Here is a 57,671-nt window from a genome sequence, read left to right as displayed (position 1 = left end):
GCGTCGGCAAAACGACCACGTCGGCTAATGTAGGGACCGCACTCGCTCTGCAGGGCAAGAAAGTATGTATGGTCGACACGGATATCGGGCTGCGCAACCTGGACGTTGTCATGGGACTGGAGAACCGCATTATCTATGATCTGGTGGATGTCGTTGAGGGACGCTGCAGGCTGCCCCAAGCACTGATCAAGGACAAGCGTTTCGAAGAATTATATCTGCTCCCTGCTGCGCAGACCAAAGACAAGCATGCGGTTTCCCCGGAGAGCGTAAAGGATATCATACTTGAGCTTAAGAAAGATTTTGATTTTGTAATTATCGACTGCCCTGCCGGAATCGAGCAGGGTTTCCGCAATGCCGTTGCCGGTGCGGATAAGGCGATTGTCGTGACCACGCCGGAGAATGCGGCCGTCCGCGATGCGGACCGTATTATCGGACTGCTCGAGAATGAGAAGATTCATGCTCCTAAGCTTATCATCAACCGCATTCGTCACAACATGGTCAAGAAGGGCGAAATGCTGGATATCGATGAAATTTGCTCGGTACTCGCGATCGACCTGCTCGGGATCGTACCGGATGACGAGCATGTAATCAAAGCTGCTAACGCCGGCGAACCGACCGTTATGAATCCGACTTCACGCGCTGCAATTGCTTACCGCAATGTGGCCCGCCGTATACTAGGGGAATCGGTACCGTTAATGCCGCTTGAGCAGAAACCCGGTATGTTCACCAAATTAAAACAGTTTTTTAAATTAGGATGATCGCCCCATGCTTGCAAAATTAAAAAAGTTGGACTACACCATCATTCTTATTTTGCTGGTTTTTATGGTTATAAGTTCTCTACTTGTACACAGCGCTGATGTAAGTGATCCTTTGATCAATATTCCTCTGAACAAACAGATTATCATCTATGTGATGGCCTTAATTGCTTTGGTGGCCAGCAGTTTTTTTGATTACCGGATTCTGGTCCGGTTTTCCCTTTACCCGTATTTGATTACGATAGTGCTGCTTATCTATGTGTGGAGAAAAAAAGAAGAGATTAACGGTTCCAGCGGCTGGATTAAAATCACAGAGGACTTTTCCTTTCAACCTGCGGAATTGATGAAGCTGGTCCTGATCATTGCTCTTGCAGCCTGGCTGCACAAGAAGCAGGGGGAGGATCTCCTGTTAATAAGAGACGTTATACCGATGGGTCTCATTACCTTACTTCCTTTCGGCCTTGTATTTGTACAACCGGATTTAGGAAATGCTGTTATATTATTCGGTATTCTTATCGGGATGTATTGGATCGGGAATATGAAATACTCCCACGCGCTTTTCGCGCTTGTCGTCATCGGAGGCGCCTTTATTGTTGGGATTTATTTTTATTCTATGTACCCTTGGTTGTTTAAGCATTATCTTGGCGAATATGTAGGCTTCAAAGAACATTGGTTTAGCCGAGTAGATACTTTTCTATTCCCCGAAAGAGCTTCCTATAATGAACGTTATCAGGTAGAGAATTCACTCCGGGCGATCGGCTCGGGAGGACTTGGCGGAGAAGGATACCTGAGTGGAAGCTCGATTCATTCCAATTTTATCCCTTATGCGTATTCGGATGCGATTTTCGTAGTGGTTGGCGAAGAGTTTGGCTTCCGCGGCGCAGCTGTCATGCTCATGCTGTACTTCTTCCTGATCTACCGCATGATTCTGATCGCTATCCAAAGCAGGAACAGAAGCGGATCTTATATCATTGTCGGTGTCGTAGCGATGTACGTTTTCCAGATCTTCGAGAATGTCGGAATGCTGATCGGTTTGATGCCGCTGACAGGCATTACGCTTCCGTTCGTCAGTTACGGGGGAACATCCCTGCTAATTAATATGCTTTGTATCGGGATGGTCTTGAGCGTTAAGATATACGATGAAGAAGGAATTAAAGAGTAGACGAAACGAGTCCGCCAGGGCTCGTTTTTTTTGCGTTCTTTTTCTATTCGAGAACAAAGTGTTCTCTTCTCATAATCTATACTAGCCGCTCATATGCTGTAGTAAACAAGCCCCGCCTCACAGGAGGTCAAGCCATTGGACAATAAGGATAAGGTTCGCCAGCGGAGATTAGACAAGATTAGGAAATTACAGGAATCTACGGCCAATCAAGAAAGGTTGACCAACAAGCCGGTAGAATTGCCGTCGGCTTACACAGATTTACAGCCTGCAAGCCCGAATTCGGTCAGACATGAATCTGCTTATGATCCGAGGTGGGATGATCCCGAATTCGTGTGGAAGCAGAAAATGGAAAGGGAGCTTCGCCAACCGGTTGTCTATCCTCCTCAGTATACCGGTTCGGGGTCCAGACCGCCTCATAATGAGGATGACCGTATGCGTGTACCGTTTGGCGTCCGTTTTCTGCGGCAGCTAATGGCTAGTGCGGCTTTGTTCGGATTGGTGTGGGGGATGTTTCAGCTTCAGCATCCTCTCTTGGAACGCGGTAAAGGATTGGTCACGGCCGCTTTGACGGAACCGATGGATTTTCAGAGGCTATCCGCCTGGTACAGTGAAATGTTCGACGGAGCGCCATCATTTATCCCTGCCTTTCATTCGGAGGATGATAATCCTGCTATAAAAGCGAGTAGCAGCAAAAGGTCGCTTTTTGCTCCTGTACAAGGAACAATAAAGCTTCCTTACTCAGACCAGCACCAAGCTTTGGTGGTCACAGCGGACCCGGGCACCCCGGTTAATGCACTGGATGCGGGACAGATTATTTTTGCCGGCTCCCGAGAGGACACCGGTTATACAGTCATCATCCGGCATCCGGGGGGACTGCAGTCGGAATACGGGCAGATCGAGCAGTCCCGTGTAGAAGTAAACGACTGGATCAAGGGAGGGGAAACCATCGGTCAAGTATCACGGGATGCGAAGAGCGGCAAGGGATTTCTTTACTTCGCCATCCAGAAGAATAACGGGTATGTGAACCCGGCAGATGTGATCTCCATTGAGTAAGTGGCTGCAGGTGCGTTTCCGCTTTCACCCGCTCTTTACGATCGTGATGCTGCTATCGCTTGCAACGGGACACTTCCTGGAATCGGCCACTTTGTTTGGTATTGTGTTCCTGCATGAGCTTGGCCATTATGGGGCTGCCGCCGCTTTTGGCTGGCGTGTCCGGGAAATAAGGCTGCTGCCTTTCGGCGGGGTCTTAATAGTCGATGAACTGGCTTCGGTCCCCTCCCGTGAGGAAATGATCGTGGCGCTGGCTGGTCCTTTACAGCATATCTGGTTAATCGCCTTGGGACTGCTTTGTCAATCACTCGCCGTAGGAGACCCTGAATGGTGGCAATATTTTATAGAAGTGAATGTGATGATCGGACTCTTTAACCTGCTGCCGATTCTTCCGCTTGATGGCGGCAAACTGCTGCAGGGCGTAATAGGGGAATGGATCCCTTATCAGAGGACAATCGTTTATGCAGCCTGGACGAGCATGGTGCTGAGTCTGCTGGTTACGGTCTGGGCGGTGTGGCCATCCGGGTCGGGTCACATTGAAATGAACTTACTTATGATCGGCTTGTTTCTTTTCTACCAGAACTGGGTTCACCGTAAGCAGTTGCCTTATCATTTTCTAAGGTTTTTGATGAATCGGGAGAAGGTATCCGAGCGGCTTGCCTTCATGGGAACTCATGCCAGACCGATTGTCGTATCCGGGCAGCGGGGCATTGGTGAAGTGGTAAAGCTTTTTATGCGGGAAAAGTACCACCTGATCTATATAGTAGGAAAACAGGGGCGTATTCAAGGCACTCTTCCTGAACAGAAGCTCGTCGATTCCTATTTGCTGGATAAAAACCGTTCCAGTACGGTTTCAGATCTTCTGACTTAACGAAACAGGCCAGTCCCGTACCGGATTTTTCCGAAATAATCCTGCTTTGAATGACCATGTTCCACCGCTAATTTACCGCTTTAACCCAGTAAAGTGCGAAACTCACCTCCTTCATGTACAATAATGATGGGGTGAAACATCATGAAACAATTGATTGTGAGCTGCGAATCGTCAACGATTCAAGCTGCGCTGCTCGAAGGACGCAAACTCGTAGAATACGACGCTCAGCACCCGATCGACACACAGCGTGCCGGGAGTATTTACCTGGGCCGGGTCGTTAACGTGCTGCCTGGAATGCAGGCCGCATTTGTGGATATCGGATTAACGAAGAATGCTTTTCTCTACATAGATGATGTACTGCCGGTTCATATACAGAAACAGCCCAAGACCAAGCCGCCAATCGGAGATCTTCTGACACCGGGTCAAAAGGTGCTCGTTCAGGTCGTTAAAGATCCGGAAGGCAGCAAAGGCGCCCGGATCACGACCCATTTCTCCATTCCGGGCCGCTGGCTGGTCTACATGCCGGGGGCCGGGTACACGGCCGTCTCGCGCAAAATCGAAGCGGACGAAGAGAAGGCCCGGCTGAAAGCCGCGGCCGACAGCCTGCGCAGCGGCGAAGAAGGGCTCATTCTTCGCACCGTCTCCGAAGGGCGCAGCGAAGAAGAGCTGCGCCGGGACCTGCTCGATCTGCGCGAAATCTGGGCGCTGGTCGAGCAGAGGGCCGCTTCCGCCGCAGCGCCGTCGTGCGTCTACCAGGATCTCGAGCTGCTGCCGCGTCTGGCGCGCGATGTCATCACCGATGATGTGCTCGAGATCCGGGTGAACGATGCGGCCGTCTGCGACGGGCTCCGCGGGCTGCTGAAGCAGCGCAGCCCCGAGCTTGCGGCGCGCGTCCAGCTGGACGACGGCGCCGAGCCGCTGTTCGAGCGCTTCGGCATTACCGAAGAGCTCGCGCGTTCTATGCGCCGCAAGGTTTGGCTGCCGAGCGGCGGGTATCTCGTCATCGATCCGACGGAGGCGCTGACGGTGATCGATGTGAACACGGGGCGGTATACAGGGACCTCGTCCCTGGAGCAGACCGTGTTCCGCACGAACCTGGAAGCAGCCGCTGAGATTCCGCGGCTGCTCAGGCTCCGCAATCTGCGCGGCATTATCATTGTCGATTTCATCGACATGGAGCTGCCTTCGCACCGTGAGCGGGTGCTGGAAACGATGACGGAAGCGGTCAAGAAGGACCGCTCCAAGACCGTTCTGCTTGGCTGGACCAAGCTGGGCCTTCTGGAAATCACGCGCAAGCGCAAATAGCTCGTCCGAAGCACAAGTGGGGCAGCAGCAAGCTTTCGCGCTTGCCGCTGTTTTTGACAGATTGTTTGCTGCATTCATCTGATTCTATAATAGACAGTTGGACAAGAAAACTCTGCCTGCGGGAAGGGTTTTTTTGCGGTCTGTGTTTGGGTGAAATAGGGCAGACTGATACAGCCTATCTGAAAAAATGTCATTCTCAGAAGAAGAGAAGAACGATGACATAAGGAAAGAAGAGAGAATGAATGAATCGTAAACTAATCATCCTGCTCGGGATGATCTTGGCTGCCGGGATCAGTCAAGGCATGATCCTGCCGCTGCTTTCCCTGCTGCTCGAACAGCAGGGTGTATCGGCTCTGGCAAACAACATGCAGGCCGCTGTTTTATATATCGGGGCCATTTCGGTCGTTTTTGCAGGAGAACGCCTTATCGGCAAATACGGCTACAAGCCGCTGATCGTTGCAGGTTTTATTATGGTCGCAGGAAGTACGCTTACGTTCACGCTGGGGTACATGCCGGTGCTGTGGCTGCTGCTTCGGTTTTTGATCGGAGCGGGAGACAGCTTAATTCACTATTCTACCCAAACCTGGATGACTGCGATCAGTCCGCCCGACAAGCGGGGGCGTTATTTGTCCTGGTACGGTTTAATGTACGGAGCGGGCTTTGCGATCGGTCCTTTGTTTATTAACCTTCTCGAATGGGGTCAGTGGGTTCCGTTTGCGGTCACCGGTGTGCTGCTTGCTCTAATCGGCTCCACGCTTATTTTTGTGGCTAACGAGAGACCTCCGGTCCGGGACCGCAAAGGTGCGCATGCCGTGAAGTATCCGGCTGTTTACATGATGATTTGGCTCCCGCTTCTGGGTCCTATGCTGTATGGTATGATGGAAGCCGCGCTCAATGTGAGCTTTCCGATTTATGCGGCGGACAAAGGCATTTCTGTCGGTTGGATTTCCATTATTCTGCCGTGCTTTGTGGCCGGGAGTCTGTTGTTTAATGTGCCGATCGGTATGTTGAGTGATAAAATCGGCCCCAAAAATATTATGATGGTCTGCTCCATCCTAGGCGGGTTTACTTTTATCGCGATCCCGTATTTTGCCGTCAATGAAATATCGCTGCTGATTTTTATCGCTTGCGCGGGAATTTTTGTCGGATCGTTCTTCTCGCTGGGCTTGGCCTATATTGCGGGGGTCTTGCCGCTGACTCTGCTGCCTGCGGGCAACGTACTGGCTTCGCTTCATTTTGACGGCGGCAGTCTGGCCGGACCGGCTCTGAGCGGCCTGTTGATGGAATTCGTATCGGGGGACGCTTTGTTCCTTCTGTTAGGCGGGAGTCTGCTGCTGTTTGCAGTGGCGAGCTTCTTCTACCGGCGGCCCGGGCAAAATGATCTTGGAACAAATAAATAATAACCGTTGCAATTGGATATGCCTTTTGCTATAATATTTTGAGTGCGTTGCTTAGGCATGCGCTGTAACCGCACGGATCGGGTTTTACTAAGCACGCGCAGAGGTTCTGCCGCTGCCGCGTCACCTGGATATTGGCGAGTCTGAGACATGAGGAGGTGCAACGAAATGTACGCAATTATTGAAACAGGCGGCAAGCAATACAAAGTACAACAAGGCGATGTTCTTTACATCGAGAAGTTGGAAGCTGGTGCTGGCGATGTGGTTAAATTTGACCGTGTTCTGGCTGTTTCCGGCGACAAAGGTCTCGTTCTGGGATCCCCAGTCGTGGAAGGTGCTACAGTTTCTGGTAAAGTTGAGAAACAAGGCAAAGGACGCAAAATCATCGTTTACAAGTACAAAGCGAAGAAGAACTACCGTCGTAAGCAAGGTCATCGTCAACCGTATACGAAAGTCGTAATCGAGAATATCGAAGCTTAAGAGGCCGACAAGATGATCCACGTTACGATTTGTAGACGGTCTCAAGAAGACCAAGCCATTGAAGCTTACCAAGTCGAAGGACATGCGGAATTCGACGTTCCCGGCAAAGACCTCGTCTGCGCCGCGGTATCGGCCATTACGGTCGGGACGGTCAACTCGGTGGAGTCGTTAACTGGTGTTGTTGCAGGGACGGAGATGGAGAAGGGCTGGCTTGATGTTATCCTGCCTCTTGATCTTAAGCCCGAATCAATGGCACAGGTGCAGCTGATTCTGGAATCGATGATCGTGATGCTTCAGACTATCGCAGTTAATTACAGTGAATATATAGCCATTCATACAACCTATAATGAAGGAGGTTGACATCTATGTTGAATTTGGATCTTCAGCTGTTCGCATCCAAGAAGGGTGTAGGTTCCACAAAGAACGGTCGTGACAGTATCGCAAAACGCCTTGGCGTTAAGCGTGCAGACGGTCAAACAGTTACTGCAGGCAGCATTCTCGTACGCCAACGCGGAACGAAAATTCACCCAGGTAACAATGTCGGCATCGGTTCCGATGACACATTGTTTGCTAAAGTGGAAGGCGTTGTGAAGTTCGAGCGTTGGGGACGTGATCGTAAGAAAGTTAGCGTATACCCACACGAAGTTGCTCCTGTAGCAGCTACTGTAGAAGCGTAAGAATAGATTCATGCATGAACAGCCCTGGCGACGTAATGTTTGCTGGGGCTTTCTTGCTTTTATCGGGCTCTTCAGATACATATGCGACTGTTTAGTCCGCTGCGCCGGATGAGTTTTGCAGCCGGAGATGGTATAATGTGCTAACGGAATGTTAGAAACGGAGCGTATGCGTAAATGAAGAACGGTACGTGGATGCTGGCGGGTCTAGGCCTGCTTGGATTGACAGTGCTGGCTGTTGTGCCGATGGGGGCCCTATACCGGCTTGCTCTGGCGGTAATGATAGCGGTATGCGGGATGGCGGTATGGACTTTACAGAAGCGCATGGCGGAGCTCGCAGCAGAGGAGAAGCGTCAACAGGAGAATCTGCTTGCCCAGCAAAAGATGCTTCATATGATTAATCATCTCCGTCACGATTGGATGAATGATATTCAGGTGTTGCTTGGGTACATCCAGTTGAAGAAATACGATCATCTCCACGCTGTCATGTCCAATATCATGGGGAAACTGCAGGATGAGAGTCACTTGGCCAAGCTGGGTGACCCGGCCCTGATCGTGTTCTTGCTCTCATGCAGGACAGGCGCCAAGCATATGCAGCTCGAAGTCGAACTTGAGAAGGAAGTGAATCTCAGGCAGCTCAACCTTAATAGTGAGGCTGTCTGCAGACTCATTCCCGAATTAATTGAAGGTTTCAAACAAGCTTCCGCAGGGGAAAATGAAGAAGGCAGTGTTCTGAATATGCAGATTGTTTCTGAAGAGGATTCACTGCTGCTCGATTTTGTTTATCAGGGAGTTTACGCCCGCCAAGAACTTCAAGCAGCACTGGAGCATGTTGTCCGCTCCGGAGCAGGCAGGTCGGTCAGCGCGGTTGTGGAACAGAGTGACTATCAGGAACAGGAGGCGGCCTTCGCCCTGCGGCTGCCTTACCAGACATCAGTTGAGGTGTGATGCACATGTTTGTAGATAAAGCGAAAATTTATGTCAAAGGCGGCGACGGCGGCGACGGATTGGTTGCGTTCAGGCGTGAGAAGTATGTACCTGAAGGCGGTCCCGGCGGCGGTGACGGCGGAGATGGCGGCGACGTTATTTTCCGGGTCGATGAAGGTCTCCGTACCCTCGTTGATTTCCGTTATCAGAAGCACTTTAAAGCCAAACGCGGCGAAAAAGGCCGCAATAAATGCCAGCATGGCGCTAATGCGGACGACATGGTTGTCCGTGTGCCTCCAGGCACGCTTGTAGTTAATGACGATACACAAGAAATCATAGCGGATTTGACCCGTCACGGACAGGAAGTTGTCGTAGCCAAAGGCGGCCGCGGCGGCCGTGGCAACATGCGCTTCGCTACAGCGAAGAACACAGCTCCTGAAATCGCCGAGAACGGCGAAGAAGGACAAGAACGCTGGGTTGTTCTCGAGCTGAAAGTGATGGCGGATGTTGGTCTGGTGGGCTTCCCGAGCGTGGGTAAATCGACCCTGCTGTCTGTCGTATCCGCTGCTACGCCTAAGATCGGAGCGTATCATTTCACAACGATTACTCCGAATCTGGGTGTAGTTGATCTGGGTGAAGGCCGGAACTTCGTGATGGCCGATTTACCCGGTTTGATCGAAGGCGCCAGCCAAGGCATAGGTCTCGGACACGAGTTTCTGCGCCACGTCGAGCGGACGCGCATTATCGTGCACGTGGTAGATATGGCGGGAATCGAAGGCCGTGATCCATATGACGACTGGATGAAAATCAATGAAGAAATTAAACTCTATAATGCGAAGCTGGAAGATCGTCCACAAGTTATCGTTGCTAACAAAATGGATATCCCGGAAGCGGAGGAGAATTTGGCAGCATTCCGCGACAAGCTTGCTAAAGACGGTAAGACGGTCGAAATCTTCCCGCTGTCCGCTGTGACGCGAGAGGGTATTAAGCCTCTTCTGTACCGCGTTGCGGATATGCTCGATGCTATTCCGGACGCTCCGCTTATTGAGGAAGTCGAGCAGGTCGAAGAGCGCAAGGTGTATCGTCTGGAGAAGAAGAAGTCGGAGTTCGAGAACGACTTTGTAATCCGGCGTGAGAATGACGTTTTTGTCGTAGAGAGTCCAAGTATCGAGAAATTGATGAAGCGGACGAATTTTACGACCGAAGAAAGCGTGATGCGTTTTGCACGTATTCTCCGGAATATGGGGATCGACAAGGCGCTCCGTGACAAGGGCGCTGTTGACGGCCAGACGATCCGGTTGAACGATTATGAATTTGAGTTTGTCGAAAAATCTTAAAATACAAGAAGATCCCCTGTCCCAGGAGTAAGCGGACAGAGGATCTTTTTTTTGCTTGCGAGCATATCGGGGTGGCCGTAAATGCCCTTAGGGGCTATTTATATACGCTTCTGAGCCGTTTTAAAGCGTTCTTTGCATTGGGATAACGGAAGGGAAGGTCGAAGCGGCTCGTTTGTTTCAGCACGCTTTTACGGTGAGAGAAAGCATCGAAGCTCCCTTTGCCGTGGTATCCGCCCATTCCGCTTTCACCCACACCGCCGAAAGGCAGATAAGGGCTCGCAATATGCATAATCGTGTCGTTGATGCAGCCCCCGCCGAATGAAACGGAATCAATGACACGCCGCTGCACATTCTTCGATTCGGAGAACACATACAGGGCCAGCGGCTTGGGCCGCGCATTGATCTCCCGGATGGCTTCGCCCAGATCCCCGTATGAAAGGATGGGCAGAATGGGGCCGAAGATTTCCTCCTGCATGACAGGTTCGTCCCAATTTACGGCGTCCAGGAAGGCAGGCGCGATCCGGTGGGCGCTCTCGTCCGTTTGTCCGCCATAGATAAGGTGCCCGGACTTCATAAGCCCCAGGAGACGGTTGAAGTGCTTCTCGTTAATGATCTTCGCATAGCCGCTGTCCGCTGCCAGCGGGTCTTTGAAAAAGTCGGCAACGAACACTTTCATTTGCTCGACCAGCTGTTCCTTTACACTTTCGTGTACATATAAGTAGTCCGGCGCGATACAGGTCTGGCCTGCGTTGAGGAACTTGCCCCAGACGATTCGTTTGGCCGCATGCTTCAGATTCGCATCCTCATGAACGATACAAGGGCTTTTGCCGCCGAGTTCAAGAGTAACGGGAGTCAGATGCTTAGCGGCGGCTTCCATCACCATGCGCCCGACATTCACACTGCCGGTAAAGAAGATTTTATCAAAATCAACGGCAAGCAGTTCGTTGCTAGTCTCGACTCCGCCCTCTACGACAGCAATATAGTGGTCGTCGAAAGTCGCCGACAATAGGCGGGCAAGAAGCGCGGAAGTATGCGGCGCCAGCTCGGAAGGTTTCAAGATGGCGCAGTTTCCTGCTGATATCGCTCCGATCAGCGGTGCCAGTGCCAGCTGAAACGGATAGTTCCACGGTGCAATAATAAGTGTGACGCCATAAGGCTCGGCATAAATACGGCTTTTGGAACCGAAGTGCGTAATCGGTGTGCGGACACGCTGGGGTTTGCTCCAGCGGCGGAGATTTTTGCTGACATGATTAATTTCTTCTAATAGAATCCCGATTTCGGTTGCATAAGCTTCAAAATCGGATTTGCCCAAATCTTGCCTCAGCGCCTCAATAATAGAGTCTTCGCTGCGCTTGATCATGTCTTTCAGCTTACTGAGCTGATCCAGGCGGTATTGAAGCGGCTTGGTGGCGCCCGTTTCGAAGAAGAGACGCTGTCTGCCATGGAGAGTTGAAACGCTTAACAAATGAATCCCTTCCTTTCAGGAATAACAGGCATGGCATAGATGTATTCGCTTCTATATAAGATACGTCTGTAAAAGGACTAGACAAGATTGGGATCAAGCAGCGGAGTCCAGCTTACTGAGGGGTCTCCGTTCTTGTCCCTTGTTGAAGTTCCGACCCAGGGGTGAGGGGTATCCCCATGAACTAAATAATGGTCGAGCGCAAAATGGAAAATAAAAGGGAGTTTGCGGTTCATGATTTCATGGCGCGGAATCCAATGAAGATCTCCTTCGGTCGTCGTAATCCGCGGATTCCTATCGGTCTGTCCGATATAAATAAACTGCTGCCGGATCTCTTGCTCTTTTAACCGCATCAGAATGTACTGTAAGCGCAAACCGGATATCTCATGCTCCGCAATACCGGTTTCTTCTTCGATTTCCCGCAGGCACGCTGCACGGGGCAGGGCCATTTCGCAGGCCTCCAGATGTCCGCCCACCGCAGCCCACATACCCGGGGAGAGCGTGCGGTTCATGGATCTTTTCATCATAAGCAGGTCCCCGTGGGAATTGAAAAGCAGCGCGGCCGATATCAATCTCAGAGTAATCATCTTCGCGTACGCCTCCCTTGCTGAATTTAGCTTACCATACGGTTGAAAAGGTGCGCAAACGGCTGGGTGGAGCCGATATGCGCCATGCTGTTCCATGAAAATCCATTCTCGCGCCCAACGCATTATGAATATCTTTCACAACTTGTTACCCGGTACGGGTGATTTTCCTATTGCCGAATTTTGACGACTTGAAGTATAATGTCCTCTATAGAAGAACAAACGTCTTTCTGGAAAGGACGGACTTTCTGTGGAGCCTAAACAGACATATATTAGCGAGTCCGGCTTTTATCTCGTCAACGAGCAGATTTTACCGGAAGGCATTCTCAAAACCGTACAGGCTAAAGAATTGCTGGCCCGGGGAGAAGTAAGGACCATTCACGAAGCGGTCGAACAAGTAGGGCTGAGCCGGAGTGCTTTCTATAAGTACAAAGATGGCGTCTTTCCTCTTAATAAGCTCGATAAGGAACGGATTGTGACGATCTCGATGGATTTGGAACACCGTTCAGGCATTTTGTCGAAAGTACTCGGTCTGATTGCGGGGCAGGAAGGCAACGTGCTGACGATCAATCAGAGTATTCCGCTTCAGGGTATGGCTAACGTAGTGATCTCAGTCGAGACTTCGCTAATGGGCGATAAAGCCAAAGAACTGCTTACACTGATTGAATCGCAGGACGGGGTCAAAAGAGCCGCTGTTATCGGGCAAGGAAGTTCAATGTAACCAACGGAATGTTAAAAAATCAGACGGCATACAGGAGGCAGGATACAGGATGAAACCGATTAAAATAGGATTATTAGGACTAGGAACGGTAGGTACGGGTGTAGTTAGAATTGTCGAAGGGCACAGCGAGGATTTGGAAAGACAGACAGGCTCTTCGATTATCGTAGAAAAAGTACTGGTTCAGGATGTCAGCAAGCTGCGTGCCGTACCGATTGACCCGGATAAAATGACGGATCAGCCGGATGATATCATCCGCAATCCGGAGATTGACGTTGTCGTCGAAGTGATGGGCGGCGTGGAGCAGACGAAGGGTTATATTCTGGAAGCCCTGGAGCAGGGCAAGCATGTTGTGACGGCCAATAAGGATCTGATGGCTCTGCATGGCCCGGAAATTCTGGCGAAAGCGGCTGAAAAAGGCTGCGATGTATTCTATGAAGCAAGCGTGGCCGGCGGAATCCCGATTATCCGTACGCTGATCGAAGGCTTCTCCTCCGACCGGATTACGAAGATCATGGGGATTGTGAACGGAACGACGAATTATATTCTGAGCAAAATGAGCCAAGAAGGCGCGGCTTATGCGGATGTACTCAAAGAAGCGCAAGGACTCGGCTACGCAGAATCGGACCCTACGTCCGATGTGGAAGGACTGGATGCGGCGCGCAAGATGACCATCTTGTCGACGCTGGGCTTCCATTCGGAAGTTGCGCTTGCCGATGTCAAGGTACGCGGCATTTCCAAAGTGAGCAAGGAAGATATCCAATACGGCAAAAAACTCGGTTACGAGGTTAAGCTGCTGGGAATAGCAGAGCGGAGCGACGATCTAATCTCCGTATCCGTCGAGCCCACTATGGTCAAAACCTCCCATCCGCTTGCTTCTGTCAACGGCGTGTTTAATGCGGTTTATGTATACGGGGAAGCTGTCGGCGAGACGATGTTCTACGGACCTGGCGCAGGCGAGATGCCTACGGCCACTTCCATCGTAGCGGATCTGGTTGCGGTTGTGCGCAACATGAACCTGGGCGTGAACGGGCAGCGCGGTTCCGCGCCGTACCGGGTGAAGAAACTGGCGGCAGCCGAGCAGATTTCTTCGAAATATTTTGTTCTGCTCCATGTGGAGGATAAGGCGGGCGTTCTGGCGCAGATCACCCAAATTTTCGCCAAGCATGAGGTGAGTCTGGAGTCGGTCTTCCAGCATCCCAATGAGACGAATCCTAAAGCGGAAATCATCATTATCACGCATGATGCCAATCAGGCCAGGATGAACGACGTACTCGCTGAATTCGACCGCCTAGATGTTATCCAGACCATCAAAAGCGTCTACCGGGTAGAAGGCTGACAGGAACCGGATCATGGAGATCCTGCTACTTGCTGCGGGACTCCTTTGCTGATAGCGTGCCAGCTGTATGAAAGGAATCGGAAAACCGACTCCGAATCAATTTAACTATTTAGAAAAGAGGCCGTAACGAATATGAGATATATGGGCTTGCTGCATCAATATAAATCGTACCTGCCAATCACAGATCAGACCCCGATGCTTACTCTGCACGAAGGGAACACACCGCTAATCCGCGCGGAGAAATTGTCGGAGGAGCTGGGACTTGACCTGTATGTCAAATATGAAGGTCTGAATCCGACGGGTTCTTTTAAAGACCGCGGCATGGTAATGGCTGTCGCCAAGGCAATGGAAGAAGGCAGCAATACCATTATGTGCGCGTCTACAGGTAACACCTCGGCAGCCGCAGCCGCATATGCTGCACGCGGGGGACTCAACTGCATCGTGCTGATTCCGAACAACAATATTGCGCTGGGCAAACTTGCCCAAGCTATCATTTACGGCGCGAAAGTCATCGCCATCGAAGGCAACTTCGACCGTGCGCTTGAGATTGTCCGGGAAATTACGGCCAAGCAGCCGATTACACTCGTGAACTCCGTGAATCCGTACCGGATCGAAGGACAGAAGACGGCCGCTTTTGAAGTGTGCGACCAGCTCGGCCATGCGCCGGATTACCTGGCTATCCCGGTAGGGAATGCGGGTAACATCACCGCTTACTGGAAAGGCTTCAAGGAATATCAGGCGGCAGGCAACTCCGCATCGCTGCCGAAAATGATCGGTTTCGAAGCGGAAGGCGCGATGGCGATCGTCAAAGGCGAGCCGATTCTTAATCCGGAGACGGTTGCGACGGCTATCCGCATCGGTAATCCGGCCAGCTGGAGCGGAGCGGTTAACGCGGCGAACGAGTCCGGAGGGCAGATCAATTACGTCACGGACGAAGAAATTCTGGCTGCTTACCGGAAGCTGGCTTCGCTAGAAGGGATCTTCGCTGAGCCGGCTTCTGCGGCATCGCTGGCTGGCGTCATCAAGCTGAAGAAGGAAGGTCACTTCCAGAAGGGCCAATCCGTCGTCTGCGTGCTGACCGGCAATGGTCTCAAGGACCCTCACAATGCGATTCAAAGCGTGAAAGGGGATCCTCTGGTTGTCGAAGATTCGGAAGCGGCGGTTATGGATGCCATCCGCCGGCTTGAACAGGTGAACCGCTAATGCCGGCGGGTGCTGTTCGCGTCCGCGTTCCGGCAAGTACGGCTAATCTGGGTCCGGGATTTGATGCGCTGGGGATGGCGCTCAATTTATACGCCCGGATTGAGATGGCCGCTGCGGAGCAGACACAAATCGAGCTGCTCGGCACCAACATGCAGGGAATTCCGACCGACAAGACCAATTTGATCTACAAAGTCGCCCGTATGCTCTATGATGAAGCGGGAATAAGCATGCCGGAGCTGAACATCCGCATGGACAGTGAGATTCCGCTGACGCGCGGACTCGGCAGCAGCGCTTCGGCCATTGTCGGCGCATTGGCTGCCGCCAATGCGCTGAGCGGCGCCGCTCTCCCGCCGGAGGAGCTTTTCCGGCTCGCGTCCAGCCTGGAGAAGCACCCGGACAACGTGGGCGCGTCGCTGTTCGGCGGCATCATCGCCGCCTATTGGGACGGCAGCGAAGCGAAGCATATCCGCATCGAGCCGCACGAGCGGCTGGAGGCGCTGGTCGCCGTACCGGCCTTCCAGCTCTCCACGGAGCATGCGCGGGGCGTGCTGCCTTCCGAGGTGCCGATGAAGGATGCCGTCTATAACATCGGCCACACGGCTGTGCTGGTGGCTGCGCTGGCCGCAGGTGATCTCGGCATGATCCGTCATGCCATGAAGGACGCCTTGCACCAGCCGTATCGCGCGGCCCTGGTGCCCGGCATGGAGAAGGTGCTGCGCGAAGCTGCGGATCATGGCGCGCTGGGTGCGGCGCTGAGCGGAGCGGGCCCGACGCTGATCGCGTTCGCAGACGCTCAGGAAGGCCGCAAGGAGGAACTGGAGACATTCCTCCGGAAGACTTTCCTTGCAGAGGGAATCGAAGCCGATACACGGTGGCTGAAGCCGTCGGGAGAAGGAGTTCGGGTCTGGACGATGCAGGGCGGGGAACCCGCCTTCGAACAATTCGTGGAAGGAGCGGAATAACCATGCGGAAGAAGCGTATCGCTATGCTGGGGCCGGGAACGTTCTCGGAAGAGAGTGTTCATCATTTTCTGGGCACAACCGATTATGAATATGTACCTTTCAAGCTGATTTCAGATGTCTTCCTGGCTACTGCTTCGGGCGAGACAGACTACAGCGTGATCCCGATTGAGAATACGATCGAGGGTTCCGTTACCCTGCATATTGATTGGCTGGTTCATGAAGTGGATCTGCCGATGCGCGCAGAATGGGTCTATCCAATTGATATGAACCTGATCGGTTTGCCGTCGATCACTGCTGAAGCCTCCGTGTCTTCCAACGAAACACCCCTGGAAAGACTGGAGAGCGGGGAGCTGAAGCTGGTTCCTCCAGCCTCATGGTCGAAGATAACCAAAGTATTCTCCCATACGGTCGCTCTGGCCCAGTGCCGCAGATTTCTGCGTACTTATCTGCCGCAGGCCGAGATCGAGCTGATGGGCTCCAATGGTGAAAGCGTCCGTCTCGTCCGCGAACTCGGCGATCCGAACGTAGTGGCCATCGGAACGATGAATGCGGCGGGCATGTATGAGATGGGTGTCCTGGCTTCCCAAATTCAGGACAACCCGGACAACTCGACCCGCTTTATTCTAATCGGCCGGGACGAAATCGAATTCGCTTCCGCCGGTAAGATGAAAACGACTATACTGGTCACGCCTCCCGACGATTATCCGGGCGCTCTCCACCAAGCGCTGTCTGCTTTTGCATGGCGCCGGATTAACTTGTCACGTCTGGAATCTCGCCCGACGAAGCGTAAACTGGGCAAGTATTATTTTTATATGGATGTAGAGGGCTCTAAGGATTCTGTACTGGTCCGTGCCGCTTTTGAAGAGATAGAAGCAATCGGTTGTCAAGTCCGTGTACTGGGCTGTTATCCAAGTTATAACTATGAGGTCCAGCGCCATGAGGGGAATTCCTCTCTATCCTAGCAGTGCATTTGCACCGATGTCTTTAGCGTATACAAATAAAGGTGAAACAGAGCTGAAATCATTCTTAGCCGAATAGGATAAAAGTTAGGCCCGTTATCTTGGGAGATCTATTCCATGGCAGCGGGCTTTTCCACGTTCCTTCCTTGCATGCTTTTGCGCCTGTCCGCAGGAAGTTCCGAAAGTTTTTTTGTGCGGCGGGGATGTCAAATGCCCAGGGGCGCGCATAAGATGTAATGTTCATTCGGATTGGGGAAGACCGAAACGTACTTAGAAGAAGGAGGTAACACCCGTTGAAAATCCATATGGTCAAGAAGGGGGATTCCCTGTATAAAATCGCAGAAAAGTACAAAGTTGATCTGCAGAAACTGATCGAAGCGAATCCCCAAATTGCCAATCCTGAAGTTATCCAGGTCGGTGACAAGGTGAAAATTCCGAGTGTACCGACGAAACCGCAGCATCCCGTACCGGAGCATGCGGTCAAGCACATTGTCCAGCAGGGCGATACACTCTGGAAGCTGTCCAAAGCATGGGGCATACCCCTCAAGGAAATTATCGAGGCCAATGCCCAGTTGAAGAATCCGAGTGTGCTGATGACGGGAGAAATTGTGTATATCCCCAAAAAGGGACAAAACACGGGGCACCCAGGCCAAACAGGCGGCTCAGGCAGTACGGAAGGGAGTCATACAGGCACAGGAGGCGGAGGCAGTATTCCAGGCAAGAAAAACACCGCTCCGCTGCCTCCGGCCGCGCCAGCGCCTGCTCCGGAGCAGGTCGAGACACCGCCGCAGCCTGAGAAAGAAGAAGCGGAAATAGTCATTCCGCTTCCGGAAGTAAAGCTTGAGGTGCAAATGGAGTTGGAGCCGGAACCGGCACCTCAGCCTCAGGTGCAGCCGCTTCCGCCTGTGCAGCCTGAAGTGCCTCAGTATCAGCTGCCGCAGATTGAGCTGCCGAAAATAGAGCTGCCGAAAATAGAGCTGCCGCCTATGCAGCTCCCTCAAATTCCCGCAGCTCCTCCGCAGCAGCAGATTTATGTGCCGGTAGAGAAGGAGGAGCCTTGCCCTCCTCCCTATGTCACTTATTCGCATTACGAGCAGAATGTTCAGATTCAGCAAGTTTCGGAAGGCTGCGAAGAATCTCTGCCTATGATTCAGCCTTGCCCTCCGTATGCGCCATTCCCGTCACCGGCATCTGTTGGAGGCGCCCATGCATACGGACACGGACAACATCATGTGCTTCACCCTTGGCAGGAGCAGGAGCCGCTGTCCGGAGGCCACTTTGGGAAACCCGATCACGATCCTTGCTGTCAGGAAACCGCTGTGCCTTACGGGGCATTTGCTGCGCCTGGCAGCTGGGGCGAGGGACCCTCGGATCCATATCCGGAAGTGGAAATTCCGGAAGGAGTGCCTTACCAGTTCCAGGAAGGCGCGAATATAGCCCAGCATCAGTCGGGCGGGCTGCCTTCGCAGCCATGGTACGGAACCCAGCAGGGTCTGCATGGGGTAGGTACAGGTGCGCCAGAAGTGAATCTTAGCACTCCTTATACGACCGGACTGCCTCATTCCTATGCACATGGAGAATCCTCCAACGTGCCGCAGCAGCCATGCGCTGTGCCGCAGTATGCAGAGCAGGCGTATAGCGCGCCGCAGTCATTCACGCAGGCTCCGTACAGCCAGGTGCAAGCGGAGCAGCCGTTCAGCGCACCGCAATCATTCACGCAAGCGCCGTACGGCCAAGTGCAGGCAGATCAGTCGTTCAGCGCACCGCAGTCATTCACGCAAGCGCCATACGGCCAAGTGCCGGTAGAGCAGCCGTTCAGCGCGCCGCAGTCATTCGCGCAGGCACCGTACGGCCAGGTGCAAGCGGAGCAGCCGTTCAGCGCGCCGCAGTTATTCACGCAGGCGCCGTACGGCCAAGTGCCGGTGGAGCAGCCGTTCAGCGCGCCGCAGTCATTCACGCAAGCGCCGTACGGCCAGATGCAGGCAGAGCAGCCGTTCAGTCCATCGCAGTCATTCACGCAAGCGCCATACGGCCAAGTGCCGGTAGAGCAGCCGTTCAGCGCGTCGCAGTCATTCACGCAGGCGCCGTACGGCCAGATGCAAGCAGAGCAGGCGTATAGCGCGCCGCAGTCATTCGCTCAGGCACCGTACGGCCAGGTGCAAGCGGAGCAGCCGTTCAGCGCGCCGCAGTCATTCGCGCAAGCACCGTACGGCCAAGTGCCGGTAGAGCAGCCGTTCAGCGCGCCGCAGACCTTCGCGCAGGCACCGTACGGCCAAGGACAGGCGGAGCAGCCATATGCACCGACTCCGTACGGTCAACCACATGCAGAGCAGCCGCCCAGCCTGCCGCAGCCTTTCATTCAGGCACCGTTCACCCAGCAGCCGTTCCCTCATACGGTGGGGAAGAAGGACTGCGGCTGCGGTTGCGGCGGAGCCAAAAAAGCACAAGCATGGCAGGGGAACGCGCCCTTTCCGGTCCACCAGCCGGGCCCCGGCTTTCAGCAGGTCTCAACCCAGCAGCTGACGCCCTTCACTACCTACGGCCAGCCGGATTGGCAGTCTATATGCCCGCCCGCGGCACCGGGGCCTTATGGCATGATGCAGCCGCAGGACGCTGTACATCCGTATGCGCCATACCCGCAGCCGGCATATCCTGTCATGATGGATCGGGAGGGAGAGGAAGCAGCCGATCGGCTGAGTTCGCTTGCCGAAGCAGGCGAGGGTGCGGAGAATGCGGAAGCCCGTCTTCACTTGATCGAGAATGAAGGAGAAGGTGTAGAGGCGGAGGCTTCAGGTTCAGCCGGGAAAAATGCGAGAATTAAAGGTTCGAAAAAAGCGAAGCCTGCTAGAACGACTATGCGTGCGGTTGTCCGCAAATCCGTCAAAAAAGCGGATAAAGTCGAAACCGGCATTAACTTGCCCTGGATGAACGTGTAATTCACGTTTATGCCACGATGGCTTCGTGTGTCAGGTCTTGATGGGATCGCAAGATTCCGCCAGCTATTTGAATTCCCTGCCAGCTATCCGTCCACGGAAGCGAGCGGGGACTTTTTTTATGGCATCTCCCTCTTTTTCCTGCCGGAATCCGTTTATACAATGGGCTGAGCCGCGTGCAGATGGCAATACATGTATAAGCCTATTTTTCCCGGGAAACAATAAGGGAAAACCGAGGATAGAAGGGGATGCCGTAATGGTTTACAACCTGCTCAAGCAGCTGAAGAAAAAACTCCGTCTTAAGCGTAAACGGCTGATTTTTAGTACCTTTTTATTGCTGGCTGGAACTGCATGTTATCTGGTTCTTTACGACTCCCCCATAACGATTTATAGAAAAGCAAGCGTACCGGTGCAGTCTGTATTCACGCCTGAAATAGACAATGCTTTAAAAGAAGAGCAGGAGCATGTGCTCCAGCTGATCGAAGCGGAGGGGGGGAAACGTCCCGCCTTTATTCAGCGGACTTATGTATGCGGGGAGGAGCAGGAGGAACTGGGGATGAAGACGGCTCAAGAAATCGCAGACATTCACCGGACGCATCCGGGCTGGGCTGTGAATCTGGACTCCGGCGGGGCCGTGTTTTTTACGCAGCATATTGACGACCTCTCTCCTAAATGTAAGCAAAATGCCTATTTTGGATTGGATGAAAGCGGGAATCTGTCCCTGTTCGACGGCCTTCCGGCCAACGATAAAGTCATTCGGACGTTCTTCCAGCTGAATATTGAATACTTGGAAAGCAGTCTGCCGCAGGAAACAGTCAAGCAGCTTCACGAAGGAATCCGGGTGTCGGATGTTGCTGAATTCAACAGCGTCTTGTCCACGTTCAGTGATTATGCCATTCAGGAGACCGAGAAAGTCATATCGCCTAAATACTAACCCGGGAACACACCAAGTCGTATAAAATCTACCCAAAAAAAGCAAGCCGGCAGCTCCGTGAGGAATTGTCAGCTTGCTTGTTTGTCATTTCAGAGAATAGCGGTCATCTTTGACTGTCACATAATCTGTTAAGGCCTCTTGATACAATTTCTCTTTATGAGCTTCTAAGGTCTGAGAGAACGTTTCCTGCTGGTTAGTATCCGTTAATTGAGTCAATATTTTATTTTCTATCCACTTTTTGATGAGCTTTTGATTAATGAGAAGTTCCTGGTACTGTTTTGGAGCTATTTCGTTCCAATATTTTTCTTCCGATACACCATAAGTGTCAATAAGTTGTTTCTGCACGGCTTGAACATCGGCTGGCTGCTGCGAGAGGAGTTGTTTGAGTCTTTCAGCCTCTTGTTTTCCTTCTTCCAAACTTACCGTTACTTGCTGTTTCTTCGCTTCTGCTAAGATCACCTTCTCCATCACTATTTCTTTAAGCAAAAGATTTTCATCTATATGATCAGTTAGCTGCTGCCCGAACATTGAAGCTGCCGATTTTTTTATGGCTTTGTAATTTTCTAAATCTACTTTCGAAATTGTGTAATCCCCAACTTGCACGAGGGGGTCGGAAGTTTCTTTTTTACTGGGTGCCAGCTGTGTTTTTAATCCGCTTAAGAACGGTTTGGATTTTAAACCGTCATAGGCTATGGAGCCCGCTGCTGCACAAGCTGCAAGGACAAGTGTAAGTGAAAGTACTAGGATTTTTTTTCTTTTCACCTGCTTATCAACCCCTGTTCGATATTTATAAAAACGGAGTGGGAGCGACATAGATGCTATCAAAACCAACGGAAGTTTGACCCTCTCATTTCTTTTTAACACATAAGGTAAATTATGTAAATTGATACAGGCACACCAAGTCTTTTATTTGGCAGAAAGTGCATGGCACGCATTATGTATCAGGCTGCAGAGAGCTTCATTCAACCCCTCAAAAAATTGCCGATATCCCTTTGCCTCTGAATTTGCTATAATAAAATTGATACATATGTTCGCTTTTTAAAACGGGCATGCGATGGGAGAGATTACGTTTTGCGCATACTTGGGATCGATCCGGGGATTGCTATTGTCGGTTTTGGCTTCATTGATAAAATCGGCAGTAAACTGACCCCTGTTCAATACGGCTGCATCCAGACGGAAGCTCATACAGATCCGGGGCTGCGCCTTAAGCAGGTTTATGATGCGACATGCCAGCTTTTAGACAAATATAAGCCCGATGCTATGGGGATAGAGAAGCTGTTTTTTAACCGCAATGTCACGACGGCTTTCACGGTCGGTCAAGCAAGGGGAGTTGTCATACTTGCGGCTGTACAACGGGGGATTCCTGTAGGGGAATATACGCCTCTTCAGGTTAAACAGGCTGTAGTAGGCTATGGGAAGGCGGAGAAAATCCAAGTGCAGGAGATGGTGCGGATGTTTCTCAAATTATCGGCTATCCCCAAACCGGATGATGTGGCGGATGCGCTCGCAGTTGCGATTTGTCACGCACATTCTTCTACCCTTCAAGATAAAATAAAAGAGGTTACAAAACGATGATAGATTTCTTAAGAGGCAAGATAGCGGCACGCGAGCCGGAATATGTGGTTGTAGACGTTCATGGCGTAGGGTACCGGGTATTCTGCTCGAATCCTTATGTGTTTGGAACGAAAGAAGAGGTAGACGTCACGCTGTATACACACTATCATGTGCGTGAAGACGCTCATTTGCTGTTCGGTTTCCCCACACGGGAAGAACAGGTATTGTTCCGGCAGTTGATCGATGTGAGCGGAATCGGCCCCAAAGTAGCGCTCGGCATCTTAGCCGGCGGCAAACCCGAAACGGTCGTCGCGGCTATCCAGCAGGAGAATATTGCTTTCCTGACGAAGCTTCCCGGCATTGGCAAGAAGACGGCCCAGCGCCTTATTTTTGATCTCAAAGAAAAGCTCGGCAAGCTGACGGTCACCGACCATGATCTGGCGGTTTCCTTCGGACTGATTGATCCTCAGGATGAGGTTGGCGCGCAGGGCGTATGGGGCGAAGTCAAACAAGGTCTGCTCGCGCTCGGCTATACGGATGCGGAAGCAGACCGTGCATGGGCCCGGATTCAGCCCAAAATCAAAGATTCGGATCCTGCCGATGTGATTATGAAACAAGCTCTGCAGGCATTGTTTCAACTGTAGGTTTTGAGGGAGGTTGCCATGGAAGACCGGATTATTTCCGCGAATTTAATGATGGAAGACGAAGTCGTCGAATTCAGCCTGCGCCCCCGTTATCTGGCCGAGTACATCGGACAGACGCAGGCGAAGGAGAATCTCAAGATATATATCGAAGCGGCTAAGATGCGAAGCGAAGCCCTGGATCATGTACTGCTTTACGGGCCTCCGGGCCTCGGCAAAACAACGCTCTCGAACATTATCGCCAATGAGCTTGGCGTTAATATCCGCACGACGAGCGGTCCGGCCATCGAGCGGCCGGGTGACCTTGCTGCGATTCTGACGAATCTGCAGCAGGGAGACGTGCTCTTCATCGACGAGATTCACCGCCTCCACCGGACCGTGGAGGAAGTGCTGTATCCGGCGATGGAGGATTTTGCGCTCGATATTATTATCGGCAAGGGGCCGAGCGCGCGTTCGGTGCGGCTGGATCTGCCGCCTTTCACGCTGATCGGCGCGACAACCCGTGCCGGGCTGCTGTCCGCGCCGCTGCGGGACCGCTTCGGGGTGATCTCGCGGCTTGAATTCTACACCGTCGATGAGCTGTCTTACATCGTCAGCCGTACCTGCGATATTCTGCAGGTACAGATCATCGGCGATGCTTCCCGCGAGATCGGGATGCGATCCCGGGGAACGCCGAGGATCGCCAACCGGCTGCTGAAGCGGGTAAGGGATTTTGCGCAGGTAAAGGGTGACGGGATCATCACGGTAGAACTGGCGCGTGCAGCGCTTAAGCATATACAAGTCGATGACCTCGGACTCGATGAGGTCGATCACAAAATGCTGCGCGCAATCATTACTTCGTTCCGCGGAGGCCCGGTCGGCTTGGATACGATCGCGGCCACCATCGGGGAAGAAAGCCAGACGATTGAGGATGTCTACGAGCCTTATCTGCTCCAGATCGGCTTCCTCCAGCGGACGCCCCGGGGACGGATGGTCACGAACCAAGCGTATACTCACTTGGGACTTCCGATTCCGGAGCAGGGATAGAACTTAACGGTACTTAAAAACGTACAGATCAGGCGCCAAGAGGCGCAGGTCTGTACGTTTTTTACAGGTGAATACGATTTGACAAGTATTGATCCGAACCTATATGATGAAAGTGTGTTATTTGCGAACGACGTTCGCATATATGAACAACGGGGGACCCCTATGGAAAACACGAAGATTAATAAGTCTGCCGCACGAGTGATGGATATCTTAGTTCTGCTGTCCGAGAAGGATGAGCCGCTGACGATTTCCCAGATCGGCAGGGAATTGGAGATGCCCAAGAGCAGCACATTCGAACTGCTTAACACCATGGTGGAACGGGGATTTCTTGAAACCAACCCGCAGCTCAAGACCTATAAGCTGGGACTTAGGCTTTTTGAAGTCGGCGCTGCTTATTTATTTAATACGGATTTGCACAAAGAAGCCCGGCCTTATTTGGAGTCTTTGATGGTGCGGACAGGTGAAACCGCTTTTCTGGCGATCGAGTCCAGTGGTGAGATTGTTTATCTGGATAAGATGGAAGCACCTTCTTCCGTCCGGACGACTGCAACACTCGGCACGCGAAGTCCTATGCATACGACGGGCCTCGGCAAAGCGATGCTGGCTGCTTATCCGGATGCCAAAGTCAGAGAGCTGATCGGCGGTAAAGAGTTTGTGCAGCGCACTCCCAAGAGTATCGGGAATATGGAAGATCTGCTGGCCGAACTCGAAGCTACCCGGAAACGGGGGTACTCTATTGATGACGAGGAGAACGAGCTTGATATTTTTTGTCTGGCCGTCCCTGTTTTCGATGCGTCTGACCGGCCGGCAGCTGCGATGAGTGTAGCGGGTCTGCTGCGGCGGATGACGGATTCGAGAATAGAAGTGTGCGCCAATTATTTGACGGAGGCGGCACTGGATGTATCCAGAAGATTAGGCTATCGTCACGATCGGCTTTTTCCCTAAGGGTTAGAAGCCGCCTTTTTTAAAGTATTTTATGAACGAAGTTCGTATATGTGAACGATTTTAAATTCTTCTTTTTGATCCCTATATTCTGCTCCTATTAATGAAGCTGTTCTTTCAGGGATCTTGACGTAAGTTTAAGTTGCAAAAGGACCTCCCGCTCGCATAACGGTTACCTTACAATAGTTCCTGGTCAACAAACGGGTAATTCGGGAGGATCGCAGACATTTAATAGATAAAGGAGAGAAAATAACATGGAAATGCTCGAGGTTGTACGGAAGCACAAGTTGATCGCTATTCTTCGTCAAATTCCGGAAGATAAGGCAGATCAGGCGGCTGAGGCTCTGATCGAAGGCGGGATTCCTCTTCTGGAGGTGACGATGGACAGTGCAGGCGCGGCAGCAAGTATCAGCCGCTGGAGAGAACGCTACGGCCAAGACGCTTACATTGGAGCCGGCACTATTCTGGATCTCGCTACCGCACAAAAGGCCGTTGAGGCTGGCGCCCAATTTCTGATTTCTCCTCACCTCGATGAGGAAATCGTGGAATATGGCGTGAGGAACGGCCTGGACGTATGGCCGGGTGTTTTTACACCGAGTGAGATGGTCCGTGCTCTTAAGGCAGGGGCGAAGGCAGTCAAGCTGTTCCCGGCAGGGGCTCTGGGAGCGTCCTATATCAAAGATGTGAAAGGACCGCTTGCGGACGTTCCGATTATCGCCACAGGGGGCATTCATTTGTCTAATGCCCGCAGTTTCCTGGATGCCGGCGTAACCGGGATCGGACTGGGCGGCAGTCTGCTTGATAAAAAGCTGATCGCCGAAAGCAAGTATGCGGATTTGAAGGAACTTGCCCGGCAGTTTGTTGAAATTGCGGGTAAACCGGAAGGTGACCGTGATCGTTAAGCCGGCCAGTGATGAATTTCTTTTCAGCCGGAAGGGGTATCTGGTAAGTTATTCAAGTGAAGTCAGCCGGATTTAACGGCTGGCTTTTTATTCGTTACCCAAGACCTATTGCCGCGGCAGGCTTCGCTGCCGATATAAAAAGTAGGATCGTTATCAGGGCCCAATGCTGCCTTTCACACAACTTATCATTGAAAGCTGCGTCTAATAGTTGATAGAATACTAGAGTTGGCGACTGGCTTCATTTCCCAGACCCTTAAGCAGAAAGGAATGTTTGCACCGGATGAAGAACAGAAGATTAAACTGGAAACTGGTTACGGCTTTTGTGCTGACACTGGCGCTTGCAGCCGGAATGATGGGGGCGTCTACGCTTCCGCTTCAAGCAGCAGTACCCAAGCTCGATAAGATTCGCGTCGGATTATTTATGGAACACGGGACTTACCGCTCTCCTGAACAGGCGGTTACTCTTGCATCGGAGGAGGGTTTCAATCTGGGCGTACGCACGCCGGCTGCCGTTACGAACTGGGCGGTAGAAGGAAGCCCGCAGATGCGTGTATCACTGGACGGTTACGGCGTACGTGTGCTGGAAACCGCCCAATACAAAGAAGCCAAAGCAGCCTATGACAAGCTGCAGAGCTCTCCTTCGGACCGGGCCTATATTATTAGCCGGACGAAAGGCGCAGCCGCGGCATACTCCGTTTATTACGGCAGCTACGCAGCCAAAGAAACGGCGGCCGCAGCCCTGAATAAGGCAGTGAAGCTGACCGGCTCTGCCCAGGCTGTTCTGAGCGGACCGCTTCACTGGTCGGCTGGAACATTTGCCTCTCAGGCAGAGGCAGCCAAGCAGGCGGCTCAGCTGGGACAATCCGGCGTTGATGCGGATGTTGTCCTTACGCAGGGAGCCGGCGGTCAAGCCGCTTACCATGTGTGGGTCGGCGCGGAAGCGGACGAAGCGGCACTGGCGGCAGTTAAGGCCAAGCTGCCCGGAGCGTCGCTCGCGCCTGTCGATCCCGCGCAGCCTTACCTGATTCAGCGCTCGGATGTGTCGCTGAATCAGACGGCCATCCCGCACTATGCGGCGGGAGCGGGAGCCCAGAAGACGTGGATCGAGAGCAGAGGATCTTCGATTGGCGTGAAGGAACGTTCGGACCGTGTTTACCGCGGCAGCATGGAGGTGAGCCGTTACAACGGGAAATTCGCCCTCATTAACGAATTGCCTTTTGAACATTATTTGTATTCCGTTGTCAGTTCCGAAATGGACGGTAACTTCCCATTGGAGGCCTTGAAGGCACAAGCTGTCGCCGCGCGCACCTATGCGATTAAGCAGGGGATGAAATACGGAATCGCACATCTCAGCGATTCTACAACGGACCAGTCTTACAAAGGCATGCAGCGCGAAGTGAAAATTGTACAGCAGGCTGTCGATGCAACGCAGGGCGAGGTTCTCGTTAATGATAAAGGGTTGATTTCAGAGCCGCTCTACTCCTCGAATTCAGGCGGTAAGACGGCAGATGCGACTGAAATCTGGGGGAACGCAGTTCCTTATCTCAAAAGCGTGGATAGTCCGGACACGGGTGCAGCCGCAGGGAAAGCCGACTGGTACCGTATCTCGCTGGGAAGCGGCAAAACAGGTTATGTTAGCGGGGTCTATCTGAAGAAGACTGGCGAGAAGAACGAAGCGGGTCTTGAAATTGCGGCTTCCACGCAAGCCGGAGTCAACGTTCGTCCGCTTCCGAGCACGGACAATGCGAGCAGCCCTTCTTTTGCCCAGCTGAAAGATAAAGAACGTGTTACCCTGCTCGAGAAAGTAACGGAATCCAATTCGTATTCATGGTTCCGGATGTATGACCGTACGGAATTAGAGAAGTTTCTGGCCAGCGCAGGCGTGAAACTGGACGGTCCGCTCCGTTCTCTCGAAGTCAGCAAACGCGGGCCATCGGGCCGTGCAATTGAACTCAAAGCGAACGGCTCCGTGGTGAAGGTGAAATATCCGAACGATTTAAGAAATGTTCTGGGCGGACTGCCCAGCACGCTGTTTGAAATTGAAGAATCGGGAAGGTATACTATAGAAGGTGCGGACGGGGCGACCCAAAGTCTGACGGCCGGTTCCGGTTCTGTTCAGGTGTTAGCTGCCGGACAAACGAAGCCGCAGAATGCCGGCACTGAGTTGTTCGTGATGGGTGCGGACAATCAGGTGCGCAGCGTTACTTCGGATACCCGCTATATCATCCGCGGGACGGGGAACGGGCACGGTCTCGGAATGTCCCAGTGGGGGGCACGAGGCTTGGCGGACCAAGGCAAGACCTACACCGAAATTCTACAAACTTACTATAGCGGAGTTTGGACCACTAAGGAATGAGAGACATACATGGACGTACAAGCATTTGATTACCATCTGCCTGAAGAATTAATTGCACAGACTCCGCTTGTGCAGCGGACGCAATCCAGACTGATGACGCTTGACAAGAAGTCGGGCGCTGTCGGTCATCATACTTTTGAAGATTTGGCCGATTATCTACAAGCCGGGGACTTGCTCGTGATGAATGACACACGGGTAATTCCAGCCCGGCTTTTTGGCGTAAAAGCGGACACCGGTGCCAAAGTCGAGCTGCTGCTCCTCAAGCAGCTGGGCGATGACCGCTGGGAGGCGCTGGCCCGGCCCGGCAAACGGATCCGCAAAGGAACGGAGCTGCTGTTCGGCGTTGATGCCGCCGCGCTTACGGCTGCTGACGGGCAAGATTCAGCTGCAATCCGGAGCCAGGCTCCGCTGACGGCAGTTGTCGAAGCCGAAGGCGAAATGGGAGCGAGAACGGTTCGTTTCCGTTACGAAGGAATCTTCAATGAGGTTCTGGATCAGCTGGGAGAAATGCCGCTGCCTCCGTACATCAAGGAGCAGCTTCCTGAGAAGGAGCGTTACCAGACGGTCTACGCCCGTCATGCGGGTTCGGCTGCGGCTCCGACGGCGGGGCTTCATTTTACGGAGCCTTTCTTGGAGGTACTGAAGAATAAAGGCGTTCGCCTTGCTTTCGTGACTCTGCACGTGGGACTCGGTACATTCCGTCCGGTTTCCGCGGAGACGATCGAGGAGCATGAGATGCACGCGGAATATTACGAGCTGCCGCAGGAGACCGCTGATCTCATTAATGAAACCACAGCTGCCGGAGGACGTATAGTAGCGGTGGGGACCACATCGACGCGGACGCTCGAAACGGCAGCCCGTCAATCGCAGGCATCCGGGGGAGAGCGCAAGGATGCCGCTGCCGAGACAGCCGGCGCCGCCGGCAAGCCGCACATCCTGCCAAGCAGCGGATGGACGAGTATCTTTATCTACCCGGGCGTTGAGCTTCAGCTGGTGGATGCCATGCTGACGAATTTTCATTTGCCCAAGTCCACACTGCTTATGCTGATCAGCGCAATGGCCGGGCGTGACAATGTACTGAATGCCTATCGCGAAGCCGTTGAAGAGAAGTACCGCTTCTTCAGCTTCGGAGATGCAATGTTTATTTACTAGAGAAGGGAAGGCAACTATGGCTGCAGTTACGTACGAACCTATTAAGACCTGCAAGCAGACGGGCGCGCGTCTGGGACGTGTGCACACTCCGCACGGCACGATCGAGACTCCGGCTTTTATGCCGGTAGGGACCCAGGCCACAGTCAAGACCATGAGTCCGGAAGAACTGAAGGCGATGGATGCTCATATTATTCTGAGCAATACGTACCATTTGTTCTTAAGACCCGGTCATGAGCTGGTCAAAAAAGCCGGGGGACTCCACAAGTTTATGAACTGGGATCGCCCGATCTTAACGGACAGCGGCGGCTTCCAGGTATTTAGCTTGAGCAACATGCGTAAAATTACAGAAGAAGGCGTTCAGTTCCGTTCCCATCTCAACGGGGACAAGCTGTTCATTTCGCCGGAGAAAGCGATGGAAATCCAGAATGCGCTGGGCTCGGATATTATGATGGCATTCGATGAATGTCCGCCTTATCCGGCCACGTATGAATACGTGAAGGACTCGCTGGAGAGGACGACACGCTGGGCGGAGCGCTGCCTGCAAAGCCATGCGCGTCCACAGGACCAAGGACTGTTCGCCATCGTCCAGGGAGGCATGTACGCGGATTTGCGCAAGCAGAGCGCCGAGCAGTTGACTTCCATGGATTTCCCGGGGTATGCTATTGGGGGATTAAGCGTAGGCGAGCCTAAACATCTCATGTACGAGATGCTGGAATGTACGACGCCGCTCTTGCCGACCAGCAAACCGCGGTACCTGATGGGAGTCGGATCCCCGGATGCGCTGATTGAAGGCGCTATTCGAGGCGTGGATATGTTCGATTGTGTCCTGCCTACACGGATTGCCCGCAATGGTACGGTCATGACCAGCCAAGGACGTCTGATTATCCGCAATGCGAAGCACGCGGATGACCTCGGCCCGCTGGATCCGGAGTGCAGCTGCTACACGTGCACGAATTACAGCCGTGCCTACATCCGCCACTTGATCAAAGCGGATGAGACCTTTGGAATCCGGCTCACGACGTATCACAACCTGCATTTCCTGCTTGAACTGATGAGGGGTGTCAGACAAGCTATTCGCGAAGACCGTCTAGGCGATTTTCGTGACGAGTTTTTTACAAAGTATGGTCTTCACGACAACGACAAAGGATTTTAACCTAAGGAGGACATGAATATGTTTGAAATCGCTGCAGCTGCAGGTAATCCGTACGCAAGTTTGATGACGTACTTACCGCTGATTCTGATGTTTCTCGTACTTTACTTCCTGCTGATCCGTCCACAGCAGAAGCGTACCAAGACCCGCAATATGATGCTGGGCAACCTGAAGAAGAACGATAAAATCGTAACGATCGGCGGATTGCACGGTACAATCGTTGAAATTACAGACGATGTGGTTGTGCTTCGCGTCAATGATGCGACTAAAATGACGTTTGACCGTTCCGCGGTTAACTCCGTTGTAAGCACCAGCACAGTTGAAGAGAAATAAGAGGATCTGCACAGGATCCTCTTGCAAGATAAGCGAGTTCCAGTGCCCTTTAAGGGAATTGGAACTCGCTTTTTTGTGCTTTCCTGCCTTCATACGAAGCTTGGAAGAGCCTGGTCATATTAGCTGTCATTGGCGGCAGAACAAAAAAAGACCTGACGGCTGCCCGCAAATTCATGCGGTACCATCAGGTCTGTGGAGCTAATCGCCTACTTTTTGCTGTTTTAATCTGCGCGGCTGTACGAGAAGCCCGCCTAGTACCGTTCTTTCTTCACTGATCCGGATTCCGACACGAGCCGCGAATGTTCCCAGAATTACTCCGCCGAACATGTCCGTCACCCAGTGGATGCCCAGATAGAAGATAGCGAAGATGATGATCGAGCAGGACAGGATCGAGAACCATTTCCAGAAACGGTTGCCCGAATGTGCGGCAAGAATCGCCATAGAAACGGATATGGACGTGTGGAGACTCGGGAAGCAGTTATCCAGGCCCGACAGCGGTCTATATTCGGATTCGAAAGCCGGAAAAGCTTGTGTAATGAGCAGGTCAACTTTGGGATGAAACGCCCAGACTTCGAGAACCGGGAAGAACAAATAGAAAGGAATCGCAACGATGTAGTTGATCATAACGGTGTAGCACAGGGCGTAGAACAACCGGTGTTTTTTCTGATACGTATAGATCAGGATCGAAGCAATCATTAAACACGGGAAGATTACCACATAGAACATACTGGTTACCATCGTCAAGATATCATTCTGGAAAAACTGTTGAAAGGCAGCCACAAAATTTCCTTCAAGCGCATATACCTTTGGCGTAAAATCGGCGGTATATTTCATATGGCTTTCGACCCATAATTCGATTTTGTTAAAAAACAGAATGGCCATGACCGCTACGAAATGCAGCAGGTATTTCCGTCTAGTGAAAATTTCCTGTACAAATGCTCCTGCTGCGTTGAACGGATTCGTCCGGAGAGTCACCAGAAGGAGAAAGTAGATGGAAATAACAATATACACGGTTGCATGGGTCATGGATTGTAACGGATACATTGCAGTTTCCCCCTAAAGATGGAAAAGGTATGAAGATGAACTAAGCTATTATAGCATAGTTAGGGGAGGATGGTGTATGTTTTGCGGGACCCATCATTTGCTACTGGAATTAACGCCAATGATGCCTCCAAGTGCTCCTGCAGCGAATGCTAAACCGACTAACAGGATAGTGCCCGGCTGGAAGGGCGTGTCGAAAGCAAGAAATCCGGCAACCCATACGCTGACAGAGTAAATCAGTCCCAGCATTCCCCCGAAGTACCAGCCTTTACGGCCGGCACGCTTGCCGGATACCCATCCTCCGATAAAAATTGACAGCCCATGCGTAATATATGCAAGTGTGGATAAAGATGACTCCTGCGCAGAGCTTGACCACAAAATAAACGAGGTCAGAAGAGTCCCGATCACAAGAGCTCCCAAAGAATGGAGCAGCCCGGTTAAGAACGGCGAAGACAAGCGGACTTGGTTAACCTTATTCATCGGATTCATGCACATCCCTTCCTATTCTTAAGAACATTTCGCTAACATTATTCTATGGGCATGTTCATAAGAATAGTACAGATTCCGCTCGTGCGAAACGCGCAGGAAAGGGGGCTTTGCCTATATGCATGAAGCCGTTCAAGCTCCTGCCTGGCAGGCCGCTTGGGCGCTAGTGGTCTTTGCCGCTGTTCTTATCGGCATGATCCGGCGCGTGAAATACCGCAGCCTGTTGCCGGCAGCCGGTGCCCTTCTGCTCTTGCTAAGCGGCATCGTCACTCCGGTATCCGCTATCCGGGACTATATCCCGTGGGAGGCGCTCTATCTTGCTCTTGGCGCGGCTGCTGCAGCTTCCCTGCTCGATAGGGCAGGATTGCTCCAATTGGCAGCGGTGCGTTGTGATCGTCTGACCGGCGGTCATCCGTCCCGCATGCTGGCTGTTATCATGCTGCTCTCTGCCCTCGGGGCTTCTTTACTCGATGCCGCAGCGGCGATGGCGGCTCTTCTGCCCCTGACGCTGGCTTTTGCCAAGTCATGGGGAATCCCCTCGGCCCCGTATACGGCGGGTATGATGCTGGCTTGTAACCTCGGCGGGAGCCTGTCCATCATCGGCACGATGCCGGGCAGGCTGATCGGGACGGCCGGAGAACTCAGCTTTGCGAGTTCCTGGCTAGTCCTGGGTCCGCTTACTCTGCTTCTGCTGGTGCTTGCGTACCTGATGGTCTGGGCCGTATACGCACGCACGCTGCAGGCGGGGGACCGGATTATCCGTGAGCCGGTTTCTTCGCCGCCAGTTCTGACTGGAAGCGCAAGACTCAAAGCGATGCAGCCCGCTGCTGTCGTGTTTGTGCTCATGGCCGGCGGCTTTTTTATCTCCCATGTAGTAGGAATCCGGCTTGCCCACATAGCTGCCGCAGGAGCACTAGTCTTGCTTCTGCTAGTAATACAACGATGGGCCCGGCAGAAAAGTTTCGGGGATCTTAACGTTTCCTTGTGGGTCGCTACCGCCGGCTGGTTCATTATTGCGGGAGGGCTGATCCAGTCCGGCGTGATCGGCGGGGCCGCCGGCTGGATCATGAAAGCTATGCCCGGGGATGAACAGTGGCTGGCGCTGTCGGTACTCTGGATGACGGCAATAGGCGCTTCTGTGTCAGACAGTCTGGCCCTTACAGCTGTGTCCATCCCGGTTGTAGGAGAAATGATAAGCGCTTTACAGGCCGGGGGAGCGGCTCACGCGGACCGCCTATGGTACGTCCTGCTGGCCGGAACCCATCTGGGTGCTAATGCTACCTGCATAAGTTCCCTGTCCAGTCTGCTGGCGTTCGGCAGTTCGTTAGGCCGCCCCGGAGGCATTACATTCCGGGAGTATTTGCGCATAGGCATCCCGTTCAGCTTCTTTTCCCTCACCCTTTCCTCGCTATATTTAGTCGGATTCTGGTTTGGGAACAATTGAGTGGTACCTGCCTTGCATGAACGAAGAGAGCGGCGGTCAGAATACCAGGTAAACTCCGAGAAAAGATGTCCAGGAGGCTGTCATGGAATTGCTGATCATCTTTGTTCGCACCATTCTGATCTATTTTGTGGTGTTTCTTATGCTTCGGATTATGGGGAAGCGGGAGATAGGGAAACTGTCCGTGTTTGACCTTGTAATCTCCATCATGATTGCCGAGATCGCCGTTTTTGTGCTCGAGGATGCACACATGCCGATGGCTAACGGTATTCTGCCGATGGTTACGCTAGTGATGATTCAACTGTTTATGGCCTTTGTGACGTTAAAAAGCCAGCGTTTCCGCACGTTATTCGAAGGCCGGCCCAGTGTCCTTATTGAGCACGGCAAGCTGGACAGGGAAGAAATGCGGCGGCAGCGCTACAATCTGGACGATTTGATGATGCAGCTGCGCCAGCATAAAGTGATGAACGTCGCGGACGTCGAATTTGCGATTCTGGAAGCGTCGGGCAAACTTAGTGTCGTGGAGAAAAGTCATCCGAGCAGAAGCGCTGCAGAACCTTGTCCGGAGCAAGGAACGATCCGGTATGCGGGACTGCCCGTTGCTTTAATCATGGATGGAAAAGTGCAAGACGATAACTTGCAGAAAATCGGGCAGACCCGGTTCTGGCTGAAGAATGAAATCGGCAAGAAAGGGATTCAGGATTTTAAAGATGTATTTTTTTGTTCCGTGGATCACCGGGGTTTTGTTTATGTGGATAAAAAAGACAGCGGCCGCAGCTAGCAGCCAGGAGACCGGTGACAGGCCGGCATACCAAGAAGAAAACCGGGATGCGCGTGAAACGGCTGCGTTCCCGGTTTTTTGAATCGTCTTATGGTTTCCGAATAAGTCTGCGTCCGAGTGTCAGCACGCGTGCCAGATCGGACCGGTTCACGATCCTCAGTATCGTGACTCCGATCATGTAGGCGGTCATGGCGGCTGCGGAGGCAATGAGAAATCCGAGCCAGAGCGGCTGGTCTGCCGCCGCGCGGTATACGGCCAGGCAGCAGACCGAAGCGGCGGTCATCGCGGCTGTAACTTTGGCAATGTCGATGCCGCGCATGGTGAATTTTAAGTGGCGCAGGACACTTAATCCGTGAAGAAGAGTAACCAGCACGACATTCACACAGCTGGCCATAACGGCACCCAGAATGCCGAATTCCGGTTTGCTCGCCAGCCAGACGATCAGAAGCAGCTTGACAAGCGATCCGATCAGCGTATTAACCAGGGCGCTGCCGGGTTTGTCCAGCGCTTGCAGCGCGGCTTGCAGCGGTGCTTGCAGATAAATAAAGATCGCGACCGGAGCCAGCATTTTGAGCATGACCGCGATGTCGGTCTGGCCGTACATCAACTGGCAGAGCGGTTCGGCAAGGACGAACATGATGACAGCGAACGGGCCTCCGGTTACAAGAGCCAACCGCAGAGACTGATGCATACGTTTGTGGATCATTTGGATATCTTTCCGGGCGGCAGCCTCGCTGAGCGAAGGAACAAGAGAGACGGATAAGGAAGAAGTAAGGGCGCTCGGGAGCAGAATAATAGGGATAATCATTCCCTGCAGAGCACCGTATTGAGCAGTTGCCACTGCCGTTGCGATGCCTGCGGCCGCCAGGCTGTGTGCGATAAGAATGGACTCAAGCAAATAAGATCCGGCACCAGCCAGGCGGCTTGCGGTGATAGGAAGTGAGATCTTAATCAGTCTGCGAAGATGAAGCAGTCTTCCCTGGCGCGCACTGGTTCCGATCTGAACCTGGCTGACAGAACGTTCTTTGCCTGACTGACGGCGATAGTGAAGAAGCAGCACAAGCATGCCTGCAGCTTCGCCGACCGTGACTCCGATCATGGCTCCGGCTGCGGCCCAGGCAATGCCGTAGGGCAGCAAAGCGAAGGAGCAGGCCAGTACCATGACAATACGTACCAGCGTTTCAATCGTTTGCGAAGTGGCGGTCGGAATCATATTCTGTTTTCCTTGAAAATAACCCCTTAGTACAGCTGAAACCGCGATCAGCGGGATGATGGGGCTCATGCAGAGGAACGTGAAATAAACGCGCTCATCCGTAAGAAGATGGGAAGTGATCCATTTGGCTCCCGCGACGCAGACGATTGTGAAAACCCCGGCAATGCTGAGTGAAAGAGCCAGAGCGAGCTTAAGGATGCGGATAGAACGCCGGTAATTATGTTCGGCTTCTGCTTCCGCAACGAGTTTGGCCACAGCAAGAGGAATCCCTCCTGTAACAAACGTAAGGATAACGATCAGGAACGGCCACCCCATCTGATATAAGCCTACACCTTCAGCTCCAATGACTCTTGGAAGGGTAATCCGTGGAATAAAGCCAAGAATGCGGTTTATAATCCCTGCAGCCAGCAAAATCATCGTACCTTTGATAAAAGATTGCTTGGTCAACGTGCATTCCTTCTTCCGTGTACGAGTTCTACTAGAACCATATGCCGCCAGTGGTCAAGCTAAGACCAAACATTTTTTGACCGGAGGCATAACCAGGCAGGAAATCCGCTTTTCACTCGCGAATTACGAATAGAGGAAGAAGTCTTATTCTTGCACGCAAGCAATACAGCCAGGGGGGATAGAATATGAATTCGGAAACGGGCAAAACGGAATCCGCTGCTGCGTTAGCATCTGATTTTGCAGAATTGCCGGAGAATGCCCACATAGCTGAACAGGAGATGAAAGAAACTGTTGAACCGGCAGAACCTATAGAACATTCAGAGAATGCTGGAGCTATAGGAGATTCAATGAAGGATGAAATTGAAGGACCCGGAATCGAAGAGTCTGCGGAACCCGTTACATCTACCAATGTCAGGGATGCCGCGGATGAAGTTGAACCTATAGAGATAGCCGCGTCGGGTGAAGTGATTGAACCGGGGGAATTCATATCAATTGAGGTTGAGGCGCTAGATCCGGAAGCCGCTGCTGTCAGCAGGGACAAGATGAACGGGAATGAAGCCTTGCTTCATCGGGCCACTGTCACGGGGGCGGAAACAGAACAGGAAATTGCGGCAGCCGGCAGCGCAGGGATTGAAGAGGCCGACACGAATGCGGCGGAAGAGACTGTGGAGAAACTCACAGATATTGAGCTCAATGAGGTGATCGAAGAACTTTGTATCAGTAAAGCCGAAGAGTTCCATATGATCGGATATGAACATGTATCGGGTGAGGATATCTGGGCGTGCATTAACGATAAATATAAGAAAAAAGGCATCCCGCCTCTTCATCAGATTGTGAATGATATTTTGTCTTTAAAAACGACACAATTCATGAATTACGTGACGATGTGCATGTATCGGGGGTCCTGATTAAGATACTCGGGTCCTTTTTTTGTGTTTGAAGGTAAAAAACGTCAAATTGACTCGTTTTTCGCCGGTGGTTATAATAGGAATATTGAGTTGGGAAGGGAGATTATTTAGGCATGGATGTGAAACGGATCTCGGCTTTTTTCTTAACCGTCATCATCACGCTGGCCGTGATCGCGACGACGAGTCCAGCTTTATTGGGCAATATCAGACTCGGGTTGGATTTGAAAGGTGGATTTGAAACTCTGTATGTGGCGGAGCCGTTTACGGAGGGTCAGCAGGTAACACCGGAAACATTGAAGAAAGCCGCTGAAAGTATCGCAAAGCGTGCGGACAAGCTTGGCGTAGCCGAGCCTGAAGTATTGGCGGAAGGCGAGAACCGCATCCGCGTCCGGTTAGCCGGTGTGGAGAATGAAGATGAGGTTCGAGAGAAGATCGGTAAACCGGCTTCCCTGACGTTCCGGGCTCCGGACGGTACCGTGATGCTTAACGGCACGGATTTCGTAGAAGGCGGAGCTTCCGTCGGTTACGACAACACGAATCAGCCTCTTGTTCAAATTAAGATGAAAGACCGCAACAAATTTAAAGATGTGACGACCAAGGTGCTTGGCAAAACGTTGGCCATTTACCTGGATGATGAAAATCTGTCGTCTCCAGCTGTAAGAGAGGTTATCGATTCCGACACGGCAACAATTACTGGAACATTTACATTCGAAGAAGCTCAGAATTTAGCGGATACCATTAATATGGGCGCGCTTCCACTGAAACTGACAGAGAAGTATACACAAGTTGTAGGGGCATCGCTTGGTCAAATGTCTCTGGAACAAACGATTCGAGCGGGAATTATCGCTTCTATCATTATTCTTATTTTCATGGTTGTACTCTACAGATTGCCAGGTATTATTGCGGCATTCACGCTGATTACTTACACATGGCTCCTGCTGCTCTTATTCGATCTCATTAATGCAACGTTAACCTTGCCGGGTATCGCGGCACTTGTGCTCGGGATCGGGATGGCAGTTGACGCCAACATTATTACGTACGAACGCATCAAAGAAGAAATCCGAAGCGGCAAGAGTATTCTCTCTTCTTTAAAAACAGGCTCGAAGCACTCCTTCCGGACTATTATGGATGCCAACGTCACCAATATTATTGCCAGCCTTGTGCTGTACTTTATTGGTAACGGCGCGATCAAAGGATTCGCACTTACGACGATGCTCAGCATCGTGGTCAGTGTCCTGACGAACGTATTCTTTTCCAGGTTCCTCATTCACATGCTTATAAAAGGTAACTTGTTCAAGAAGCCGGGTTATTTTGGCGTGAAGGAGGATCAGATCCGTGAATTATAGTAACAAGTTCAATTTTGTTGCACACCGTAAAATATTTTTCATCATTTCCAGTGTAATTATTGCGGCCGGGGTCGTTGCTCTTCTGTTGTTTCAGATGAACTACGGCGTTGATTTTAAAGCAGGTACGTCTATTGACGTATCGGTAGGTCAGGCCATTACCAAGGAGAAAGCTCAGGAGATTTATAAGACGGCCGGGTTTGATCAAACCGTCACCATCGGCGGATCTAACAGCGACCGCGTATCGACCCGTTTTGACGAGATTCTCGGCAAAGAGCAGATTGATAAGATCAAAGCTGCTTATGCGGCCGATTATAAAGACAAAGTCTCCATGGAAGTCAATACGGTATCACCGGATATCGCCAAGGAACTTGCGTTCAAAGCTATTATCGGTGTACTCATTGCGAGTGTGGCTATCAGTATTTATGTAAGCATCCGGTTCGAATGGAGATTCGCGCTAGCGGCCATCATTTCCATTCTGCATGACGCGGTTATCGTTGTGTCCATGTTTGCGATCTTCCGCTTTCAAGTCGATCTGCCGTTCGTAGCGGCTGTCTTGACTACAGTCGGTTATTCCATTAACGATAAAATCGTTATTTTTGACCGGATCCGGGAGAATCTCCGGTTCTCCAAACTCAAAACGCCGGCTGATCTGGAACTTATGGTCCACGACAGCATCTGGCAGACGATGGCACGCAACATTAATACGGTCATTACGGTCTTGATTGCCGCAATCTGTCTGTTTATTTTCGGCAGCGAATCTATTAAACTGTTTGCACTGGCCAAAATTATCGGTCTTACAAGCGGCGCGTACTCTTCTATCTGCATCGCAAGCCCGCTGTGGTACATGCTCAAAAAAAATTCCCTTGGCAGCAAGCGTAAAGTTGCATCAGCCGCCGAAGCAAAAGAATAAGCTATCCGCCGCGTGAATTTTCGTTCCGCGGCTTTTCCTTGGAATAAGATAAATGAGCATCTCAGCCCAAATTATGTGTAGGGAGAGTCGATATGTCTGATGAACGATTGCAAAAAGCCCAATTAGCAGCCTGGGTCGGCGTTGGTGGCAACATCGTTCTTACCCTGATAAAATGTGTCGTAGGTCTTATGGCCAGCAGCAAAGCACTGCTTGCTGACGCTGTCCATTCCGCTTCTGATACCGCTGGCTCATTCGCGGCTCTTAGAAGTCTGAGGTCGCCCGTAACTCCGGTTGATCACGGTCTGTCTTATGGCCGCGGCAAAGCGGAATCGATTGCCACCCTTATTATCTCCGTATTGCTCATGATTATCAGTGTTGAAATTGGCATATCGGCAGTTAAGCAGATTGTTGCCGGTGTGTATGAGCCGCCCAAAGGCTACGTGCTTATGGCTATAATCGGTTCGATTGTCTTGAAAGAAGCTATTATCCGTTATAAGTCTTGGATCGGCAGAAAGCTTGGTACACGGGAACTTGTTTCCTCTACACGAGAAAACCGTTCCGGTACTTATTCGTCGATCATCGCTTTGTCAGGAGTAGTCGGCGCTCTGATCGGAGCCAAAATGGGGTGGTCCTTTCTTTATTATTTGGACTCGGCCGCAGGAATTATCATCGCGCTTCTGATTGTCAGAATGGGATATGGCATCATAACAGATTCACTCCAGCATACAATGGACCGTGCTCTTCATCAGGAAGATGCCCGGGATATGATTGCCGCAGTTCAAAGTGTGAAAGGGGTCATTTCCGTTGAAGATCTCAGAGCACGCGAACACGGCCATTATGTAATCGTGGAACTGCGAATAAGCGTGAACCCGAGAATTACGGTTCTGGAAGGCAATGATATCGCAAGATCGGTGAAATATCAGTTAATGAAAAAATTTATACATCTATCGGATGTGACGATACATGTATTCCCATATGACTCCGGTTACCCTTACAAACACAGTATTGATGCAGCTTCTAAAGATGCGCTTCAGGTAATTCACTGAATCTGTGTAGCAAGAGGGAGTCATAAGGGGAATTTAGGAGGAACAACGTGCTGGAATCCAAAGCAAGATGGCGGATTGATGAGGCAGACCAATCAGCCGCTCTGCAGCTTAGTGAAGCTTTCGGGCTGGACCCGCTGCTGGCAAAGCTGCTCGTGCTGCGGGGAGTTCGCAGCGCTGACGAAGCCGATTTATTTTTGAATGGAGGGAGCGGTCATTTTCATGACCCCTTCCTTCTCGATGGGATGAGAGAAGCTGTAGCACGTATTCAAGAGGCTGTACGGAGCGGAGAAAAGATCCGCATCTACGGGGACTACGATGCAGATGGAGTAAGCAGTACCGCTCTGATGGCTCATCTCTTAAGAGGGCTTGGCGCTAACTTTGATACGTATATTCCTCACCGGGTCCAAGAAGGCTACGGCCTGAACAAAGGGGCCGCCGATTTGGCCAAAGAACAGGGTGTATCCCTGATGATTACAGTAGATACGGGAGTCAGTGCCGTAGAAGAAGTGAAGTACATTCGCGAGCTTGGCATGGATATAATTGTGACGGATCATCATGAACCGCCGAATGTTCTGCCGCAGCCGCACGCTCTTATTAATCCGAAGAAAGAAAATTGCCCGTATCCGTTCAAGGGGCTGGCCGGTGTAGGCGTAGCGCTGAAATTAGCGCAGGCCCTGCTTGGCCGGGTACCGGAAGAACTGCTTGAGATCGCTGCGATTGGAACAGTCGCCGATTTGATGCCGCTTCATGATGAGAACCGGATTATCGTCAAGCTTGGTCTGGAGCGGATGCAGCGTTCTGTTTACCCCGGAATCCGTGCTCTGATGGAAGTTTGCAGTGTTGATCCGAGTACGGTTTCCGCAACCAATATCGGTTTCGGTCTGGCTCCGCGTATTAATGCAAGCGGCAGGCTCGCTCATGCTTCAACTGCGCTCCGCCTTCTGGTAACGGAAGATGCTGCCGAAGCGGCCGCGATAGCAGAGGAACTGGATTTGCTTAATAAGGAGCGGCAGTTTATTGTAGATGATCTGACCACGCAGGCCAAAGCTTCAGTCGAAGCCGGTCAAGAGGCAGGATCAGAAACGAGAGGTTGTCTGGTTGCTGCGGGTGAACGATGGAATGTAGGTGTGGTAGGTATTGTCGCGTCCCGTCTTGTGGAAACCTATTATAGACCTGCTATCGTGCTCAGCATTGATCCGGAAACGGGAATGGCCAAAGGCTCTGCACGCTCTATTGCGGGCTTTGACATGTACCGTGCGCTGAGCGCATGCGCGGATTTGCTTGATCATTACGGCGGACACCAGGCAGCTGCCGGAATGTCGCTGCGGCGGGAGAATATCCCGGAGTTTGAGAGAAGATTGAATGGGCTGACAGACGAGTGGCTGACGGAGGAAGATTTCGTTCCGCTGCTCGCCGTGGATGCCGAGTGCTGTCTGGGCGATGTGCCCCTGGCCTGCATCGAGGAGCTCGAGAAGCTGGCGCCGTTCGGCGTGGGCAATCCGGCGCCCAAGATCTTGTTCAGCGGACTCCGACTGGATGAGATCCGCCTGATGGGCCGTGAGCGCCAGCACTTGAAGCTGGTGCTCACGGATGCGGCCGCCGAGACCGCATGCGGCGTCGAGGCGGTAGGCTTCGGCAAAGGCTGGCTCGGCAGCCTGATGACGCCTCAGGCGCCCGTTGACGTAGTGGGAGAACTCTCCGTCAACGAGTGGAACGGCGTACGCAAGCCGCAGCTGATGCTGCAGGACTTGCGCATCTCTTCTCTCCAGGTCTTCGACTGGAGAGGCAAGAACAGCGCCCGCATCGGCGAGGAACTTTCCTCGCTCGGGGAGCGCCTTGCCGCGCTGCCGGAGCGCGGCAAGGCGGTGCAGCCAGCGCTCGTCCTCTTCGGTGAAGAGGACCGCGCTCCGGCTGCACCTGGCGCTCAGGCAGGCCCCGTGTGGCGGTGCCTGCCTGACGGCAGCCTTGCCGCGGACAACGAGGCGGCGCGGGAACTGCGGTTCCCGGAGATGACCGACGTTGTCCTCTGCACGGCGCCGCGCACGCTCCCGCAGCTCCAGCGGGCGCTGGAGCAGGCGGACGGCATGCGCCGCTGCTATGCCGTCTTCGCAGACCCGGTGCCCCAGGACGGGGGCGCCATGCCGACGCGTGACCAGTTCAAGGCGGTCTACGCGTCCGTGCTGAAGCAGGGCATCTGGGATTTGCGCAATCCCGCCCTGCTGCAGTCTTTCAGCCGCCGGTCGGGATTGTCGCCGGCGATGATTTCTTTCGTCCTCGACGTATTCGAGGAGCTTGGGTTTATCCAGAAGGCCGGGGGTGTAGTCCGGCCGGTAGAGACTCCTGCCAAGCGTGATCTGACCGCTTCCCGCAAATACCAGGAACGGCTGGCGCGTGCGGAAATCGACCGCGTTTGTGTCTATACATCCGCCAAAGAACTGCAAGATTGGATTGCAAACTGCCGGTCGCCGCAGCTGTTATCCGCCCAACACTCATAAATTGGAGGAATTTCGAATGAATTTCAAAGACTATATCCGCGTGATTGAGGATTTCCCGCAGCCGGGTATTCGTTTTAAAGATATTACGACCCTTCTGCAGAACGGTCCCGTTTACAAAGAAGCCATCAACTATTTGGCTGAACTGGTTAAGGATCAGCAGATTGATCTCATCGCAGGTCCTGAGGCTCGCGGCTTCGTTGTAGGCGCTCCGCTTGCTTACGCCCTCGGAGTCGGTTTCGTACCGATCCGTAAAAGCGGCAAATTGCCGGGCAAAACGATCGAAGCCGATTATTCACTCGAATACGGCAAAGATAAGCTGGCCGTGCATGACGATGCGATTAAGCCGGGACAGCGCGTATTGATCGCAGATGATCTGCTGGCCACAGGCGGTACGATTCAGACCTGCGTCAGCCTGATTGAGCAGCTGGGCGGCGAAGTCATCGGTTCTGCCTTTATGATCGAGCTTACGTATTTGAACGGCCGCGAGAAGCTGCCTGCGGGTAAAAACATCTACACGATGATTCAATATTAAGAAAAAGCCAAAGGCCTATTCTCATTTTTGAGAACAGGCCTTTTTTTTGATAACCGTACGAAATGTTGAGTAAAGAAAAGATACACGTTTTGTAAGAGTGCAAGCTATCAGTTTATCACTCGAAGCGCCATGGTGCTGTGCAGTGAACTTCCGGACACTAATCGTTAGAGATCTTCAGCACTTCCACAAGCTTGAAGAACAAGCTGAGCAGAATCGCTACGACCGTTGCAAGAGCCATTCCTTTAAGCTCAAACCCGCCAAGCTTGAAGGCAGCCCCGCTCAGACCGATCACCAGGACAACGGACGTCAGAATGATGTTCGTCGCTTTGGCATAATCCACTTTACTGTCCACCAGCATACGGATACCGGAAGAACCGATTACACCGAAGAGCAGGAGGGATACACCGCCCATAACCGGGGTTGGAATAGTCATAATCAGTGCGGCAACTTTGCCGGAGAAAGAGAGCATGATGGCGAACAAGGCGGCGCCGCCGATGACATAGGTGGAATACACTTTGGTCAGTGCGAGTACGCCGATGTTCTCACCGTAAGTCGTGTTCGGCGTCGAACCGACGAATCCGGACAGGATCGTAGATACGCCGTTGCCGAGCAGAGAGCGGTCCAGGCCAGGATCACGTGACAAATCTTTGCCTACAATGTTGCCGGTAACGACAAGGTGGCCGATGTGCTCCGCTATGACGACCAGAGCCGCAGGCAGGATCAGCAGGATGGCTCCCGGATCGAATGTAGGCGTATATACTTGTGGCAATGCAAGCCAGCTTGCTTCGGATACTTTGGTAAAGTCTACAATTCCGACTGACCAAGCCAGAATATAGCCGGCAATAATGGCGATCAGAATCGGAATGATTTTCATAAAGCCGCGGAAGAGCACGTTGCCGAGAACCGCAATCAATAGGGTCACCACGGATACTAGAATGGCTTTGGTATCAAAAGGTGCGCCTTCCTTGGCAAGAAAGCCTGCCATATTGGCTGCGGTCGGAGCCAGCTCCAATCCGATTACGGCGATAATCGCCCCCATTGCTGCGGGTGGGAAGACAACATCAATCCATCCGGTTCCGACGGCCTTGACCAGCCAGGCGACGAGTACGAACACGATCCCGACTACGATAAATCCGCCGAGTGCCTCGCTATATCCTTGTGTAGCGAGGACTGCAAGCACCGGAGAGATGAACGCGAAGCTGGAACCGAGATAAGCCGGTATTTGGCCTTTACATAAGAAAAGGTAGAGCAGGGTGCCGATTCCGTTCATGAGCAGTACGATTGCCGGGTTGATCTGGAAGTAGGCCGGGACGAGTACCGTAGAGCCGAACATGGCGAACAAGTGCTGAAGACTGAGTGGAATTGTCTTTCCTAACGGAGGTCTTTCGTCCACTCCAATGGTGCGATGATTCATGTCCGTACATTTCCCCCTTTATCGCGTTTAAGCGATGATCTGTAGAGTTCCATCGACAAGTTTAGCAGATTTTCGGAATTCGTCTATAACTTTTTTTGGGGTTGAAAGCAGTTTTGTGGAAAAACGTCGTCTTTTCCCGATTTTTCTTGCATTTAAAAGGCCGGGCAGTTGACGCATGGTGTTCATTTTAGGCATAATGGATAGAAATATCCATGTTTCGTAGAAGGGGTTTACCCATGGGAATCGAGCAGTTGCTGGAGAAAGCGGCACATTATTTCAAAGAGAACGATCTCAACCGAATAAAGGAAGCTTACGAATTTGCTGAACAGGCCCACCACGGCCAAGTCCGCAAATCCGGTGAGCCTTATATTCTTCACCCTTTGGCGGTTGCCGACATTCTGGTCGACATGCAGATGGATGTGACATCCATTATTGCGGCCCTGCTTCATGATGTCGTGGAAGACACTACGGTTTCGCTGGAAGCCGTCCAAGATAAATTCGGTCCAACCTGCGCGATGCTCGTCGATGGACTAACCAAGCTGGAGAGAATCAAGTTCAAGACGAAGGAAGAGCAGCAGAACGAGAATTACCGCAAGATGCTTGTGGCGATGGCCCAGGACATGCGGGTGATTCTGATTAAGCTGGCCGACCGGCTGCATAATATGAGGACGCTGAAATACCAGTCCGAAGAAAGCCAGCGGCGCATTGCGGATGAGACGCTTGAAATTTTTTGTCCCATTGCCCACCGGCTTGGGATATCCGCCATCAAATGGGAAATGGAGGACATTTCCCTGCGCTACCTCAACCCGCAGCAATATTACCGGATCGTGAATCTCATGCAGAAGAAGCGGACGGAGCGGGAACAGTATATTGAAGACGTTATTACTAACATTAAGGACAAGCTCCGGGAAATGGGAATCGAAGGCGACATCTCGGGGCGTCCCAAACATATCTATTCCATTTACAAAAAGATGTCCTCGCGCAACAAACAGTTTAATGAAATCTACGATCTCATGGCACTGCGTGTAGTCGTGGATAATATCAAAGATTGTTACGCTGCCCTGGGTATCATCCATACGCTGTGGAAGCCGATGCCGGGACGCTTTAAAGACTATATCGCGATGCCGAAGCCGAATATGTACCAGTCCCTTCATACGACTGTGATCGGACCTAAAGGCGAGCCGCTGGAGGTTCAGATCCGCACCTGGGAAATGCACAAGACGGCTGAGTACGGAATCGCGGCCCACTGGACGTACAAAGAAGGAACGACTGCGCCGGAAGGCACCTTTAGCGACAAGATGCAGTGGTTCCGCGAGATTCTGGAGCTGCAGAAAGAAACGGACAACGCCGCTGAATTTATGGAATCCATGAAGATGGATTTTTTCACCGATCTTGTCTTTGTATTCACGCCCAAAGGGGAAGTCATCGAACTTCCGGCAGGAGCAGTGCCGCTTGATTTTGCTTACCGGATCCATACGGAAGTAGGGAATCGCACCATCGGGGCCAAAATCAACGGACGGATCGTTCCGCTCGACCATAAGCTCAAAACGGGCGATATCGTTGAAATTCTGACTTCCAAACATTCCTACGGTCCTAGTCAGGATTGGGTGAAAATCGCGAAGTCCTCACACGCACGCAGTAAAATCAAGCAGTGGTTCAAGAAAGAAAAGCGCGAAGAAAATGTAATCAAAGGCCGCGAAGGGATTGAGCGCGAGCTGAAGCGTCTTTCTTTCGATGTGCCGTCTCTGATGACCGACGAGAAGCTCCTCGAAGTAGCGAGAAAGTTTAACTTCAACGACATCGAAGATATGATGTCGGCAATCGGCTTCGGCGGTATCACTGCCGCGCAAATATGCACACGCCTCACGGAGAAGCTGCGCAAGGAGAAAGAAGCGGAAGAAGCCCAGGCGCTGGAGCTGAGCAACGAGGTCAAAGAGGTCAAATCGGCTCCTGTCGAGAAGAAAAGCAGGCCTGTCAGCGGCGTAAGAGTGAAAGGCGTCGACAACCTGCTCATTCGTTTTGCACGCTGCTGCAGCCCGGTGCCGGGTGATGATATTATCGGCTACATTACACGCGGACGCGGCGTATCGGTTCACCGTACAGACTGTACCAATATTCCTGGAGAAAACACCGAAGAGGGAAATCGCGTCATTGAAGTCGAATGGGCGGATTCGATCGAGTCCAATTTCCATGTGGAAATCGAGATTACCGGACATGACCGCAGGGGGCTTCTCAATGAGGTGCTTCAAGTGGTGTCGGAGAGCAAAACCGTCATTTCAGCTGTATCCGGACGTTCGGACAAGAATAAGATGGTGACGATCCATATGACGATTCTCATCCGCAATATCGACCATTTGCATTCCGTGGTAGAAAAAATCAAACGGATCCAGGATGTTTATTCCGTTCAGCGGATTATGCAATAAATTCAGCAGCATGGGCTTAAAGGAGCGGATGAAGCCGTGAAAGTGGTTGTGCAGCGAAGCAAAGAGGCGCAGGTGTCGGTAGCCGGCGAAGTGATCGGCCATATTGAGCAGGGGCTGATGCTGCTCGTAGGCATCACCCACGAGGATACGGAAGAGGATGCGCGTTATCTGGCCGATAAAATATCCGGCTTAAGGATTTTTGAAGATGAGCAGGAGAAAATGAATTTCTCCGTGAAAGATATTGGCGGAGGCATCCTTTCGGTTTCGCAGTTTACATTGTACGGGGATTGCCGTAAAGGCAGGCGGCCTAATTTTATGGCAGCGGCACGGCCTGAACAGGCTGAAGCTTTGTACGAGAAGTTCAATGAGCTGCTGCGCGGCCATGGCCTGCACGTGGAGACGGGAGCTTTTGGTGAAATGATGGACGTTTCCTTTACAAATTGGGGGCCGGTTACGCTTATTGTGGACAGCAAGGCATAATTTGCTTGGATGACGGACATCTTAAGAGGCACAGCGGCCCGGATAAGTGGAGATAGTACTGCATTTATCCAAGGGGTGCGAATCGTCTCGATAGAGGAGCCGTTTAAGATATGCGCCGATCTCCGAAGGAAATTCAGGTAACCAAATCAGATGAACAGGACGCCCACACTGTCTACACGGAGAGGACAACCGCAGGAGCGGAAGGACTCGGCATGGAGGCCGGAGCGGAATTGACCCCTGTTCAAAACAGGTTTAAGCGAACGGTTAAAGTACCGTTCCGTTAAGCGAACGAGCCGGCTTTGCCCAAGGGCAGAGCCGGTTTTATTTATACATGCAGCACCCGGACAGCCGGCTGGGGTTTTAAGTCTTTGTCCGACTTGCAAAATATGATACACTAATCATGGTATTTTTACAGATGGAGGGAGTACGAATTGATAAGGCAAGTACAGTGAACAGATCTCATTCTATGACGCCCCCGTAATAGGAGCCGTTTACCACAGCAGGATGATGACCGTTTGTAGCTGCAAGTTTGCCAGCTAAGCTCCTGCCTGAAGGACAAGTAAGCTGATAATGCGACTCTCCGTCTAAGAGTGCGCCTTGTTGAATGACAAGAATGCTTATTGGTCCGTACATAAACCGGACATTGGTTCTTTTGACGCTGCCCTATTCCCCTTGCCAATTACTAGCGCCCGGCGCTGGACGCTTCTGTGAGAGCGGGATGTTAACCGGAAAACAATAAGGAAGGTGCCCCATGACAAAGAACAATACAAATTCGAAGCGCGCCGCTTCAAAAGGCTGGATCGTATGGATGAGTCTGCTGCTGGCTTTAACCGTGATTGCGGCTGGAATCGCCCTGTACTGGCAGTACAAGCATTTCGGAGGGGCAAAGGAAACGACGGCCCACACACTGTCGGAAGTAAAATCATCCGCTTCTATCGAAGATCAATATGATGTGATTGTTGTCGGTACCGACCCGGAAGGTCTGGCGGCAGCTGTGTCCGCATCCCGTAACGGGCTTAAGACACTGCTTGTAGACGGACGGGACCGTGAGATTCTGGGGGGGCTGATGACACTCGGATGGCTTAATAGTATCGATATGAACTATGTGCCTAAGCCTACGGTGCTGAATCCGCATGAAGTGCTGAACAAAGGGATATTCACCGAATGGTACAAGAACATTGAAGGTGATTCCTTCAGTATCAATACAGCTGCGAATGCGTTTCATGATCTGGTTCGTAAGGAGAAGAACATCGATTTGCTGCTGAAGGCCAAGTCGATGGAGCCGATTCTGTCCAACAAACAAGGACAGCCTACTCTTGTGGAAGGGATAACGGTTACCAAAGAGGACGGAACGAAGAAAGAAGTCCGTGCCCACGCCGTAATCGACGCCACACAGGATGGGGATATCGCAGCCGCTTCCGGTGTGCCTTTCACTTACGGGCTGGAGGATATCGGCAATAAGAACGCCAAAATGGCCGTTACGCTCGTTTTTAAGCTCAAGAATGTGACGCCTGAAGTATGGGCTCAAATCAGCAAGCACCTGAAGAATGATGATGACCCGATGTCCGATGCCAACGAAGTAAGCGCATGGGGTTATAAAGAGCTGTACAACTATCCGGCATTGAATCCGGATCGGGTTAAAATGCGCGGTTTGAATATCGGCCGGCAGGACGGCGATATGATTCTGATCAATGCTTTGCAGATTTTTAACATTGACGGGCTGGATGCCAAATCACGCGCGGAAGCTTTTGAAATCGGCAAGAAAGAAATTCCGAACGTAGTGAAGCATTTGCAGCAGAACTACCCGGAGTTTGCCAAAGTGGAACTGGCGGGCACGGCCCCTGAGCTGTATGTACGCGAGACTCGTCATATTCAGGGGGAATACCGTCTGAAAATCACGGATCTGCTGGAGAACCGCGACCAGTGGGACCGAATCGGTTTCGGATCGTACCCGGTTGACATTCAGCGGCTAACACCGGCTGATACGGGGACGGTCGTAACCCAGCCTGCCCAGTACGCGATTCCTTTCCGCAGTATCGTGCCTAAGAAAGTAGACGGACTGCTGGTCATTGGCCGGGCCGCTTCTTATGACTCGCTGCCACACGGAAGTGCGCGCGTTATCCCGGTCGGAATGGCTGAAGGCGAAGCGGCGGGTGCCGCAGTGAAAATAGCCAAGGAAGCCAAAATGAGCTTCCGTGAGCTGTCTGCTTCCAAAGAGAATATCGCGAAGCTGCAGGAAGTTCTGAAGAAGCAGGGCATGGAGCTGGAGCCGTTCACAATCGAGCCGCCAGCTTACATGACCCATAAGCAGTATGAGGGACTGAAGGCAGCAGTAACGATGTCTCTTGTCGGCGGTGGTTACAAGAACGAGTTTGAGCTTGATAAAGTATCGAATCCGCAGCGCATGGTGAATTATGTGAACCGGATGAAAAAGCTCTCCCCTGCCGCCTATTCCGGCGACGCAAGCGGAGCCGTCAAGGACATCAGTGAAGACGGACGTAAGAAAGATGCGTTGTCACTGGATCAAGCCGCCTTTACGATTACGCAGGGCCTTGGCATTAAGGTAGCCAAAGAAGCGGCTCTTGCTGAGCTGACCAAGCTCGGAGCCGTCGAGGCTGCTTCCCTGGATACCATTAAGGACAAAGAAAAGCTGACCAATGGCGATACGTTTATGCTGATTAAGGACCTCCAGAAGTATGCGGAGAGCAAACAAGCAAAGTAAGTTTGCCTAGTGGTCGTTTTTTGTAACGAAATTGTAACTTGATTTTCATCTGGGATTAATGTTCGAGAGCTATACTAATTATCGACCCCCTTTACGATATAGAAATTTATGGACAGTCTGCAGCCGCGTGTTGCAGACTCTTTTCTTTATATGGACTTTTTTCATAGGCTTAATGGAGAAGGGCTATCATTTGATAGATTTGGCGCTGGTCCCCCGGCAGTGACGCCTGGGCGACTTTAAGCTGCGAGGAGCCGTTCCCGTCGAGGAAAACCCCATCCACTATACTGCGTCCGGCCCCCAGCGATTCAAGGATGGCGGTGCGGAATTCTTCGGCGCTGCAAGCGGTTGGGGTAACGATCAGCCACACTGCGTTATTGCGGTCGTACACGATGCCGGTTCTCATCCGGGATTCCGTCAGCGCAGGCATGTTCTCTTCCTTCGCCAGTCGGCGCCAGTCGGCTTCATTCTGCAGATTCATGGAGATCCCTCCCTGTGCCCAGTAATGAGCGCGATCCGCCACCTGAAGTTCGGATGCTTCCGAAGCATGCTGGACGGAGAAGGTCTGCTTGGCGCCGTCCCACACCAGTGTTCCCCGCCGATGGCCGGTATTGAACCAGCCTGAGCCGTAATCGCCGGGTTCGCCTTTGACCGGACGGTCGTTCATGACCGCGATGCTCAGCAGCTGGCCCTGCCAGAAGAAGCCCCCATTGATCCCGAACTCGGAGAGTTCCATAATGTTGCCTTCTACGGCTTTGAGCGCGATTCGCTCAGGCAGTGTCTTCGCGACATGCAGCTCGACCCCGTTGGCGGAGGCGATTTGCGCATAGGCATAAGCAGGCTGCGCTTCTTCCTGCCTGTTTAACGGGGCAAGCAGGAGTGTCGCGGTGAAGCTGATTGAGGCTGCGGCTAAGTAGAGCACGAGCCTCCGGTTCATTCTCTGAAAGAACATACATACACCCTCCTATCAAATGAAGCCGGATAAGCTGCAGATTTTGACTTTATAATTCTACTCTATGAAACTCTCAGTCCGGCTAGAACGTTATAGAGAGAATGAGAGCCGAATTTCTGACAGACTTATCAGTGAGAGAGGGCCGTGGATCCTTTTTTCTAATAAATAATGGTTCTTTGGAGGAAGACTTACTTTTGTCAAGTCACTATGGTATGATGTGAGTTAAGGAGATGATGTCGTATGGCAGATTTTCATTTGTGTCCCAAATTCGAAAATGCGTTTGAGCTGCTCGGCAAACGCTGGACAGGATTGATCATCCGCGTGTTGTTAACCGGACCCAAACGGTTTAAAGATATATCGGATCTTATTCCGAGCATGAGCGACCGCATGTTGTCCGAACGATTTAAAGAACTGGAATCGGCTGAAATTCTAATCAGACACGTGTATCCGGAAACGCCTGTACGGATAGAATATGAGCTCACGGAGAAAGGCAAAGGCCTTGAACCGGTTATGGATGAGCTGCAGAAGTGGGCGGAGAAAGAATGGAAATAACCGTACCGGGTGCTTGACTTTATACAGCCCGGCGATTACAATCATTTCTAACACAATCGTGATAGCACATTGATCCGTTGAAGGGACAAAGTCGTTCGATTCCACGTACCTAGAGAGGGAAGCCCAGGCTGCAAGCTTCCTTATGATGGCCGGACGTAAGACCTCCCGGAGGACTGGCGGTGAACAGCAAGCATTCTGCCTCGCTATAAGCGGGTAGAGGCGGGTTTAATTAGCCGTTATGCGTAGACGGGCGTTAACCGTATGAAGCGAAATTCCGCCGATCCGTTCTTACGGACCGTGCCGTGGTTTCGGAATGTGGGTGGCACCACGGGTGATGATCAGTTGATAACGTCTCTCGTCCCTAACCGGTTTAATGACCGGTTACCGGGATGGGGGACTTTTTTAATTTGTCCAGAGATCCCGCGCATAAGGCGATCAAAGTGAATCAAGGAGGAGCAGGCATGAGCATTCAGAAACCTAAGGGCACCCAGGACATTCTGCCCGGCGCTGTAGAGAAGTGGCAGTTTCTCGAGAACACAGCACGCGAGCTGTGCACCCGTTACCGGTACCGTGAAATTCGGACTCCGGTTTTTGAGAACACGGAATTGTTCTCCCGCGGCGTCGGGGAGACAACCGATATTGTAGAGAAGGAAATGTATACGTTCTTTGATAAGGGAGACCGGAGCATGTCCTTACGGCCGGAAGGAACGGCAGGGATCGTCCGCGCTTACGTGGAGAACAAAATTTATGGCGAGCCGGATGTAAGTAAACTGTTCTATACCGGACCGATGTTCCGCTACGAGCAGCCGCAAGCAGGGCGCTACCGCCAATTCCACCAGTTCGGGGTGGAAGCACTGGGTTCGGAGGATCCTTCACTCGATGCGGAGGTCATCGCGCTGGGCTACACTTTTTACAAAGAAATCGGTTTGAAAGATGTGACGGTGGAAATTAACTCGGTGGGAACACCTGAAGTCCGGGCGAATTACAAACAGCGTCTGCAGGATTTCCTCGCTCCTTTCAAAGATGAACTGTGCAAGGACTGCCAATCCCGCTATGAGCGCAATCCTCTGAGGATTCTGGATTGCAAAGTGGATCAGAAGCGTTTTGACGGAGCTCCTGAACTGCTGGATGATCTGGATGAGGCTTGCCGCACGCATTTCGAGGCAGTAAAGCGCCATCTGGATGCCATGGAGATTCCGTACCGCATCAATCCGCGCCTTGTCCGCGGTCTTGATTATTATACGCACACGGCATTTGAGTACAAGGCTGCTGGTATCGGCGCGATCGATACGATCGGCGGAGGCGGGCGCTATAACGGGCTTGTGTCTCAGATCGGCGGGCAGGATCAGCCTGGCGTCGGTTTCGGCCTGGGTCTGGAGCGCATCCTGCTCGTGCTCGAATCGCAAGGTGTTGAGCTGCCGAAGCCTCCCGTACTGGATGTGCATCTGATCGGACTCGGTGAAGCCGCCGAGAACGAGATCGTGAAGCAGCTGTACCGGCTTCGTTCGGAAGGCATCTTGGCTGAGAAGGACTATCAGTCCCGCAAGATGAAGACGCAAATGAAGGCGGCTGACCGCGCTGAAGCCCGGTTTGTCGCGATTCTAGGCGATGACGAGCTGGAGCGGGGCGAAATTACGCTGAAAGCGATGGCGACGGGCGAACAGGAAACTGTAGCGCTTGCAGATTTCGTCGGCGTGCTTAAAGCCCGTAAATAAGCAGGGAACTATTAGCTGGGCCCAAGGCCGGGTCCACAGCATTTGTAAATGATCGAAACAATTGTGCTACGACATTACTTATTTTGATGGAGGAATTCATAACCATGATGCTCAAAACTCATCATTGCGGACAATTAACAAAAGCGAACATTGGAGAAACCGTTGTTCTGAACGGTTGGGTGCAGCGCCGTCGTGACCTGGGCGGAGTCCTGTTTATCGACCTGCGTGACCGCAGCGGTCTGGTACAAATCGTATTCAATCCGGATTTTTCGGGAGAGGCGCTGGCGATTGCCGACCGCGCACGCAACGAATATGTGCTTGCGGTAAAAGGTGCTGTTGTCGAGCGCGATGCGGAGACAGTGAACACGAACCTGGGCACCGGTGAAATTGAAGTGCGCATTACGGAAATCGAAATTCTGAATGCGGCTAAAAACCCTCCGTTCTTCATCGAAGACGGAATCGAGATTGACGAAACCCTTCGCCTGAAGCACCGCTACCTGGACCTGCGCCGCCCGGAAATGCAAAAAACACTTATGCTGCGTTCTAAAGCAGCTAAAGTATTCCGTGACTACCTCGACGAGAACGGATTCCTTGATATCGAGACTCCGATCTTGACCAAGAGCACACCGGAAGGCGCACGTGACTATCTCGTGCCAAGCCGCGTTCACCCGGGTGAATTCTTCGCTCTGCCGCAATCCCCTCAGCTCTTCAAGCAGCTGCTGATGGTAAGCGGTCTGGAACGTTATTATCAGATTGCGCGCTGTTTCCGCGATGAAGATCTGCGTGCGGACCGCCAGCCTGAGTTTACGCAAGTCGACATCGAGACTTCGTTCATGTCTCAGGATCAACTGCTTGAGATGATGGAACAGCTTCTGGTACGTTTGTTCCGTGAGACGATCGGCGTAGAAGTGGCGACACCGTTCCAACGTCTGACCTATGCAGAAGCGATGGACAAATACGGCTCGGATAAGCCGGATCTTCGCTTCGGTCTGGAACTCTCGACGGTGACAGACATTGTTGCGGACAGCGATGTAAAAGTATTTAATATGATCGCCAAGAACGGCGGTATCGTTAAAGCTCTTAACGCAAAAGGCTGTGCGACGTGGAGCCGCAAGGAGCTTGACGATCTGCAGCCGTTCGCATCCCGCTACGGCGGCAAAGGTCTTGCATGGATCACAGTCAAAGAAGGCGAGTGGAAAGGGCCGATCGTGAAATTCTTCAAGGAAGAAGAGATCGCCGCACTGACGGAGCGCCTGAATGTAGAAGAAGGCGACCTGCTTATCTTCTCCGCCGACAAGCCTAAAGTCGTTTACGATGTACTGGGTAACCTCCGCCAGAAGGTCGGCCGTGACCTCGGTCTGATCGACGACAAGGCGTATAAGTTCCTGTGGGTTGTGGACTTCCCGATGTTCGAATACGATGAGGACGAGAAGCGTTATGCGGCGATGCACCATCCGTTCACCCGTCCGAATGATGAAGATCTACATCTGTTCGACACCGATCCGGGTCAAATGCGTGCCCAGGCTTACGACATCGTCCTTAACGGATACGAAGTAGGCGGGGGATCCATGCGGATCTACCAGCGTGAAGTACAAGAGAAAATGTTCAAAGCGCTGGGCTTCAGCCCCGAAGAAGCAAAAGCGGAATTCGGCTTCCTGCTGGAAGCATTCGAATACGGAACACCTCCTCACGGCGGTATGGCGTACGGTCTGGACCGTCTTATCATGCTTCTTGCGGGACGCACCAACCTGCGTGAGACGATCGCGTTTCCTAAGACAGCGAGCGCTTCCGATCCGCTTACCGATGCACCGGGCGCAGTCAGTGATAAGCAGCTTGAGGAGTTGTCGATCCGCGTCGCTCTCAAGCAGCCTGCCGCCAAAGCGTAACCGTCCCTATAGGGGACGGGAGGTTCCGGCAAGCCGGGGCTGCTCGTAGAAACTGCACTCCGGCAAGCGGAAGCTATTAAGCACGCGCAGCTATAGAAGAGGGACCTGAGAAGGTCCCTTTTTGCCTGACAATAATCCAAAGTTTGCCGCTGTGAGAACTGGCGTAAAGACCGGTATCCTGCGAGAAGCTGCTATGCATACCTGCTTGAGAAGCGGGGAGCTGACCCTATAGGTACGGGCTGCTTCCCATGAAACTTGACAATAGGCCGCCTGTCCCGTCAAACTAGCGGTAACCAATAATCACGTATACACCTAACAGAGGAGGAATTACTCAATGTTACATCAATTCTCCCGGACAGAGCTTGCTATAGGGCCGGAGGGCTTGAACATTATGAAAGGAAGCACGGTCGCGGTTCTCGGGATCGGCGGAGTCGGGGCAATTGCAGCCGAGGCGCTGGCGCGTACCGGAGTCGGGCGTATTATTCTCATCGATAAAGATGTCGTGGACATTACGAATGTGAACCGCCAGATTCATGCGCTTACGACCACGGTCGGGCAGCCCAAAGCGGAGCTGATGCAGGAGCGGATTAAGCTGATTAATCCGGAATGCGATGCCATCGCGCTGAGAATGTTCTATACCGAGGAGACCTATGAACAGCTTTTTGATTATAAGCCCGATTATGTGCTGGATGCGTCGGACACGATCTCTTATAAGATCCACCTGATTAAAGAATGTCTGGCGCGTAAAATTCCGATGATCTCCAGCATGGGAGCCGCCAATAAGATGGATCCGACCAAATTCCAGGTCGCGGATATTTCGAAGACCACGATGGATCCGATTGCGCGGGTAGTGCGCACCAAGCTGCGGAAGGAAGGCATCAAGAAAGGGGTCAAGGTGGTCTTCTCGACCGAGGAGCCGAAGAAACCCCGTGAAGACGTCACCCAGCGGATTGTACCGGAGAATGCACCCGAGATACGCAAGGCTCAGCAGCCTCCGGCAAGCAATGCATTCGTTCCTCCGGTTGCAGGCCTGATCATGGTCAGTGTCTGTGTGAAGGATCTGCTGGAACAGGCAGGAATTGAAATCTAGCTGAACACGTATGTTTTGGTTATTATTTCAATTACGAGAGGCAGGAAACGTATGGGGAGGACACTGGCTTCGTTGGCGTTACCGGCAGTTGCAGCGGTACTTACAGCTGCAGTAGTCATGATTCCCGTTTCCGGGGAAGCCCAGGCTGCTGCTGCACCGGCAAGCGCGGATTACCCCGGGATGAAGGCCCTGGCGGAAGCTGGCGGTGCCGGCAAGATGAGGCAGCGCGTTATCGCTTCCGCAGAGGCAGACTGCACATGGGGAGGCGTCGGTAAAGCGCGCGCTCCTGTGCAGTCTATCGCGGATGCGGCGGAGGCTCCATCTGCCAGGGAGGCGGACGTACATGCCCGCGCGGATTCCCCGCAGCCATTCAACGACGTTGCGCCGGATACCTACGGCGCTGCGGCGATCCATGAGCTGGCTGAGCACGGCATCGCCGAAGGGATATCCGCAGGAAAGTTCGATCCTGCGGGGATCGCGACGCGCGAGCAGTTCGCGAAGCTGCTCACGGCAGCATCGAGGGACGCGAAGGAGATTGCTGCGTCCAGGGGCCGGATGCCTTTTACGGATGTCACATCCGTATGGTCCAGGCCCTATATCGCAGCGGCTTACGCCTCCGGCCTCATCGACGGCACTACAGCCGTCACCTTCTCTCCGGAGCGGCCTGTAAGCCGGCAGGCGGCCGC

The 57,671-nt window shown here is 52.4% G+C and carries 52 protein-coding genes and 1 other annotated feature (2 of these 53 only partly in view); of the genes, 44 read left to right on the top strand and 8 right to left on the bottom strand.

From position 1 onward, the window contains the following. The 11 genes from minD to obgE form a co-directional block, all read left to right on the top strand. Positions 1-758 carry the 3' portion of a septum site-determining protein MinD gene (gene minD / locus EDM21_RS09050; protein ID WP_157334768.1) on the top strand. 37 nt of this gene lie to the left of the window's left edge, so the window shows 758 of its 795 coding nt (coding positions 38-795); its start codon lies beyond the left edge, outside the window; its stop codon occupies positions 756-758. Positions 759-765: 7 nt separating this feature from the next. Next, a complete protein-coding gene (locus EDM21_RS09045; protein ID WP_157334767.1) occupies positions 766-1,917 on the top strand; it encodes an FtsW/RodA/SpoVE family cell cycle protein in 1,152 nt (383 codons plus the stop codon). A 135-nt stretch (positions 1,918-2,052) separates the two neighbouring features. Next, positions 2,053-2,970 carry a M23 family metallopeptidase gene (locus tag EDM21_RS09040; RefSeq protein ID WP_157334765.1) on the top strand — a complete coding sequence of 306 codons (918 nt, stop codon included), beginning with the start codon at positions 2,053-2,055 and terminating at the stop codon, positions 2,968-2,970. Then, positions 2,963-3,838: a M50 family metallopeptidase gene (locus EDM21_RS09035; protein ID WP_235918100.1), complete on the top strand. Its 876-nt coding sequence runs from the start codon at positions 2,963-2,965 to the stop codon at positions 3,836-3,838. The genes EDM21_RS09040 and EDM21_RS09035 overlap by 8 nt, the downstream gene beginning before the upstream one ends. A gap of 141 nt (positions 3,839-3,979) precedes the next feature. Beyond that, positions 3,980-5,143, top strand: coding sequence for an Rne/Rng family ribonuclease (locus tag EDM21_RS09030; protein ID WP_157334763.1), 1,164 nt, complete (start codon positions 3,980-3,982; stop codon positions 5,141-5,143). Positions 5,144-5,385: 242 nt separating this feature from the next. Then, on the top strand, positions 5,386-6,543 hold the full coding sequence (locus EDM21_RS09025) for an MFS transporter (protein ID WP_157334761.1): 1,158 nt from the start codon (positions 5,386-5,388) through the stop codon (positions 6,541-6,543). 56 nt (positions 6,544-6,599) lie between these two features. After that, positions 6,600-6,695, top strand: a sequence feature (ribosomal protein L21 leader region). 13 nt (positions 6,696-6,708) lie between these two features. Next, positions 6,709-7,020 carry a 50S ribosomal protein L21 gene (rplU, locus tag EDM21_RS09020; protein WP_068774154.1) on the top strand — a complete coding sequence of 104 codons (312 nt, stop codon included), beginning with the start codon at positions 6,709-6,711 and terminating at the stop codon, positions 7,018-7,020. A gap of 12 nt (positions 7,021-7,032) precedes the next feature. Then, entirely contained in the window at positions 7,033-7,380 is a 348-nt protein-coding gene (locus tag EDM21_RS09015; RefSeq protein WP_157334759.1) for a ribosomal-processing cysteine protease Prp, read from the top strand. A gap of 5 nt (positions 7,381-7,385) precedes the next feature. After that, entirely contained in the window at positions 7,386-7,697 is a 312-nt protein-coding gene (gene rpmA, locus EDM21_RS09010) for a 50S ribosomal protein L27 (protein ID WP_068774156.1), read from the top strand. Between the two features lie 174 nt (positions 7,698-7,871). After that, positions 7,872-8,642: a Spo0B domain-containing protein gene (locus EDM21_RS09005; protein WP_157334757.1), complete on the top strand. Its 771-nt coding sequence runs from the start codon at positions 7,872-7,874 to the stop codon at positions 8,640-8,642. A gap of 5 nt (positions 8,643-8,647) precedes the next feature. After that, positions 8,648-9,958: a GTPase ObgE gene (obgE, locus tag EDM21_RS09000; protein ID WP_157334755.1), complete on the top strand. Its 1,311-nt coding sequence runs from the start codon at positions 8,648-8,650 to the stop codon at positions 9,956-9,958. A 94-nt stretch (positions 9,959-10,052) separates the two neighbouring features. Here obgE and EDM21_RS08995 read toward each other — a convergent pair whose 3' ends face one another. Together EDM21_RS08995 and EDM21_RS08990 are read right to left on the bottom strand one after the other, a co-directional pair. Further along, positions 10,053-11,423, bottom strand: coding sequence for an aldehyde dehydrogenase (locus tag EDM21_RS08995; protein ID WP_157334753.1), 1,371 nt, complete (start codon positions 11,421-11,423; stop codon positions 10,053-10,055). A gap of 77 nt (positions 11,424-11,500) precedes the next feature. After that, positions 11,501-12,007 carry an NUDIX domain-containing protein gene (locus EDM21_RS08990; RefSeq protein ID WP_157334751.1) on the bottom strand — a complete coding sequence of 169 codons (507 nt, stop codon included), beginning with the start codon at positions 12,005-12,007 and terminating at the stop codon, positions 11,501-11,503. Positions 12,008-12,254: 247 nt separating this feature from the next. Here EDM21_RS08990 and EDM21_RS08985 point away from each other — a divergent pair, with 247 nt between their 5' ends. The 7 genes from EDM21_RS08985 to EDM21_RS08955 all read left to right on the top strand — a co-directional run bounded on the left by EDM21_RS08985 (position 12,255) and on the right by EDM21_RS08955 (position 21,052). After that, the gene (locus EDM21_RS08985) at positions 12,255-12,725 is read left to right on the top strand and encodes an ACT domain-containing protein (protein ID WP_166541906.1); all 471 of its coding nucleotides are present in this window, start codon (positions 12,255-12,257) and stop codon (positions 12,723-12,725) included. 49 nt (positions 12,726-12,774) lie between these two features. Next, positions 12,775-14,061 carry a homoserine dehydrogenase gene (locus EDM21_RS08980; protein WP_157334749.1) on the top strand — a complete coding sequence of 429 codons (1,287 nt, stop codon included), beginning with the start codon at positions 12,775-12,777 and terminating at the stop codon, positions 14,059-14,061. Positions 14,062-14,193: 132 nt separating this feature from the next. Next, on the top strand, positions 14,194-15,264 hold the full coding sequence (gene thrC / locus EDM21_RS08975; protein ID WP_157334747.1) for a threonine synthase: 1,071 nt from the start codon (positions 14,194-14,196) through the stop codon (positions 15,262-15,264). After that, positions 15,264-16,226 carry a homoserine kinase gene (thrB, locus tag EDM21_RS08970; RefSeq protein WP_157334745.1) on the top strand — a complete coding sequence of 321 codons (963 nt, stop codon included), beginning with the start codon at positions 15,264-15,266 and terminating at the stop codon, positions 16,224-16,226. The genes thrC and thrB overlap by 1 nt, the downstream gene beginning before the upstream one ends. Before the next feature lie 2 nt (positions 16,227-16,228). Then, positions 16,229-17,188, top strand: a complete 960-nt coding sequence (locus tag EDM21_RS08965; protein WP_157334743.1) for a prephenate dehydratase — start codon at positions 16,229-16,231, stop codon at positions 17,186-17,188. 290 nt (positions 17,189-17,478) lie between these two features. Continuing rightward, the gene (locus tag EDM21_RS08960) at positions 17,479-20,121 is read left to right on the top strand and encodes a LysM peptidoglycan-binding domain-containing protein (protein ID WP_157334741.1); all 2,643 of its coding nucleotides are present in this window, start codon (positions 17,479-17,481) and stop codon (positions 20,119-20,121) included. A gap of 253 nt (positions 20,122-20,374) precedes the next feature. Next, the gene (locus tag EDM21_RS08955) at positions 20,375-21,052 is read left to right on the top strand and encodes a BofC C-terminal domain-containing protein (protein WP_157334739.1); all 678 of its coding nucleotides are present in this window, start codon (positions 20,375-20,377) and stop codon (positions 21,050-21,052) included. Between the two features lie 84 nt (positions 21,053-21,136). Here the strand turns inward: EDM21_RS08955 and EDM21_RS08950 are convergent, their stop codons facing one another. Continuing rightward, entirely contained in the window at positions 21,137-21,814 is a 678-nt protein-coding gene (locus tag EDM21_RS08950) for a hypothetical protein (RefSeq protein ID WP_157334737.1), read from the bottom strand. Positions 21,815-22,123: 309 nt separating this feature from the next. Here EDM21_RS08950 and ruvC point away from each other — a divergent pair, with 309 nt between their 5' ends. The 9 genes from ruvC to yajC all read left to right on the top strand — a co-directional run bounded on the left by ruvC (position 22,124) and on the right by yajC (position 31,108). Further along, positions 22,124-22,627, top strand: a complete 504-nt coding sequence (ruvC, locus tag EDM21_RS08945; RefSeq protein ID WP_068774168.1) for a crossover junction endodeoxyribonuclease RuvC — start codon at positions 22,124-22,126, stop codon at positions 22,625-22,627. Further along, positions 22,624-23,250, top strand: coding sequence for a Holliday junction branch migration protein RuvA (gene ruvA, locus EDM21_RS08940; protein ID WP_157334735.1), 627 nt, complete (start codon positions 22,624-22,626; stop codon positions 23,248-23,250). The genes ruvC and ruvA overlap by 4 nt, the downstream gene beginning before the upstream one ends. 18 nt (positions 23,251-23,268) lie before the next feature. Further along, entirely contained in the window at positions 23,269-24,273 is a 1,005-nt protein-coding gene (gene ruvB, locus EDM21_RS08935) for a Holliday junction branch migration DNA helicase RuvB (RefSeq protein WP_157334733.1), read from the top strand. Between the two features lie 162 nt (positions 24,274-24,435). After that, positions 24,436-25,218, top strand: coding sequence for an IclR family transcriptional regulator (locus EDM21_RS08930; RefSeq protein WP_157334732.1), 783 nt, complete (start codon positions 24,436-24,438; stop codon positions 25,216-25,218). Positions 25,219-25,469: 251 nt separating this feature from the next. Then, on the top strand, positions 25,470-26,117 hold the full coding sequence (locus EDM21_RS08925; protein WP_157334730.1) for a bifunctional 4-hydroxy-2-oxoglutarate aldolase/2-dehydro-3-deoxy-phosphogluconate aldolase: 648 nt from the start codon (positions 25,470-25,472) through the stop codon (positions 26,115-26,117). Positions 26,118-26,397: 280 nt separating this feature from the next. Continuing rightward, complete coding sequence (locus EDM21_RS08920) at positions 26,398-28,473, top strand: SpoIID/LytB domain-containing protein (protein WP_157334728.1); 2,076 nt, start codon at positions 26,398-26,400, stop codon at positions 28,471-28,473. Between the two features lie 9 nt (positions 28,474-28,482). Beyond that, the gene (gene queA, locus EDM21_RS08915; protein WP_157334726.1) at positions 28,483-29,625 is read left to right on the top strand and encodes a tRNA preQ1(34) S-adenosylmethionine ribosyltransferase-isomerase QueA; all 1,143 of its coding nucleotides are present in this window, start codon (positions 28,483-28,485) and stop codon (positions 29,623-29,625) included. 16 nt (positions 29,626-29,641) lie between these two features. Continuing rightward, positions 29,642-30,778, top strand: a complete 1,137-nt coding sequence (gene tgt, locus EDM21_RS08910) for a tRNA guanosine(34) transglycosylase Tgt (RefSeq protein WP_157334724.1) — start codon at positions 29,642-29,644, stop codon at positions 30,776-30,778. An 18-nt stretch (positions 30,779-30,796) separates the two neighbouring features. Further along, positions 30,797-31,108 (top strand): preprotein translocase subunit YajC, encoded by a 312-nt coding sequence (gene yajC / locus EDM21_RS08905; protein ID WP_157334723.1) that lies wholly within the window; start codon positions 30,797-30,799, stop codon positions 31,106-31,108. Between the two features lie 198 nt (positions 31,109-31,306). Here the strand turns inward: yajC and EDM21_RS08900 are convergent, their stop codons facing one another. Beyond that, the gene (locus EDM21_RS08900) at positions 31,307-32,152 is read right to left on the bottom strand and encodes a phosphatase PAP2 family protein (RefSeq protein WP_157334720.1); all 846 of its coding nucleotides are present in this window, start codon (positions 32,150-32,152) and stop codon (positions 31,307-31,309) included. A 93-nt stretch (positions 32,153-32,245) separates the two neighbouring features. Continuing rightward, the gene (locus EDM21_RS08895) at positions 32,246-32,638 is read right to left on the bottom strand and encodes a TIGR04086 family membrane protein (protein ID WP_157334718.1); all 393 of its coding nucleotides are present in this window, start codon (positions 32,636-32,638) and stop codon (positions 32,246-32,248) included. Between the two features lie 115 nt (positions 32,639-32,753). Here EDM21_RS08895 and EDM21_RS08890 point away from each other — a divergent pair, with 115 nt between their 5' ends. After that, on the top strand, positions 32,754-34,079 hold the full coding sequence (locus EDM21_RS08890; RefSeq protein WP_157334716.1) for an SLC13 family permease: 1,326 nt from the start codon (positions 32,754-32,756) through the stop codon (positions 34,077-34,079). An 82-nt stretch (positions 34,080-34,161) separates the two neighbouring features. Continuing rightward, positions 34,162-34,857, top strand: coding sequence for a DUF421 domain-containing protein (locus tag EDM21_RS08885; protein ID WP_157334714.1), 696 nt, complete (start codon positions 34,162-34,164; stop codon positions 34,855-34,857). An 88-nt stretch (positions 34,858-34,945) separates the two neighbouring features. Here EDM21_RS08885 and spoVB read toward each other — a convergent pair whose 3' ends face one another. Continuing rightward, positions 34,946-36,517, bottom strand: a complete 1,572-nt coding sequence (gene spoVB, locus EDM21_RS08880; protein WP_157334712.1) for a stage V sporulation protein B — start codon at positions 36,515-36,517, stop codon at positions 34,946-34,948. Between the two features lie 185 nt (positions 36,518-36,702). Here spoVB and EDM21_RS08875 point away from each other — a divergent pair, with 185 nt between their 5' ends. From EDM21_RS08875 to EDM21_RS08850, 6 genes are all read left to right on the top strand, one after another. Continuing rightward, entirely contained in the window at positions 36,703-37,425 is a 723-nt protein-coding gene (locus tag EDM21_RS08875; protein ID WP_157334710.1) for a post-transcriptional regulator, read from the top strand. Between the two features lie 113 nt (positions 37,426-37,538). Next, positions 37,539-38,771 (top strand): protein translocase subunit SecD, encoded by a 1,233-nt coding sequence (secD, locus tag EDM21_RS08870; RefSeq protein ID WP_157334708.1) that lies wholly within the window; start codon positions 37,539-37,541, stop codon positions 38,769-38,771. Next, the gene (secF, locus tag EDM21_RS08865; RefSeq protein ID WP_166541905.1) at positions 38,761-39,681 is read left to right on the top strand and encodes a protein translocase subunit SecF; all 921 of its coding nucleotides are present in this window, start codon (positions 38,761-38,763) and stop codon (positions 39,679-39,681) included. The genes secD and secF overlap by 11 nt, the downstream gene beginning before the upstream one ends. Positions 39,682-39,773: 92 nt before the next feature. After that, complete coding sequence (locus EDM21_RS08860) at positions 39,774-40,727, top strand: cation diffusion facilitator family transporter (protein WP_157334706.1); 954 nt, start codon at positions 39,774-39,776, stop codon at positions 40,725-40,727. Positions 40,728-40,774: 47 nt separating this feature from the next. Then, entirely contained in the window at positions 40,775-43,222 is a 2,448-nt protein-coding gene (gene recJ / locus EDM21_RS08855; RefSeq protein ID WP_166541904.1) for a single-stranded-DNA-specific exonuclease RecJ, read from the top strand. Between the two features lie 16 nt (positions 43,223-43,238). After that, a complete protein-coding gene (locus EDM21_RS08850; protein WP_157334705.1) occupies positions 43,239-43,754 on the top strand; it encodes an adenine phosphoribosyltransferase in 516 nt (171 codons plus the stop codon). Between the two features lie 157 nt (positions 43,755-43,911). Here EDM21_RS08850 and uraA read toward each other — a convergent pair whose 3' ends face one another. Beyond that, positions 43,912-45,168, bottom strand: a complete 1,257-nt coding sequence (uraA, locus tag EDM21_RS08845) for a uracil permease (RefSeq protein ID WP_157334704.1) — start codon at positions 45,166-45,168, stop codon at positions 43,912-43,914. Positions 45,169-45,404: 236 nt separating this feature from the next. Here uraA and EDM21_RS08840 point away from each other — a divergent pair, with 236 nt between their 5' ends. The 4 genes from EDM21_RS08840 (at position 45,405) to EDM21_RS08830 (ending at position 50,793) form a co-directional block, all read left to right on the top strand. Continuing rightward, positions 45,405-47,591 (top strand): RelA/SpoT family protein, encoded by a 2,187-nt coding sequence (locus tag EDM21_RS08840; RefSeq protein ID WP_157334703.1) that lies wholly within the window; start codon positions 45,405-45,407, stop codon positions 47,589-47,591. Between the two features lie 36 nt (positions 47,592-47,627). After that, entirely contained in the window at positions 47,628-48,071 is a 444-nt protein-coding gene (gene dtd, locus EDM21_RS08835) for a D-aminoacyl-tRNA deacylase (RefSeq protein WP_166541903.1), read from the top strand. A 110-nt stretch (positions 48,072-48,181) separates the two neighbouring features. Next, a complete protein-coding gene (locus tag EDM21_RS24550) occupies positions 48,182-48,355 on the top strand; it encodes a hypothetical protein (RefSeq protein WP_166541902.1) in 174 nt (57 codons plus the stop codon). Positions 48,356-48,822: 467 nt separating this feature from the next. Then, on the top strand, positions 48,823-50,793 hold the full coding sequence (locus EDM21_RS08830; RefSeq protein ID WP_157334702.1) for an FAD-dependent oxidoreductase: 1,971 nt from the start codon (positions 48,823-48,825) through the stop codon (positions 50,791-50,793). Between the two features lie 169 nt (positions 50,794-50,962). Here EDM21_RS08830 and EDM21_RS08825 read toward each other — a convergent pair whose 3' ends face one another. Then, positions 50,963-51,742: a phosphodiester glycosidase family protein gene (locus EDM21_RS08825; RefSeq protein WP_157334701.1), complete on the bottom strand. Its 780-nt coding sequence runs from the start codon at positions 51,740-51,742 to the stop codon at positions 50,963-50,965. Between the two features lie 240 nt (positions 51,743-51,982). Here EDM21_RS08825 and EDM21_RS08820 point away from each other — a divergent pair, with 240 nt between their 5' ends. The 5 genes from EDM21_RS08820 to EDM21_RS08800 all read left to right on the top strand — a co-directional run. After that, positions 51,983-52,294: a winged helix-turn-helix transcriptional regulator gene (locus EDM21_RS08820; protein WP_068774191.1), complete on the top strand. Its 312-nt coding sequence runs from the start codon at positions 51,983-51,985 to the stop codon at positions 52,292-52,294. Positions 52,295-52,755: 461 nt separating this feature from the next. Then, a complete protein-coding gene (gene hisS / locus EDM21_RS08815) occupies positions 52,756-54,009 on the top strand; it encodes a histidine--tRNA ligase (protein ID WP_157334700.1) in 1,254 nt (417 codons plus the stop codon). 104 nt (positions 54,010-54,113) lie between these two features. Next, complete coding sequence (gene aspS, locus EDM21_RS08810; RefSeq protein ID WP_157334698.1) at positions 54,114-55,895, top strand: aspartate--tRNA ligase; 1,782 nt, start codon at positions 54,114-54,116, stop codon at positions 55,893-55,895. A 334-nt stretch (positions 55,896-56,229) separates the two neighbouring features. Next, a complete protein-coding gene (locus EDM21_RS08805) occupies positions 56,230-56,985 on the top strand; it encodes a tRNA threonylcarbamoyladenosine dehydratase (RefSeq protein ID WP_157334696.1) in 756 nt (251 codons plus the stop codon). 72 nt (positions 56,986-57,057) lie between these two features. Next, positions 57,058-57,671 carry the start of an S-layer homology domain-containing protein gene (locus EDM21_RS08800; protein WP_166541901.1) on the top strand. 832 nt of this gene lie beyond the right edge of the window, so 614 of the gene's 1,446 nt are visible here — the first part of the coding sequence; its start codon is at positions 57,058-57,060; its stop codon lies off the right edge, out of view.

The organism is Paenibacillus lutrae (assembly GCF_009757775.1).
Taxonomy (GTDB): domain Bacteria; phylum Bacillota; class Bacilli; order Paenibacillales; family NBRC-103111; genus Paenibacillus_F; species Paenibacillus_F lutrae.
Note: the sequence above shows the minus strand (reverse complement) of the source record. Positions and strands in the feature narration are given on the sequence as shown.

Excerpts from the sequence above, each read along its gene's own strand:
- secD (WP_157334708.1), top strand. The coding sequence starts at position 37,539 with ATGGATGTGAAACGGATCTCGGCTTTTTTCTTAACCGTCATCATCACG.
- EDM21_RS08980 (WP_157334749.1), top strand. The coding sequence starts at position 12,775 with ATGAAACCGATTAAAATAGGATTATTAGGACTAGGAACGGTAGGTACG.
- aspS (WP_157334698.1), top strand. The coding sequence starts at position 54,114 with ATGATGCTCAAAACTCATCATTGCGGACAATTAACAAAAGCGAACATT.
- thrB (WP_157334745.1), top strand. The coding sequence starts at position 15,264 with ATGCCGGCGGGTGCTGTTCGCGTCCGCGTTCCGGCAAGTACGGCTAAT.
- EDM21_RS08895 (WP_157334718.1), bottom strand. The coding sequence starts at position 32,638 with ATGAATCCGATGAATAAGGTTAACCAAGTCCGCTTGTCTTCGCCGTTC.
- EDM21_RS08920 (WP_157334728.1), top strand. The coding sequence starts at position 26,398 with ATGAAGAACAGAAGATTAAACTGGAAACTGGTTACGGCTTTTGTGCTG.
- EDM21_RS08900 (WP_157334720.1), bottom strand. The coding sequence starts at position 32,152 with ATGTATCCGTTACAATCCATGACCCATGCAACCGTGTATATTGTTATT.
- EDM21_RS08850 (WP_157334705.1), top strand. The coding sequence starts at position 43,239 with ATGAATTTCAAAGACTATATCCGCGTGATTGAGGATTTCCCGCAGCCG.
- EDM21_RS08825 (WP_157334701.1), bottom strand. The coding sequence starts at position 51,742 with ATGTTCTTTCAGAGAATGAACCGGAGGCTCGTGCTCTACTTAGCCGCA.
- EDM21_RS08820 (WP_068774191.1), top strand. The coding sequence starts at position 51,983 with ATGGCAGATTTTCATTTGTGTCCCAAATTCGAAAATGCGTTTGAGCTG.
- EDM21_RS08830 (WP_157334702.1), top strand. The coding sequence starts at position 48,823 with ATGACAAAGAACAATACAAATTCGAAGCGCGCCGCTTCAAAAGGCTGG.
- hisS (WP_157334700.1), top strand. The coding sequence starts at position 52,756 with ATGAGCATTCAGAAACCTAAGGGCACCCAGGACATTCTGCCCGGCGCT.
- ruvB (WP_157334733.1), top strand. The coding sequence starts at position 23,269 with ATGGAAGACCGGATTATTTCCGCGAATTTAATGATGGAAGACGAAGTC.
- EDM21_RS08875 (WP_157334710.1), top strand. The coding sequence starts at position 36,703 with ATGAATTCGGAAACGGGCAAAACGGAATCCGCTGCTGCGTTAGCATCT.
- EDM21_RS08965 (WP_157334743.1), top strand. The coding sequence starts at position 16,229 with ATGCGGAAGAAGCGTATCGCTATGCTGGGGCCGGGAACGTTCTCGGAA.
- EDM21_RS08930 (WP_157334732.1), top strand. The coding sequence starts at position 24,436 with ATGGAAAACACGAAGATTAATAAGTCTGCCGCACGAGTGATGGATATC.
- EDM21_RS09015 (WP_157334759.1), top strand. The coding sequence starts at position 7,033 with ATGATCCACGTTACGATTTGTAGACGGTCTCAAGAAGACCAAGCCATT.
- EDM21_RS09005 (WP_157334757.1), top strand. The coding sequence starts at position 7,872 with ATGAAGAACGGTACGTGGATGCTGGCGGGTCTAGGCCTGCTTGGATTG.
- EDM21_RS08925 (WP_157334730.1), top strand. The coding sequence starts at position 25,470 with ATGGAAATGCTCGAGGTTGTACGGAAGCACAAGTTGATCGCTATTCTT.
- EDM21_RS08890 (WP_157334716.1), top strand. The coding sequence starts at position 32,754 with ATGCATGAAGCCGTTCAAGCTCCTGCCTGGCAGGCCGCTTGGGCGCTA.
- EDM21_RS09030 (WP_157334763.1), top strand. The coding sequence starts at position 3,980 with ATGAAACAATTGATTGTGAGCTGCGAATCGTCAACGATTCAAGCTGCG.
- EDM21_RS08990 (WP_157334751.1), bottom strand. The coding sequence starts at position 12,007 with ATGATTACTCTGAGATTGATATCGGCCGCGCTGCTTTTCAATTCCCAC.
- EDM21_RS08860 (WP_157334706.1), top strand. The coding sequence starts at position 39,774 with ATGTCTGATGAACGATTGCAAAAAGCCCAATTAGCAGCCTGGGTCGGC.
- EDM21_RS08885 (WP_157334714.1), top strand. The coding sequence starts at position 34,162 with ATGGAATTGCTGATCATCTTTGTTCGCACCATTCTGATCTATTTTGTG.
- EDM21_RS08955 (WP_157334739.1), top strand. The coding sequence starts at position 20,375 with ATGGTTTACAACCTGCTCAAGCAGCTGAAGAAAAAACTCCGTCTTAAG.
- EDM21_RS24550 (WP_166541902.1), top strand. The coding sequence starts at position 48,182 with ATGCGCCGATCTCCGAAGGAAATTCAGGTAACCAAATCAGATGAACAG.
- EDM21_RS08840 (WP_157334703.1), top strand. The coding sequence starts at position 45,405 with ATGGGAATCGAGCAGTTGCTGGAGAAAGCGGCACATTATTTCAAAGAG.
- rpmA (WP_068774156.1), top strand. The coding sequence starts at position 7,386 with ATGTTGAATTTGGATCTTCAGCTGTTCGCATCCAAGAAGGGTGTAGGT.
- yajC (WP_157334723.1), top strand. The coding sequence starts at position 30,797 with ATGTTTGAAATCGCTGCAGCTGCAGGTAATCCGTACGCAAGTTTGATG.
- EDM21_RS09045 (WP_157334767.1), top strand. The coding sequence starts at position 766 with ATGCTTGCAAAATTAAAAAAGTTGGACTACACCATCATTCTTATTTTG.
- rplU (WP_068774154.1), top strand. The coding sequence starts at position 6,709 with ATGTACGCAATTATTGAAACAGGCGGCAAGCAATACAAAGTACAACAA.
- tgt (WP_157334724.1), top strand. The coding sequence starts at position 29,642 with ATGGCTGCAGTTACGTACGAACCTATTAAGACCTGCAAGCAGACGGGC.
- thrC (WP_157334747.1), top strand. The coding sequence starts at position 14,194 with ATGAGATATATGGGCTTGCTGCATCAATATAAATCGTACCTGCCAATC.
- EDM21_RS08805 (WP_157334696.1), top strand. The coding sequence starts at position 56,230 with ATGTTACATCAATTCTCCCGGACAGAGCTTGCTATAGGGCCGGAGGGC.
- EDM21_RS09025 (WP_157334761.1), top strand. The coding sequence starts at position 5,386 with ATGAATCGTAAACTAATCATCCTGCTCGGGATGATCTTGGCTGCCGGG.
- queA (WP_157334726.1), top strand. The coding sequence starts at position 28,483 with ATGGACGTACAAGCATTTGATTACCATCTGCCTGAAGAATTAATTGCA.
- ruvA (WP_157334735.1), top strand. The coding sequence starts at position 22,624 with ATGATAGATTTCTTAAGAGGCAAGATAGCGGCACGCGAGCCGGAATAT.
- obgE (WP_157334755.1), top strand. The coding sequence starts at position 8,648 with ATGTTTGTAGATAAAGCGAAAATTTATGTCAAAGGCGGCGACGGCGGC.
- uraA (WP_157334704.1), bottom strand. The coding sequence starts at position 45,168 with ATGAATCATCGCACCATTGGAGTGGACGAAAGACCTCCGTTAGGAAAG.